This window comes from Nonomuraea sp. NPDC050383 (assembly GCF_044459125.1).
GTDB lineage: Bacteria > Actinomycetota > Actinomycetes > Streptosporangiales > Streptosporangiaceae > Nonomuraea.
Genome location: NZ_JBITIP010000013.1, coordinates 172184 through 226883 on the forward strand (window position 1 = coordinate 172184; position 54700 = coordinate 226883).

Here is a 54700-nt window from a genome sequence, read left to right on the forward strand (position 1 = left end):
GTTCTCGATGCTGCCGCTGATCCAGTTCACCTGGCCGGTGACGTCGTGGACGTCCACGGCGTCGATGACGAACCCGTCGAGGGTCCGGCTGTCGTCGCCGGAGACGTGGACGCCGCGCAGGTCCCGCAGGTTCTCGCCCGGGGTTCCGGTGGCGGGGACCTCGTTGGTGACCTCCAGGTTCCGGATCGTCCAGTGCTCCTGGTTGAACAGCCGGACCGCGTCGTCCACCTGGCCGGCGCCGTCGACGCGCGGCTTGGCGCCGTCGCCGTACCGGTCGACGGTGATGGGCGCGCCGCTCTCACCGGAGCCCTTGGGCCAGAGCTGCCCGGTCCAGCGTCCGCCGGCGCGCAGCAGGAGGCGGTCCCCGGGGTGGAACGTGGTGGCGTTGACCTTGTCCAGGCTCTTCCAGGGGCGCGCCTCGTCCAGGCCGGACGCGGCGTCGTCGCCGCCGGCGGAGTCGACGTAGTAGGTCTGCCCGGCGCTCTCCACCGTGGCCGCGGCGGTGGCGGGGGTGGCGTGCAGGGTCAGGGCCGCGGCCAGGGCGGCGGCCGTCAGGATCCGGAGGGCTCTCGATCGGGCGGGGGCGGCATCGGGTGACATCGCCGTGCTCCTCAGCAGGGGGGTGGGCCGGCGCGCCCCTCGCGGAGGAGCGCGCCGGTGGACGGATCAACCGGAGAGAGCGGTGGGGTGGGTGACGTCGTGGGTGACGAGGTTGCCGCACATGCCCCACCGGTCCTGGGGCGGGCTCTCCATGAGGGCCGCGTCCAGCAGGTGGGCGCCGTCGCCGGCCTGGAGGGCTTCGAGGACGGCGGCGGTGTGGCGGGTCTGAGCGGCGACGTCACGCTCCCACAGCTCGCGCCAGCGGGCCACGTTCGGCCGGACCAGGGCGACGGCGGCGGCGTAGAGGCGGCGCAGCGGCTCGGGGTCACCGTCGCGGGCGGCGGCGGCCAGGCGCAGGAAGCCGTCCACGGCCAGGTCGCGGCGGCGGGCCACGGCCCGCTCGATCTCCTCGGTGGACGCCGCGGCGGGCAGGGCGGCCGCCTCGCGGTAGCGGCCGGGGTCGGCCACGACGTCCGGGGGGAAGGTCATGACGGCGTCGCCGGCCTCGGGCAGTCCGGCGTTCTGCATGACCACCACCACCCGCAGGCCGCCGTGGTTGACGGCGCGGTGGATGGTGCCGGGGGTGAACCAGACCGTGGAGCCGGGCCGCAGCTCGGTCTCGCGCAGCCCGCGCGCGTCCAGCGTCTGCAGCGCGCCGCTGCCGCCGATCACCACGTACGCCTCGGTGGAGGCGGTGTGCAGGTGCGGCGTGCCGCCCGCCAGGCCGTCGGCCGCGCAGACGCCGGAGTAGACCGACAACCGGCTGACCGACGTGCCGCCGGGGAACGTCATGCCGGCGCCTCCCCTGCGAGCGCCGCCCGGCCCCGCCCGGCCAGCAGCGCGGTGCCCTCCTCGCCCCGGTCGCCGTCGGCCACCACGACCGCGTACCGGAAGCGCAGCGTCTCGCCGTCCGGCAGCTCCAGCTCCTCGCTGAAGAACGGCGCCGGGCACAGGCAGGCGAACTCCTCGGTGCGCGCGAACCACTGCGGCGGGTGCCGCGGGTTCGCGGTGTCGTCCACCATGACGATCGTGGAGTGGCCGCCGGTCCCGTCGTGCCTGCCGCGGAAGCCGAACCACTCGGCGCGGGTGCCGCGCAGCTCGTCGCCGCCGGCCCCGGCGGGCGACTGGATGACGCCTCCGGTGAACGATCTCGGGCCGCGCCAGAACAGGCCGCCGTAGCCGGCGTTCTCGCGGCCCTTCGTGGTCGGGGAGCCGAAGGCCAGCGGCGCGCCCGACACGTTCGTCATGGCCGTGTCGAACACCAGGGCCCACGTGGCGTCGTCGAGGACGGAGACCTCCAGCCCGCGCCGCTCGTCGATGACCGGGTCGCCGGCCTGCGAGGTCCAGGTGAGGGTGTGCCCGATCCCGGCCCGGTCGCCCTGCGCCGTCAGGGTGGTCATCTCCTGGTGGGTGGCGCTGCCGTTGTTGTCGAGCTGCACGTAGAACTTCCCGTGGACGTACGTCGGGCCGCCCCAGAAGTTGTGCTCGCCCACGTGCGGCAGCGACCAGGCGATGCCCTTGTGCCAGACGTGGTCGTGCGGCCGGAACAGTGACACCTCCGCGCCGCCGAGCGTGCGGATCGGGTGCAGGTACGGCTTCGGCGACTCCAGCACGGGCGTGTCGGGCCGGTAGACGTAGGTGAGAAGCTGGACGCCGCCCGCCGAGACGGCGACCGACCGGCCGAGAGCGTGGTCGACCTGAAGGGTCACGGGTTCCTCACCTTTTCCCAGGGTGTGCCCGTCCCGTCCATGCGTGGCGCGAACGGGTGATCGGGCGTGATCTGTCCACTGCGGACGCGCTCGCCGGTGAAGGCGGAGGCGTACAGGGCGGCGACGAACTCCATCGTCCGCCGGGCGTCGCCGACCGTGACGGGCGGCGCCTCGTCCCGGTCGAGGGCGTCGAGCACCGCCGCGAACCAGCCCTCGTGGCCGCTCGGCACGGTGGTGTGCTCGCGGTTCCACAGCGCGACGACGTCCTCGTGGCCGGGGGCCGGGGTGACGGTCCAGTCGTCGTCGGTGTAGCCGTACAGGTGCTCCACCTCGACGGTGGCGTGCTCGTAGTCGAAGCGCAGCTCGGAGGTCTGCCGCGGCGACACCACCGAGTTGACCACGGTGGCGACCGCGCCGCTGTCGAAGGTGACCAGCGCCATCGACACGTCCTCGGTGTCGACGTCGCGGGCCCGGCGGGCGGCGACCGCGGTCACCTCGCTCCACGGCCCGAGCACGGAGAGCAGCAGGTCGAACTGGTGGATGCCGTGCCCCATGGTCGGCCCGCCGCCCTCCTTCTCCCACGTGCCGCGCCAGGGCACCGCGAAGTACGCCTCGTCGCGGTACCACTGGGTGGCGCAGGTGGCCAGCAACGGCCGGCCCAGCTCGCCGGCGCCGGCCAGGCGGCGCAGCCGTACGGCGCCCGCCCCGAAGCGGTGCTGCAGGACGGTCGCGACGTGCGCGGACGAGCGGCGCTCCGCCTCCACGAGCGTGTCCATCTCGGCGAGCGACAGCGTCGGCGGCTTCTCCACCAGCGCCGTCACGCCCGCCTCCAGGCACTCCAGCGCCAGCGGCGCGTGCAGCTCGGGCGGGGTGCACAGGTGGACGAGGTCCACCTGCTCCTCGCGCAGCAGGTCGGTCAGGCTCGCGTGGACGCGGGGGATCTCCCACGTCCCGGCGAACGCCTCAGCCCGTTCGAGGTCCACGTCGACCGCGGCGGCGAGGTGTGCCCGGCCGCCCGAGCCGGTGACGGCGCGGGCGTGGGCGGTGGCGATCCCACCGGTGCCGACGATCGCGGACCGGTAGTTCCGTTGAGACAAGGTGAAGCTCCTGTGTGGGGTGGGCGTCAGGCGCCGTCGATCTCGGACTGCAGCTCGGTGATGAACGACTTGGCCGCCTGCTCGGGCGTCATCCGGTCGAACAGCACTTCCTCGGTGTGCCGCTTGATGATCGCCTCCAGGTTGCTGGCGCCGTTCGGGGTGACGCGCGGCGCGGTGCCGACCTTGAGGGTGTCGAGGTACTCGGCCGCGGCCTTGTCGGTCTCGGCCAGCTTGGGGGTGATGGCCGTCCGGATCCGCTTGTTGGCGGGCACGCCGCGGTCGGTCAGCAGGATGTTCGCCGCCTCCTCGTCGTTGGCGAGGAAGTCCACGAACAGCGCCGCCTCGGCCGGGTGCTTGCTGCGCGAGGAGATCGACCAGTACATGGACGACTTGTAGTAGGCGGCCGGGGACTTGGCCTGCGCCTCGCCGGGCAGTCTCAGCAGCTTCAGCTTCGACCCGCTGGCCGCGGTCAGCGAGGTGAGCTGGGTGTTCCACCAGGTGGCGAAGGCCGAGGTGTTGGTCGCCGTACCGGACTGGTCCAGCGCGGAGCCGGCCCGCTCGATGGTCACCGACGGCGGCGGGGTGACGCCCTGCTTGGCCAGGTCACGGATGTAGGTCCAGTAGGAGGTCAGCACCTCCGGCGGGACCGCCACCTTGCCGTCGGCGTCGAACAGGGCGGCGCCGGCCTGGCGGGCCCAGACGCTCAGGCCGCCCGCCTCGAAGCCGAGGGACTGGACGCCGCTGACCTTGCCGCCGCTGGCCTTCGACACCTCGGCGCCGACCGTCCTCAGGTCCTCCCACGACCAGCTCGCGTCGTCGGGCAGCTTGACCTTGTACGTGTCGAGCAGGCCGGTGTTGACCACCATCGCGTACGCGGACAGGCCGACGGGCAGCGCGTACTGCTTGCCCTTGACGACGCCGGTGTCCAGCGCGGACTTGTCGAAGTCGGCGGTCTTGAGGTTCTTGGCGGCCGTGCCCAGGTCGAGCAGCGCGCCGCGCTCGGCGTACGACGACAGGTACAGCTCGTCCATCTGGATGACGTCGGGCGCGTCGTTGGCGGCGACGGTGGTGGCCAGGCTCTCCCAGTAGCCGTTCCAGTCCTTGAACTCGCCCTTGACCGTGATGTTCGGGTGCTTCTTCTGGAACAGGTCGATGACCTGCTGGGTGCGCTTGTGCCGCTCGTCGGCGCCCCACCAGGTGAAGCGCAGGGTGACGGGCTTGTCCGACAGCTCCTGGCTCCCGGCGCCGCCGCCGCTGCCGCAGGCGCCGAGCATGAGCACGGCCGCCGTGGCCAGTGCCGCCGCCCGGAGCGGGCGGCCGATGCGTGAGTCTCGCATGAGGGTTCCTTCGAGGGAGTCACTTGCCGCCGGTGGTCGCGATGCCCCGGATGAGGTACCGCTGGCCGACGAGGAAGGCGAGGAAGACGGGGGCCAGGGACACGACGCTCATCGCGAACATGGACCCCCAGGAGGTGGCGACCGTCGAGTCGACGAACGAGCGCAGCGCCACCGGGACGGTGTACATCTCCGGGTCGGTCAGGTAGATGAGCTGGCTGAAGAAGTCGTTCCACGTCCAGATGAAGGTGAAGATGACCGTGGTGGCGAGGGCCGGCAGCATGAGCGGCAGGATGATCCGCACGAAGATCCGCGGATGGCCGCAGCCGTCGATGCGGGCCGCCTCGTCCAGCTCGCGCGGCAGGCCGCGGATGAACTGCACCATGAGGAAGACGAAGAACGCGTCGGTGGCGAGGAACTTCGGCACCACCAGCGGGAGGAACGTGTTCACCCAGTCGAGCTGGGAGAACAGGATGTACTGCGGGACGATGATCACGTGGATCGGCAGCATGATGGTGCCGAGCATGATCGCGAACCACAGGCGCTTGCCGGTGAAGTCGAGCCGGGCGAAGGCGTAGGCCGCCATCGAGCACGACACCAGGTTGCCGATGATGCAGGCCAGCACGAGGATGGCGGAGTTGAGCAGGTAGTGGCCGAAGGGCGCGGTCAACGCGTTCCAGCCCTCGGTGTAGTTCTGCGTCTGGAGGCTGTCGAGGACCAGGCCGGGGCGGCGGAAGATCTCGTTGTTGGGCCGCAGCGAGCTGACGACCATCCACAGCACCGGGTAGAGCATGACCAGCGCGAGCGCGATGAGGCCGGCGTGCTTGAGCGCGGTGCGCACGGCGTGGCCGAGGTGGAGGGGGCGGCGGGGGTCAGTCATCGTAGACCACCCAGAACCTGGCGGCCCAGAAGTTGACCGCGGTGAACCCGGCGATGATCACCAGGAGCAGCCAGGCGAGCGCCGACGCGTAGCCCATGTCGAAGTTGCCGAATCCCCGCTGGTAGAGGTACAGGGTGTAGAAGAGCGTCGAGTTGGACGGCCCCCCGCTGCCGCCGGAGACCACGAACGCCTGGGTGAACGACTGGAACGCGTGGATGATCTGGAGCACGAGGTTGAAGAACACGATCGGTGACAGCAGCGGGATCGTGATCCGCCGGAACTGCGTCCACCTGCTCGCGCCGTCCGTGGCGGCGGCCTCGTAGTACATCACGGGGATCTGCCGGAGCCCCGCCAGGAAGATCACCATCGGCGCCCCGAACGTCCACACGTTGAGCACGATGAGCGTGGACAGGGCCGTCCCGGGGTCGGAGATCCACCCGCGCCCCTCCACGCCGAACACCCCGAGCACCTGGTTGAACAGGCCCTCCGCGCCGAAGATCTGCCGCCACAGGACGGCGATGGCGACGCTCGACCCGAGCAGCGACGGCAGGTAGAACGCCGACCGGTAGAAGGGCAGTCCGCGCAGCCCGCGGTCCAGCAGCAGCGCGAGGCCGAGGGCGCAGGCGAGCTGGAGCGGCACCGAGACGAGCACGTAGGTCAGCGTCACGCCGAGCGCCTTGTGCAGGCGGGTGTCGGCCAGCATGCGGGTGAAGTTGTCGAGGCCGTTGAAGACGGGCGGCTGGATCAGGTTGTAGTCGGTGAACCCGAGCACCAGGGACGCGGCGATCGGGCCCGCGGTGACGACCAGCAGGCCGACGAACCAGGGCGCCAGGAACAGGTAGGCGGCCTTGTTGTCCTTCCTGTCGCCGACCTTCCTGCCGCGACCGCCGGTGCCGTCCGCCCCGGTACGGCCCGCGCCGCGTCCGCCGGAGAGGGTGCCGCCGCTGCCTTTGCGCATGCGCTGGAGCTCGCCGAGAGCGCTCATGCGGCCCTCCTCGACGTGATCATGGGGGAACCTCCTGCCACGGCGAGCGGGGGCGCTTCGCCGGTGGGAAAACGTATTCCGCAGTTTGCACGGCTGTTACAGCAGCGTCAAGAGTTGTTCCGGAGAGTGGCCTCAACCGGGCACGCTCGGACATACCACCCGCCAGGGACGCGGGTGCAGGCGCGAGCTGCGCAGCGTCTCTAGCAGGGTTGGAGTGCGGGCAGGCGGCCGGTGAAGTATGCCGTGGGAGTGACTCCCATCAGCGTCCGGAACTCTGCGGTCATGTGGGACTGGTCGTAGTAGCCGGCCGTCACGGCCAGTTGCGACCAGCGTTTCGGCCGCCGGCCATGAGTGAGCACGTGCCGGACGCGTTCGATGCGCTCGAAGCGTTTGGGCGGCAGGCCGACGCCGTCGCGGAAAGCGTCGCGTAGGTGGCGTTCGCTGATGGCCAGTCGCCGGGCGATGGCGGGGATCGGCTCGCGTCGCTGCCCGTGGTGATCCCGCAGGGCTTCGGCGGCGGCTTGGACCTGTTCGTAGCGAGCCAGGTCGGCGTGGGAGCGTGCGGCGATGCGGGCCGGCAGCGCCGCCTGAAGGTGTTCCAGGATGCGTCGCGGGTCCTGGCCTGACCTCATCAGCGCGGCCTTGAGCTCCTGCGTGCCGTTCCACAGCTCGCCGATGTCGACGACCCGATCCACCAGCTCACCGGCTGGAACCCCGAGCAGCAGCCGGGCTGCGCCGGGACGCAGCCGGAGCCTGAGACACAGCGGGAGGTCCTTGCCGACGTGGTAGGTCGCGCGGGTGCGCGGTCCGGCCACCAGCAGATCGGCTCGACCGGCCGGTGTGGTGCGCAGGACCAGGCTGGTGTCGGCATCGGGCAGGTGCACCAGCGGGTCTTGGCCGGCCGGTCTCAGGAGGATGATCTGGCTGGTCAGCCACCGCAACGTGCTGGGTACGCGTATCGGGTGCCGCGTGGTCATGACCGCCACGCTATCCAATGGCGACCAGTGTCCCAGCTGTGCCGAAACTTCCTATAGCCGCTGGTGGGCGGGCTGGCAGGTTGATGGCCATGATCCTTGTCACGGGTGCCACGGGCACCGTCGGAAGTGAAGTGGTCCGCCTGCTGGCGGCGGCGGGACAGCGGGTGCGGGCGATGACCAGGGATCCGTCGAGGGTCGTCCCGTTGCCCGGCATCGAGGTCGTTGGAGGAGACTTCGCCGATCCGGACTCGCTGGCGCGGGCGGCGGACAAGGCCGAGGCGTTGTTGTTGCTCAGCGCGCCAGGGCCGGATCTGGTGCGGCACGACGAAGCGATGCTGGCCGCCGCCCGCGGCGCCGGGGTCGGCAAGGTGGTGAAGGTGTCGGCGATCGGTACGGGCGAGCACGCTGACGCCGGAGTCGGGGACTGGCACCTGCCGGGCGAACAGGCCCTGCGCACGAGCGGGCTGACGTGGACCGTGCTGCGCCCCTCCAGCTTCGCCTCCAACACTCTGCGCTGGGCGGCGCCCGTCCGGCGTGGAGCACCGATCCCCAACACGACCGGGAGCGGGGTTCAGGGCGTGATCGACCCTCGGGACGTGGCGGAGGTCGCGGCACGGACGTTGACGTCGGACGAGCAGGCGGGCAGGGTGCTCACGCTGACGGGGCCCGAGCTGCTGAGCGTTCCCGACCAGGCCCGCATTCTGGCCGACGTTCTCGAACGCCGTCTCGACACGATCGACGTGCCGTTGGAGAGCTACCGCGAGCAGCTGCTCGGCTCAGGCCTGGATCCCGCGTTCGTCGAGATCGCGGTCAACGGCTCCAGGCTGGTCGCCGAGGGCGGCAACGCCAGAATCACCGAAGAAGTTGAGCTGGTTCTCGGCCGTCCGCCCCGCACCTTCACCACCTGGGCACGCGATCACCGCACCGCCTTCGACACCAATGGCTGAGGACCGAGATTCACCGTTGGCGCGTTCCCCCGCGCCGGCTTGGTCAAGCGGGCGAGTCCTGGTCGCCAAGGGGCTGGACAATCCAGCCTGAGCCCTGACCAACCGGCATTGGGACTAGCGGGTGCTCTCCCGGACGACGAGCTCCCCGCGGACGACCAGCCGCCGGAGCCGGGGCGTCCTGGCCAGCGCGAGTCGGATCGACAGCGCGCCGACCCGGGCGAGCGGCAGCGCCACGGTCGTCAGCCGTGGCGTCACGTCGCTCGCGAGCTGGATGTCGTCCACCCCCGTCACCGACACGTCCCCGGGAACGGCCACGCCGGCGGCCCGGAAAGCCGACAACGCGCCGATGGCGATGACGTCGTTGACGGCCAGGACCGCGTCCGTCCCGGCCATTCCCGAGGCGGCCATCCGGGCCGCCGCGTCGAATCCGCCCTGACGGCTGACTTCGCATTCGACAATGCGAATGTCGTGCTCGTCGAGGCCGCCTTCCCTGAGCCCTTGGACAATTCCGGTGACACGGGCCGACATGCTCATGCGCGCGTGATTTCCGGCGAATATCGCGACGCGCCGGTGGCCGGACCGCGCGGCGAACGTGCCGACCGTGCGGCCCGCGCCGTGGTCGTCGAAGCCGATGGAGCTGAACGGCATGTCGGTGCCGCCGACGATGACGATCCGGCCGCCTTCGCGCTCGTAGGCGAGCAGTTCCTTCAGCAGCCGCCCGCCGAGCGCGCCGGCCTCGAAGCGGCTGGAGGTGAGGACGAGCGCGCGCGGGCGCAGCGCCCGGAGCTGCCGGACGGTGTCGAGCTGCCGCTCCGGCGTGGCGCGGGTCGAGGAGACCGTCACGAAGGCCCCGGCCATGCTGGCCCGGCGCTCCATGGCGGCCACGATGATGCCCATGGACGGGGTGGTGAGGTCGTCGGCGACCAGGGCGACGGAGTCACTGCCGCGCCGCATCGCCCGCGCGGAGGCGTCCACCGTGTAGCGCAGGGCCGCGGCAGCCGCGAGGACGCGCGCCTCGTAGTCGGGGGCGACCTTGCGGGAGCCGCCGCCCAGCACCCGGGAGGCGGTGGCCACCGAGACGCCGGCCGCCGCCGCCACGTCGTGCAGCGTGACCGTGGGTCTCGCCGCGTGGGGCATGCGCCGTCCCTCTCCTCCGCCTCGTGTCTCAGGCCGACGACGAACGATACTGGAACGCCCGGCGGCACGGGACATGGGCATCGGAATCGGCTCGTGGGCGGACCGGCGCGGCGAATGCGAAGGCCGCTCCCGCTTCCACGGTCACGTCTTTTCGGTAGAGGCCCGGGAGGGCAGGAGGACGCCTTTCGGATAAAGGCTCACGGGCGGCGGCCGGACGTTTCTCTCGCCATTCTCCCGGCGAAACTCCGGCCACCCGCCGCCACGGCGCCCGCCGGCACACACGACGACCACGACACCGCTCCGCGAGCGCAACGCCTGCGGGTGCCCGTACCAGGTGCCGGGCCGGCTGCTCGGTCTGATCGCCCTGACCCCTTCACCCGCAAGATCTCAACAGGTATGGTCGGATCCGTACTCGAAGAAAAGTTTCACCCCTGGAGGGACAGTGGGCAAGAAGCTTCAGTTGCTGGCATTACCGGTGGCGGCCATCGCGCTGGCCACTATGACCAGCAGCCCGGCCCAGGCGGCGGACGGCTACGACCGATGCCATGCCGGCTACTACTGCCTGTTCTCCGGCCTCGACGGCTCCGGCGACATCGTCGAGCTCAAGAGCGACACCCCCGACCTGGCCGCGCTGAACATGGCGAGCCGGTCCAAGTCCGACTGGAATCGCACGAGCTCGTACATCCACCTGTACTCCGGGGCGAACTACGGCGGCTGCTCGGCCGTGACCTCACCCGGCGGCAAGGGCAACTTCTACAGCGCCTTCCGTGACTTCTTCAACTCCGTCCGCGTCGGCGGCCCGAACGGCCCGGGCTGCGAGGTGACGCTCGCCCGCTCGGTCACCGACTCGCACGGCTGACCCGGCTCCAGGCCAGGCCCGGCGGCGCGCGAGGGGTCACGCGCGCCGCCGGGCCGCAGTCCCGGAAGAGGCGTCCCGCCGGCCGGCGCCTCCGGCAGCGAGGTGCGGCCCGGCGGCTCAGGCGGTGACGACCGAGCCGTCCTCCCCCACCTGGGTGTCCTCCCCCAGCAGCGCGAGGACGACGGCCGTGTCGAGCAGCAGCGCGGGGATGAGGCGGGTGCGGAACAGCGCGAGCACGGCCGCGACCTCCTCGGCGTGCTCGGTCTCGACCACCGGCACGGGCAGCGTGGCGGCAGCGGCGGCGGCCCTGGCGAGCACCTGGTCGCGCGCCGCGGTGTACGCGTCGCCCCGGGCGAGCGGTCCGAGCCGCTCCCACACACCGAGCATGAGGCCGGGCCAGGTGCCGAGCGCGCGGTAGTAGCTCAGCACCCGGGGATGGTCGTGCAGGGCGCGGATCTCCTGGTAGACGCGGGCCAGGTCCTCTCCCGGCTCCGACGGGTCCGGCGCGATCGAGACCGCCTCGGGCGGCACGCCGCGCGGTCCGGGACCCTCCACCGGCGTCCGGCCGTCGAGGGCGAGGGACGCGGGCGCCCCCACGGTGACCCCCCGGTACCAGCAGGAGGCGAGCAGCAGCAGCTCGGGCAGCAGCCGGTGGAAGGTGAGCGTGTAGCGCCGGACCCGGTCGAGGTCGGCGTCCGCGGTGAGCAGCGCCGGGTCGGGGCCGGGGAGCAGCCCGCCCGGCACGCCGAGCCCGGCCGCCGCCCGCCTGAACTCCGGCGAGCCGATGACCGGCTTGAACCGGTCCCAGGCCGGGACGAGATAGCCGGGGTAGCTGGCCAGCGCCTGGAAGATGGGGCTGACGAACGGGACGCCGAGGTATCCGGGCACCTCCCCGATCACCCTGGCGGCCTCGGGGCTCAGCTCCGGCCCGGCGGGCAGTGACGGCAGCAGCGCGGCGCCGCGGGCGGCGTCGGCCCGCTCGGTCGTGATGACCGGCTCCTTGGCGGGGGTGGCGCCGGTGAACCGGCGCCGCTCCTCCCCCGTCCGCGGATCGACGGAGGAGAACGTGCGGAGGTCGCGGGAGGAGTCGCTGCCAGGCTGCATGCAACGTAGAGTACAAATTAGGATCCAATGCATCAAGCGGTCGTCGGTTGCTGGTTCGCACGGATCATCCCCACGGCGACCGGGTGAGCCGCCCGCCGCAGGACGGCGCGCTCTCAGGACAGGTAGAAGCCCGCGGGCATGCGCAGCACGTCGAGGCGACGGCTCGCCGCTGCCTGGACGTCCTCGACGTGCGTGCGCGCCTCGCGCTCGGCGCCCGCGCGGTCGCGGCGCAGCAGGGCCGCGCTGATGCGCTTGTGACCCTCCACGCAGGTGACGATCTCATCGCCGGTGAAGACGGCGGCCATGTTGTACGTGACGCCGAAGTCGCGGTTGCGCAGCCACTCGCCGAGCAGCCGCGCGTTGCCCGACGCCTGGACGATGGCGTGGTGGAAGTCGCGGTTCATGCGGCCCAGCTCGGCGCGGGGACGGCGCTCGTACTCCTCGACCGGGGCGTCGTAGAACGCGGCGATGCGGGCGAGCTGCTCCTCGGAGGCGCGCACGGCGGTCAGGCCGGTCGCCATGGACTCCAGGGCGCAGCGCACCTCGTAGATCTCGCGGATCTCGTCGGGCGTGTGCTCGCGCACGACCCAGCCCTGGCGTTCGCGGACCACGAGCCCCTGGTCGGCCAGGCGCATCAGCGCGACGCGGACGGGCGTGCGGCTGCTGTTGAGGCGGGCGGCGACCTCGTCCTCGGGCAGGCGCTGGTTGGGGCGGTAGACGCCTTCGAGGATCGCGGCGCGGATGTGCTCGTACGCCTGGTCGCCGAGGGACTCGCCGCTGCCGGCGCGCGGTCTTCTCCGTCGCGCCGCGGGCTCCTCCACGCGTGCCTTCCCAGGTCGCTCGGCCATCAGTCCTCCGGTCCGTCGCCCCGCGGGCCCTTCACGAAGATTCTCACAGACTGTATGCCGAACCCGGAACCCGCGCCAACGCGCCCGTGACCGGCCGGCCCGTCCGTGGGAACGCGCCGGCGCGCCGGTCGTACGGGCGCGCCGGCGCGCGGGCCGGTGAGACGGGCGGGCCGCTCAGGCAGGCGGGCCACTCGGGGAGGCGGGCCACTCGGGCAGGCGGGCCGCTCAGGGAGGCGGGCCGCTCAGGCGCGGGCCATGACGACGCTCGCCGCGGTGTCCCCGTGCAGGCCGCGGCCGTCCGTGTGCCCCGCCAGGCCCTCGCGTACGGCCCGGTGCAACGCCTCGCGGTGGGCGGCGACGTACGGTGCCACGGCCGAGAACCCGAACAGGCTGCACAGCGCGTCCGGCCCGCCCGGCAGGGTGACCGGCACCGTCCACTCGTGCCGCTCGACCTCGGTGAACCCGGCCGCCTCCACCAGGGCGGCGACCTCCTCCCCCGCCAGCGACCACGGCTCCTCGAACAGCTCCGCCTGCTCCGGGCCGAGCACGGCGGCCACCGCGTCACGCAGCGCGCGGAACAGCGGGTTGCGCGCCAGCGGCAGCCAGGTGACGACGGCGATCCGCGCGCCCGGCCGGGCGGCCCTGCGCATCTCCGCCAGGGCCGCCCGCCGGTCCGGCACGAACTGCAGCACCTGCTGCGCGGTGACGAGGTCGAACGCCTCGTCGGACACGTGCAGCGGCGCGGCCCCGCACTCCACGTACTGGACCGAGGCTGACTGGACCGGCGCCGACGGGACCGGCGCGGGGTCCTCGCGGGCGAGTGTGAGCATGGCCGGGCTGGGGTCGGTGCCGACGACCGCGCCCCCGGGGCCGACGGCCGCCGCGAGCACGCGCGCCACCGTCCCCGGGCCGGTGCCGACGTCGAGCGCCCGCGCCCCGGGCTCGGGCGCCAGCGCGGCGACCAGCCGTTCCGCCCACGGGCCGAAGATCCCCGGCACCAGCACCTCCTGGTACGGCCGGACCCGCTCCACGCCGCCCGCCTCGAACGCCGGCCCCGGCCCCGCGCCCCTGCCCGACCTGGTCGCCCTCTCCAGGGTCACGGCCAGGTGGTCCACCTCGTCGGGCGTGTTGTACAGGTAGAACGACGACCGGATGGCCGCGGGGATGCCGAAGCGGCTGCACGCGAGCTGGGCGCAGTGGTGGCCGGAACGCACCGCGATGCCCGCCTCGTCCAGGTCGGTCCGCAACCGCTGGAGCGGGACGCCGTCCACCACGAACGACAGCAGCGGCAGCCGGTCCACACCGTCCGCCGGCCCGATGAACCGGATGCCGGGCACCCGCCCGAGCCGGTCCAGCGCGTACTCGACCAGCGCCTGGTCGTGCGCGGCGATCGCGTCCATGCCGATCTCGGTCAGGAAGTCGCAGGCCGCGCCCAGCCCGACGGCCTGCGCGACCGGCGGCGTGCCCGCCTCGAACTTGAGCGGCGGCGCGGCGTACCGCATGGCGTCGACGCTGACCGTCTCGATCATCTCGCCGCCGCCGAGGAACGGCGGCAGCGCCTCCAGCAGCTCGTGCCTGCCCCACAGCACGCCGATCCCGGTCGGCCCGCACATCTTGTGCCCGGAGAACGCCACGAAGTCCGCGCCCAGCGCGGTCACGTCCACCGGGAGGTGCGGCACCGACTGCGCCGCGTCCACCACCAGCAGGGCGCCGACCTCGGCGGCGCGGGCGGCGATGGGCGCGATCGGGTTGACGGTGCCGAGGATGTTGGAGGCGTGCACGACCGCCACCACCCTCGTCCGCTCGGTCACCACGTCGGCCAGGCGGGACAGGTCGAGGCGGCCGTCGTCGGTGATGCCCAGGTAGCGCACGGTCGCGCCGGCCCGCTCGGCGAGCAGCCGCCACGGGATGAGGTTGGAGTGGTGCTCCATCTCGGTCAGCACGATCTCGTCGCCGGGGCCGACGCGAAGCCCCTCGCCGGCCCACATGAGGGAGTTCGCCAGGAGGTTGACGGCCTCGGTGGCGTTCTTGGTGAAGACGATCTCCTCGGGGCGGGTCGCGCCGACGAAGGCGGCCACGGTGCGGCGGGCCCCCTCGTACAGCTCGGTCGCCTCGACGGCCAGGCGGTAGACGCCGCGGTGGACGTTGGCGTTGGCGCGCGTGTAGTAGTGGGCCAGGGCGTCGAGCACCGCGGCGGGTTTCTGCGTGGTGGCGGCGCTGTCGAGGTAGACGAGTGGGCGGGAGCCGTCAGCGGGTGTCTCGAAGAACGGGAATGCCTTCCGAATCGACTCGACGTCGATCGCCATCGTGGCCTCCTCTGCCGTGCGGTGTAGCGGCAGTGTCGCCCGGGCCGGCGGGCGCAGATCCAACTGGAGTTGCGCCACCTGGAGCCCACGATGTCCTCCGTACGATAGCCGGGCTCCGGCCGCGGGCGCGGTGCCGGCGGGCGGCAGGAAACGGCCGCCGTTTCTGGCCGTCGGCCCGTTCGTGATCTGGCGCCTAACCTGGCCGCATGGCCGGCGATTACTTGGTCGACGGAGCGCGGATCATGGCCATGCGCCGTGCGCGCGGTCTGTCCCGGCGGGTCCTGGCCGACCTCGTGGGGTGCAGCGAGGAGTGGCTGCGGCTCGTCGAGAAGGGGGTGCGGCCGCTGGACCGGCTGTCCACCCTCATGCGCATCGCCGGTGTCCTGCGGGTCGTGGACATGTCGGAGCTGGTCGGCGGTCCCATCGCGCTGCCCGCCGTGTCAGGGCCCGCCGGGTCGGGGTCCGCCGTTCCGGGGTCCGCCATGGCGGGGCCCGGCGGGCACGCGGGCGGGCGCTCCGGCGGGGCGGACGAGATGGGGCTCGCGCTGCTGTTCCCCCGCCGTCCCGCGGAGGGCGAGGCGGCCGCGGGCGTCCACCGGGTGCGCCGGCACGTGACGGCGGCCTGGGAGGTGTGGCGGCGGTCGCCGCGCCGCTACACGGAGCTGCGCCGCGACCTGCCCGGCCTGCTGCTCATGGCGGACGCCACGGCCCGCGAACCGGACCCGGCCAAGGCCCAGGCGGAGGCGGGGGCGGGGGTGGAGCTGGGGCGGGTGTACCGGCTGTTCGCGACCGTGCTGCGGGGGTGCGGGGAGCACGCGCTGGCCCTGCTGGCGGCGGACCGGGCGGTGTCGGCCGCGCTGGGCGACCCCTCGGCCGCGGCGCTGGCGCGGGCGGAGACGGCCGAGGTCCTGGTGCGGCTGGGCCGCCCGGCCGACGCCCGCCGCGTCGCCCTGACGGCCGCCGATCTCGCCGCCGAGGCGCCGGGACCGCCAGGCGTGGGCGGGGCCCGTACGGAGGACGGACCGGAGCGCCGGTCGGCCGTGGGGGCGTGCCTGCTCGCGGCGGCGCTCGCCGCCGCGGCGGAGAACGACCTGCTGGGCGCCGAGGAGCTGCTGAACCGCGCCCGCAGGCTCGCCGGCCGGCTCGGCGAGGACCGCGACGACTTCCTGGTGGAGCTGGACCTGCGCGCCGCTTCGGCCGCGGTCCGCGTGGGCCGCCACCGCCAGGCCCTGCGGCTGGCGGAGGGCATCGACCCGGCTCACCTGTCCACGCGGGACCGCCGGGTCCGGCAGCTCCTCACGCTGGCGACCGCCCACGCCGGGGACCGCGACCCGCGCGCCGCCGCCGCCCTGCTCCGCAAGGTCGCGGAGACCTGCCCGGAGGAGCTGAAGCACGGCGCGCGGGCGGTGCGGCTGCTCGCGGAGCTGCGGCTCCTCGACTGCGCCACCACCCAGGGTGAGCTCCGCGAGCTCACCCGCCTCACCGCCTGACCGGCCTGCGAAGACCTGCGAAGACCTGCGAGAGCGAGGGGCGCCGCGAGCCGCGGCGCCCCACCACAGGACCACAGTAGCGTTCGGCGGCTCCCGAGTTGATCTCGATGAGCCCCAGCGTGGCGTTCTGGTACGCCGTGATGTCGCCCCCGGGCGGCCCGGTCAGCACGGTCCGGGAGTGACGGGCGGCGGCGCCGACCGTGCGCAGCCCGAGCCGGTCCAGGACGAAGCTGCGCACCGCCGTGGCCGCGTTGACGCGCCGGCTGCCCAGGTTGAGGTACGTGCCCAGCAGCTCGGCCCGCAGCGCGCGCGGCTGCGGCAGCGGCGGCATCAGCGCGGCCGACACCTCCTGCTGCGAGAGCCGCCCGTCCGGCGCGGAGCCGTCGGCCCCGTCGAAGCGGGTGTCGGTGGCCTGCACCCGGGCCAGCAGCTCGGGCGTCCGCAGCGAGGTCAGCACCGCCCACACCGTGGACGGCCGCGGGTCGCGGCTCGGCGTCACCTCGGTGACCGTCGAGGTGGCCGAGGCGGTCACCGGTGCGTACGAGCAGCCGTTCGCGTTGACGTACACGACCTTGGCCTGTCCGGTCTGCGCCGTGCCGCCGGTGACGAGCAGGCTGGAGCGGGTGGTGAACCGCACGGCCGCCGTCGCCCCCGGCTCCACCGGCCCGAGCCGCCAGGTCAGCGTGCCCCCGGAGACCTCCGTCGGCCGGGGCCCGCTCCCCTGGTCGAGGGCTGTGCTGTAGTACACCTCGTCGGGCAGGGCGTAGGTGAGCGTGACGCCGGTGGCGGCGGCGCCGCCGGTGTTGCGAACGGTCAGGGTGGTGGTCGCGGCCTCCCCGGCGCCGGCGTTCGGGGTCGCCGTCGCGGCCAGGGTGAGGTGCGGCGCCCTGACGGTGCTGCGCGCCGTGCTCGTGTTGTCGGACGTGTCGGCCTCGGGCCCGCCGGCGAGGTTCTGGGCCTGGACGGTGGCGCTGTTGGTCAGGAACGAGCCGTCGTCGGCCGTGCAGGGCACGAGGTAGGCGAACGTCTCGGTGTGGTCCGCGCCGGGGGCGAGGGTCGTCCGCCGCCGCTCCGCCGTGGTGCCGTCCGGGAAGGTGTCGGTCACCCGTACGGCCGCCGCGGTCCCCCGGCCCTCGTTGTGCACCCGCACGGTGTAGGTGAGGGTGTCGCCGGGCAGCGCCTCGGCCTTGTCCACGGTCTTGGCCGCGGTGACGTCCGGGTCGTAGAAGTCACGCAGGGCCAGCTCGGCGCCGAGCACGGCCGGGAACGCGATCTCGGTGCCCGACGGCGAGGACGCCGCCGCGCCCGCGTCCTTGGAGCCCACCGCGCGGTACTTGAGGGTCCCCCAGTCGTCGTGGCCGGTCAGGGTGGTGGCGCGGCCGGTGTCGCCGGGCCCGGGGGCCGTGTTGCAGGCGTCGCCGCCGTTGAGGATGGCGTCGCCGACGTTCTCGTCGTTGCCGGAGGGCATCGTGGTCAGGACGCCGTCCGTGCCGGCGAGGACGCAGACGTCGTCGTCGGAGTTGATGTCGGCCGCGACGGGAGCGGGGTCGATCACCGGAGTGCCGGCCACGACGTTGTCGTTCCAGTTCAGCGCGCCGGCTCCGGGACCGAACAGCTGGTTTCCGCCGGGGAGCCGCCAGCGGGTGACGTCCTCGCCGTCGGCGATGCCGTCCGCCTCCACGAGCGCGGTCCTGTCCAGCGCGGCCAGCGACTGGCGCGAGTAGTCGAGGCGCCGCGGCAACGGCTCGGGGCCCGTGGGGATGCCCATGGGGTCGAAGGCGTAGTTCATGACGCTGAGGTAGTTGGGCTTGAAGTTGGTGCGGTCCGTGCCGCCGTGCGGGAGGCCGAGGGCGTGGCCGAGCTCGTGCATGATACTGCCGGACTGGTCGCGTACGGTCCCCACGTCCGCGTCGGCGGCCCCGGTGCCCTTCTTCAGGATCTGCCGGTCGTCGGTGCCCGGCTTGACCTCGGTGTCACAGGCGCGGTCGGTGCCGACGAGCACGTCCTCGCCCATCTTCACGTCGGTGGAGGCGGGCGTCGTGTCGAGCGTGCCGTTGTCGCCGGGGGCGACGCAGACCGTGCGCCAGCCGCCGAGGGTGACGATGAAGTCCTTGCCCCCGCGATCCGTCTCGCAGCAGCGGCCGGAGCTCAGCCCGCCGGCCGTGAGCTGGTGACCGAAGATCGCGTAGTGGGCGTACGGGGCGAGCAGCGGGCTGAAGTTCGCGTTGCGGGCGGCTCGGTAGGCCGCGTCCAGGCCCATGACGGTCTGCTCGGGGATCGGCTTGCCCGCCACGTGCACGAAGTCGACGCCCTGCGCGGTGGTGAAGCCGGGATACGGGCAGGGCGACACGGGATCGACCGGCCCGTCCTCGAAGGCCCGCTCGACCTCCTCGATCGCCGCGTCCTTCGGCTCGTGGCTGTGCCCGTCGGCGGCGCCGGTCATGTAGTCGATCTGCACGACGACCGTCTTGCGGCAGGGGTTCGCGCCCATGGCCTTGAGGTCGTACCTCATCGAGCCGTCCTTGTCGCGCACGCCGAACCGCTCGATGACGTCGTAGATGCCGTCGCCGTCGATGTCGGGCAGGGGGGTCAGCCGCTCGATCTTGATGCCGACGGTGAGGGCGACGCCGTCGTTGGTGTCGGGGAAGTTCGGGTCGCCGTCACCGGTGATGCGCTCCTGGCCGGGGGTGATGAGGTCGCCGGGGGCGGTCCAGGTGTCGGTGCCGATGTCGTACTGCAGGTCGAGGTCGTCGTCCTGGTTCTGGGGGCTGATGTCCATGTGGTCGTCGCCGAAGTTGGTGCCGTCGTCGTAGTCCCACAGCCGCACCAGGACCGGCACGGTGGTCCTGTCGTCGGGCACCTGCACGTCCTGGGTGAAGACCCACGGGTCGGGGAAGTTGCTCGGGTCGAACACGTCGTCCTGGACGTACGGCTTCCGCAGCAGGGGACCGTCGCCGATGCGGATCTCGGGGAAGTAGTCGCCGTCGCCGCCGTCGTCGTCGGGGTTCTCCTCCTGCTGGATCCAGGTGATGGAGAGCTTCAGCCGGACGTCGGTCGCTGCCTTGGCCGGCGCGGCCACGGCGGCCAGCGCGGCCGTGACCAGCAGCAACGCGGCGAGGATCGCGAGCGCTCTGGCCCGGACCGTCCCGCCGGAGTGAGGATGCATGACAATTCCCCCTGCCATCAGATGTGACTGTGGCAAGGATTCAGAAGGGGGAGTTCCGGCGCGGGAGTAGCCCTCCCCTCGGATGAGGCTTTGCCGGGAATTAGGGCGGTGCCGGGATATCCCGCACCGTACCGGTCAGAGCACCGACTTGACCCGCCAGATGAGGACCGCTCCCAGCGCGGAGACGAGCGCCGAGACCAGGTAGAGGCCGGAGTAGCCGCCGAGGTAGGTCAGGATCACGGAGGCGGCGGCCGGCACGATCACGTACGGCAGGCTGCCCATGAGCTGCGCCACGGCCAGGTCCCGGCCGTGGTCGCCGGCCGCCGGCAGCACCTGGGTGATCAGGGCGCCGTCCACGCCGATGTAGATCCCGTACCCGACGCCGAGCACGACCGCGCAGACCAGCGTCATGGTCCAGGTGGGCGACAGGGCCAGCATGACGCCCGCCGCCGCCATGACGCCCGAGCCGGCGAAGACGAGGATCCGGCGGCGGCCGAGCCGGTCGGACAGCCAGCCGCTGACCACCGAGAGCGCGACGACCGACGCGCCGTTGACCGCGACGACGGTCAGCAGGTCGTCGGGGCGGCCCACGACGTCCTCCAGGAAGTACGGGATGTAGAGGGTGCCGATGCCGTACCCGAGGGTCATGAGGAAGCGGGTGGCCAGCGCCCAGGCGTAGTCGGGACGGCGTCGCGGGTCGATCCGGTAGCCGTCGAGGAAGCCCTTCCACGTGAACGGCCGGCGCTCCCCGGCGGGTGGCCGCGGGTCGCGGGTGACCACGACGAACGGCACCACCAGGACCAGGACGCCGGCCAGGACCAGGTAGCCGGAGGCGGGAGTGGTGGTGGCCGCCAGGATCAGCCCGCCGCACACCATCGCGGCGGCCTGCGGAACCGCGCCCCAGCCCAGGACCAGGCCGCGCTGGGTGACCGGCACCTGGTCGGGGACCGTCGTGTTGTAGCCGGCGCCCACGGCGGACATCCCGACGGACAGCAGCAGGGAGCCCACGGCCACACCCGTGACGGTGTCCTGGGCGGCCAGGAACACGAAGGCGGCGGCGCAGGCCAGCGCCCCGCCCACGATCCACGGCCGGCGACGGCCGAGCCGGCCCCGGGTGCGGTCGGACAGCGCGCCGAACAGCGGCCCGGCGATGATGCCCGCCACGGCTCCCATCGCGCTGACCCACGCGAACCCGCCGATCTTGCCGGTGGGGTCGATGCCGGCGATCTGCTGCGGCATCAGGAACGTGCTCGGCGACTGGGAGGCGATCTGCGCGCCGAACCCGGCGACGACGTAGGCGACGATCCAACCGGGCCCCACGCGGCGCGTGGGGGTGAGCAAGGGCATGGACATCGGACCGGCTTCCCTGCTGGGGGACGAAGGGCATGACACGGTGAAGATGAGGTGCGCTCGCGATCAACAATATTCGATCATGATCTTGGCCCGGTTCACAATCCCGCCTCCCCGTCCCGGTGACGCGCGAACGCCCACCCCGGGGACCGGGGTGGGCGTTCGCGCCTGCCGGGGAGCTACTTGAGGATGGGGTGGCGCCGGACGATGGGCAGGGCCCCCAGGCCCAGGGTGGCGCCGGCGCCGGTCAGGGCCAGGCCGGCCAGCACGATGGCGTACACGATGTGCTCGTCCATGAAGGGGTTGGTGGTGAGGGGCAGCTCCGCGGCCCACATCAGGGCCAGCATCAGGCCGCCGGCGACGGCCGCGATCCGGGTGCCGACGCCCAGGACCAGGGCCAGGCCGACGCCGAGCAGCCCGGCCATGAACAGCCAGTCCACCCACGCCTGACCGGCCAGCGCGGAGAACAGCCCGCCGAGCGCGTTCTCGCCGGTGCCCTTGAGGAAGCCGGTGGTCGGGCTGCCGCCCGCGGTCCACGCCTTGGCGGCGGGAGTGGCGAAGCCCCAGCCGAAGGTCTTGTCCAGGAACGCCCACAGGAACACCCAGCCGATCGAGAGCCGGGCGGCGGCCCAGACGTAGTCGACCGGGCGGTGCGCCGTCCCGGCCGTGGGGGCGTCAGCGGCGTTGCGGGGGAGGGTGGCGGCCATGACGGCCTCCTTTTCGTTACCGGGTCGGGGGGATCGGTTGCGCAGTTCAAGAACACCGCGTCCGCCGCCCGGGGAGCAGAGCCGGAAGGACCCGTTCACCGGGACCTTCCAGCCCTGCCCGATGGGACTTTCGGCCCTGCGGCGTCTCGCCCGCAGCGCCCCGTGCCGCCGCGCCCGTCGGCACCATGGCCGGAATCGTGCCGTACGAAGGGGAATCTTCCCAGGTCGGAACGGGCATCAAGCCTGCGGCCGGAGGTGACGCCCACCGCCGCCGCCCGGACCGCGCCGACGAAGGTCCGCCGCGTCCGGCCAGGCCCAAGAGCATCGGGCGGGGAGGGACGGGTAGCCATGCTGGTCCGGGACATCATGTCGAGCCCCGCCGTGACGGTCCGGCGCACCGCCTCGATCCGCCGGGCCATCCGGCTGCTGCACGGCCACGACGTCGCCGCCGCCCCCGTCCTCGACGACGCGGGCCGGCTGGTCGGCCTCGTGTCCGAGCTGGACCTGCTGCGCGGCGAGTTCCAGCCCGGCCCGGGAACGACCGCCGACCCCTCCCCGGCCGCCTCCGCGCCGCCGCCCGGCGAGGTGTGGCAGGTCATGACCCACGCGGTGATCACCGTGACGGAGACGACGGACGTGACCACGGCCATCGACCTCCTGGTGGGCAAGCAGATCAAGAGCCTGCCCGTGCTCGCCGGCCAGGAGGTGGTGGGCATGGTCGGCTGCCGCGACCTCATGGGCGTACTCGCGCGCCCCGACGAGGAGCTGTGCGAGGAGGTGGTGGCCGCCCTGCGCGACCACTACCCGCACGGCCCCTTCTGGGAGGTGACCGTGCGCGACGGCGTCGCCGAGCTGCGCCCGGCGGCCGGTGACGTGCCCGGCCCCGGATCGGACGACGCGCTCGCCGAGCACGTCACCGACGTGCTGGCCCGCACCGTGCCCGGCGTCGTCCGGGTCCGGTGGCTGAGGTGATCGGGAAGCGGCTTCCGCCGACTTGCCCTGCGGCTTCGAGGACAACTGCGACGTTCAACAGAGCAGGGCACGGCCGAGCCCGTCGGTGGCGCCGGTGATCAGGATGTCTTCGTGGGTGGTCACGGCGTTCGACCTCGCAGTTCGGTCGTGCCAGGAAGGGCGGGGCTGGGTCAGACGATCGGGTGGCCGCTGACGGTGGTCCCGGGGACGTCCTCGCGCAGATCCCAGTGTTCGGCGATGAGGCCGTCGGCGATGCGGAACACGTCCACCACCGCGATACCGGAGTGGCCGGGCTGGGCGGTGAACAGGCTGTGGGTGAACGCCAGGTCGCCGTCGACGGCCATACGGCGGATCTCGAAGCGGGCCTGGGGCAGCTGGGCGCGCATCTCGTCGATGAACGCGGCCAGCGGCCGGCGACCGTCGGGCAGGTTGGGGTTGTGCTGGATCAGGTCGGCGGCCAGGAACCGGTCGGCCAGCTCGGTGCGGCCCTGGTTCCACATCAGTTCGACGTAGTCACGTACGAGCTGGGCGGCGGGCTGGGACATGCGTTTCTCCTGTGGTCGTTGGTGAATGGGCGCGGAAGGTCACTGGTGGGCTGAGGCGGGGGTGGTGGCCGGGGCGGCCGGGCGGACGGGGCGCGGGCGCAGCGAGGCGGCGTGCGCACCGGCGGCCAGGGCGAGCGGAATCAGCGCCAGGGCCGGGAGCCAGCGGCCGCCCACGGCGGGCAGCAGGCCGCTGCCCAGCAGGCTGCCCAGGCTCATGCCCAGGTACAGCGCCGAGGCGTTCAGAGCCAGCAGGATGCCGCGCTGCTCGGGCAGCAGCTCCACCAGGCGGGCCTGCTGCGGGGCCATGAACAAGGTGTTGAAGACGGCCCAGAAGGCGAACACCGCGATCCCGGCCGCGGGCATGGCGGGCAAGCCGGCCAGCGCCAGGAAGGCGACGGTCAGCCCGGCCAGCGCCAGTGCGATGGTGCGCCCGCCGCCCAGAAAGGCGTAGACGCGGGCCCCGGCGGCGTTGCCGGCCATGCCCAGGGCGCCGAAGACCAGCAGCGTCAACGACACCAGACCGGGACCAGCGCCGAACCGGGTGGCCAGGTAGGCCCCGGCGACCCCGTAGACGGTGAACTGGGCGGTCAGCACCAGCAGCGTGGTGGCGATCATCGAGGCGGCTCCGTGAGTGCGCAGCACCCCGGCGAAGGCCCGCGCGGTGGGGGCCGGGCCCGCCGCCACCGGCGGCAGCACCACCGCCAGCAGCCCACCCGCCACCAGGGTCAGCGCCACCACCGCGGCCATCGTGGCCCGCCAGCCGATCGAGGCGCCGGCGGCCGAGGCCAGCGGCACGCCCAGCACGGTGGCGGCGGTCATCCCGCCGAACACCACCGCCAGCGCGCGGGGGCGCTGCTCGTCCGGAACGATCATCGAGCCGGTGGCCGAGGCTGCCGGTCCGAAGATCGCCGCGCCCAGTCCCGCGATCACCCGGGCGGCGGCCAGGGTCACGAAGGTGGGGGCCACCGCACTGGCGATGCCGCCGATCGTCATCAGCGCCAAGCCCAGCACCAGCACCTGGCGGCGGTCCAGGCGGCCCAGAGCGATCGCCGCGATCGGGGCGGCCAGGGCGAACACCAGGGAGAAGACGGTGACCAGGGTGCCGACGGTAGCGGCCGGCACCCGCAGGTCGGCGGCGATCGGGCCGCTGAGACCAACCGCAGCGAGTGAGGCGGTGCCCAGCGCGAAGTAGCCCAGGGCCAGCGACAGGAGCGCGGGAGTGGCGGAACGGGGGCGCATCCGCTGTCCTTTCAATACGGTGCGTTGCGTATGAGATTTAAATACGCAACGCACCGTATGTCAAATAGACTGCGGTGCATGACCGGACGACCCCGCGACCCCGCCGTCGACGACGCCATCCGCCAAGCCGCCCTGGACCTGATCACCGAGCAGGGCTACCGGGGGGTGAGCATGGAGGCCATCGCCGCCCGCAGCGGCGTGTCCAAACAGGCCGTCTACCGCCGCTACCCGGGCAAGGGCGAGGTCATCTTGGACGTCCTGGCCGCCTACGCCCGCACCCGGCTGCCCACCCCCGACACCGGCGACCTGCGCGAGGACCTGCTGGCCCTGCTGGAACCCACCTTCGCCGCCCAGCGCGGCGTGCCCGGCGCACTCAACCAGGCCCTGGCCGCCGAGGCGCTACAGGCTCCCGCCTTCGCCCGGCGAGTGAGCAGCGAACTGATCGCGGCGCGCCGCGACGCCGTCCGCCAGATCCTCGGCCGGGCACGGGATCGGGGGCAGGTCGTCCACCCCGACGACGAGGTGCTCATCGACCTGGTCTTCGGCCCGATGTGGTACGCGCTGCTGTTCGACGCCGGCAAGCTCACCGACGCCTACGCCGCCGCGCTCACCGACGCCGTCGTCGCCGTGGCCACTCACGCGTCCTGACCGCGGCGGGCTCCTCCTCCGCTGTCGGGTCAGCGACCGGAAGGAAGGGTGAGGCCGCCGTTGACCTCGATCACCTGGCCGGTCATGAACGCGTTGGTGGCGGCCAGCAGCACCGCCTGGGCCACGTCCGCGGCCTGGCCCACCCGGCCGACCGGGAGCGCGGCGGCGTGCTCGGCGAACGTGGCCTCCCGCTGCTCGGCGGGCAGCTTGTCCCACCAGGGGGTGTCGATGATGCCCGGGGAGACGGCGTTGACGCGCATCGGGGCCAGCTCGGTGGCCAGCGGGCGGATCATCGCCTCCAGCGCCCCGTTGATCGCGGCCAGGCCCGCCGTGCCGGGCAGGGCCGCCCGTGCGGAGCTGGCAGTGATCAAGGTGATCGAGCCGTTCTCGCGCAGCCGGGGCAGGGCCGCCTGCAGGATTCGTACGTGGACCCAGAACTTGCCCTCGAATCCGCCCCGCAACTGCTCCAGATCCAGGGTGGCGAACGGGCCCGCGCCCGAACCGCCGCTCAACGCCAGCACCAGGTGGTCATAGGTGGCCTCCTGGGCGAAGAAGCCCCTGACCGCCTCCTCGTTGGTGCCGTCCACCCGCTGGAAGGCGACCTTACCGCCGATCCGCGCGGCGGCCTCGGCCAGGCGTCCCTCGCCACGGCCGGTGATCACGACCTCGGCTCCCTGCTGGGCGAACAGCGCGGCGCTCGCCTCGCCAATGCCCGAACTGCCCCCCATCACCAGAACTCGCCGGCCATCAAGCGTCATGTCGATCTCCTCACTCAAATGATCCTTGTCAGGGATGGCGCTGTTCTGAGCGTCTCCGGCACACCGTCCACCTCAGCGAGGATCTCGTTCTCCCCCAGGGCGAAGCTCCGCGCGGACCTCACAGCCACCCCATCCCACGCTGGATGACGGCAACTCAGGCATCGCTGTCCCGCACGAGCCGCCCAGCGGGTAGTTCAGTCGGTGGGTGATTCCTCCAGCGTCCTGCCTTGCGCGAGGTCGCACGGGGGTCAGTGGTGTGCGACGTCGCGACCGAGAAAGGCCAGAAGCCGCCGATGAGCGGGGGCCTCGTCCGCTGCCGGCAGGGCGGGTCCGAACATGCCGGGCCGGCGGAAGGCGTCGAAGTCCATGCCCCGCATGATCGTGAGCAGCTCGCCGCAGGACTCTTCGTCGATGAGGTGTTCCTGGCCGGTGGCGAGTGCCAGGTCGGCGCCGTGCACGAGAACCTCGGTGAGGTGGATGAGCGCGGCCATCGAACCGGGGACAGCGCCGAACCCCAGCCGCACGGTGCCGTCCAGCGCGCCCGGTCGATGCCAGGCCACGCGGTCGAGGTCAGCCGCGAGAGTGTAGGCGGCCTGTGGGTCGGCGCCGAGCCAGTCGTCCTCGTGGGCGGCGCCGGCGTCGGTGCCGGTGAGTTCGGCGGCGAAGATACGCATGCCGCCGACCAGGTGGTTGAGCTCGGTGCGTACGTCCCAGCCGGGGCAGAGGGTGGGGTCGTCGAGCCGGTCGTGCGCGATGCCCTTGACGATGGCGGCAGTCATGTCGAGGGCTCGGCCGATCTGGTCGATCACAGGGGTCATCATGGTCTCCATCGAGGTCATGCGGTCTTGGCGAGGACGTCGTCCAGCCAGTCGTAGACGCGGGCGAAAGCCAGCCGCTGGGCACCGGACTGGCAGTGCGCGTCGGCGCCCTGCTCGGCGGTGAAGGTGAGCAGCGTCTTGGGGCAGGTCAGGTGTTCGTGCAGCAGGTCGGGCTGGCCCTTGAAGAACCCGTCGTCGGCTCCGGCGCAGACCAGGGTGGGGCAGGTGATCTTCTCGGCGATGCCGCCGCGCAGATGGTAGTCCAGGTAGGCGGCGCCGAACGCGCGGGGAGTGCCGACGCCCATGGCGAACATGCCGTGCTCGATGGCCCAGCGCAGCATCGGGCCGGCGGCCATCGCCGCCTCCATCATGGCGTCCAGCTCCGGGTCATGCTCGGCGCGCAGCCGTCGCTCGGCCTCGGGCCGCGGCAGCGGAACGCCGGAGGTGGCTATCTCGCCCAGGTCATAGACCCCGTCCAGGCAGATGAGGGCGGCGACGCGCTGGTCGAAGGCGGCCGCGCGGGGTGCGAGCTGGCCACCCATGCTCACGCCGAGCAGCGCGATGCCGGACGGATCCACCTCGGGACGGGTCAGCGCGTAGTCGATGACAGGGCCGACCACGTTCTCCCAGTCGGGGCGGAACATCAAGCCCTGGCTGTGGCGGGTGCCCGGCTGCCCGGGCCCGTCGAAGGCCAGCACCGTGTAGCCGCGCTCGACGGCCGCGGCGGCCCCGAAGAAGTGCATCTCCTCCACCGTGCCGTCGAACCCGTTGTGCATCACCACGGTCGGCCGCGCGGCGCCGGAATCGTCGGCCCGGTACAGGTAACCGGGCAGGACCGTGTCCTCGTAGGGGATCTCCACCGGCTCGACGGCCGGGGTGAACAGCGTGGCGGCCTGGCGAAAGGAGGCCACCGAGAGGTCGTAGGCGTGCCGGATGCGCGGGTCGGCGGCGTCTCCGTGCAGGAAGAACTCGGCCGCGCGGTAGTAGTTCGACGCGCGCAGGAAGGCGTCCCGGGCGCTGATGCGATGGCCACCCTTCAGGGCCGCCTTGCCCTCGTCGGCCACCCGGTCGGCGGTGGCCAGCCACTCGTCGTGCCAGCTGTCGTAGTCGCCAGAAGTGATCCGCTGGCTGGTGACGGCGACCTCGCCGAAGTCGGCGCCGCCGTAGGTGATATGCCCCAAGATGCGCAGGGTCTCGTACCAGAAGCTGGGGTTGTCGGGGAAGAACAGCGGCTTCATGATCGCTCCTTAAAGCAGGTGCCAGCTGCGACAGGAGGACTGTAGGGCACGGTTCAGAGCAAACGCAAGTGGCGTCTGCGTTAAGATGGGCGCATGGCGGAACAGCAGCGAGCCCGGCGGCCCGGAGGGCGCAGCGCCCGCGTACGCGCGGCGGTGCACCAGGCGGTCACAGGCCTCATCGCCGAGCGCGGCCACGGCGCCTTCACCGTCGGTGACGTCGCCGAACGTGCGGGCGTGGCCGACACCAGCGTCTATCGCCGCTGGGGCACCCTGGAGAACCTGCTCATGGATGTGGCGATCACCTGGCTCACCACCACCTCGCCCATCCCCGACACCGGCAGCCTGGAGCAGGATCTGCGGGCCTACGCCGCCGGTGTGACCCGCGACATCACCGGCCCCGACGGGCTGGCGGTGCTGCGCCTGGTCATCACCCTGTCCACGGCCGGAGAGGACGGCACGCGGGCGCGGGACGCGTTCCTGGCCGAGCGCGCACGCCAGATCCAGGGCATGCTCGATCGCGCCCGCGAACGGGGGGAAGACCCGCCGGAGGGCCTGGACATCCTCGACCACATCCTGGCCCCGATGTACATCCGCACCCTGTTCGGGGCGGGGCCGCTCACCCCCGACTACGTCGACACGCTGGTCGAGCGCCTGCTCGCGCTGCGCAGTCCCGCCGGACGACGCACAGCGCCCCATGCCGTTCCAGACGAGCCGCGCCAGTCGTGGACGGTGGTGGAGGGGTAGACCAAGACCTCGGCGTCGCCGTACCGCATGCGCAGGCCGTCGGCCCGGAGCGCCACGCCGGGAACGAGGCCCACGTCGGGAACGGGGCCCGCACCGGGGACGGGGCCCGCACCGGGGACGGCGCTCACGCGGGCGCCTCCTGGGCGAGCGCCCGCTGAAGACGCTCCATCAGACCCTCGCGGTCGATGCCCGCCAGGGTCAGGGCCCGTTCACGACGGCGTCGCGGGTGTCGGCGTCGCGCAAGGTCGCCATGCCCAGCAGCAGGTGCCGGGCCTCGATGGCCGCCGATCCGTCCTCGCGGGCCTCGTCGGCTCCGCGCTCGATGATCGTGTTGATGTAGTGGTCGATGGGGGCCGTCGTCAGCGTCTCCTCAGCCGGACACCCGCGGCGATGAGCCGCTTGGCGTGCTTCTTGTGGACCGCCTGCCGCGTCACGCCGAGGGCTTCGGCGACCCGCGGCCAGCCCCAGCCCGCCCGCATGGCCTGCTCGACGGCGGCGTCCTCGATCTGGTCGGCCAGCCGCCGCAACGCGGCCACGGCCGCCAGCGCGTCGGCGGGATCCTGCGGGGCGGAGATGTCCGGAAGCTCGGGTGCGGCCATGAAAGCAACCGTAGTTGACTAAATCCGAATCAGTCAACTACGGTTGCCAAGAAGACGGGTCCGCAAGGAGGCGATCCCGGCCGTGGCCGATGCCGCCGACAGCCACGGCCCCTCAGCGGGCGCGCACGACAGCCACGGGGCAGTCCGCGTGGTGCAGGACGCCGCGGCTGACAGAGCCGACGAGCGTCGAGGCCAGCGCGCCGTGCCCGTGCGAGCCGACCACGAGCAGGTCGCTCTCGGTCGACGCCTGGCGCAGCGCGTCCACCGGGTGCGCCGCCTGGACGTCCTCCTCGACCGTGACCTGCGGGTACTCCTTCTTGAACCGTTCGAGACGGTCGTTGATGATCTCGTCCGCGGCCTCGCGGATCGCGTCCATGTCGTTCGGGCACGGCGCGAACGCGTAGACGGGCATGTACCAGGCGTAGACGGCTCGGATGGCGCAGCCGCGCAGCCTGGCCTGCTCGAACGCGTACGCCAGGGCGGGCTCGCACTCGGGCGAGTCGTCCACGCCGACCGCGATCCGGTCGTGCCGCCGGTCGGTCTCGCCGCGTACGACGACGACGGGGCAGCGGACCTGGCCGGCCACGTGGACGCTGACCGATCCCAGCAGCGCGCCCGCGAACCCGCCGAGCCCCCTGTTGCCGACGACGACCTCGGCGGCGTCGGCCGCCTCGTCGCGCAGCACGATCGCGGGCGGCCCCTCGAGGAGCCGCGTGCTCGCCTCGACGGACGGCTGGCGCTCGCGCGCCACCGCGAGCGCCTCGGCCAGCGCCTGCTCCCCGCCCCGGACGAGCGCGTCGGGCCACTGGGCGGCGGGGAACTTCGCGATCTGGTACGGCGAGCGGTCCACGGCGTGCACGATGCGCAGCGGCTGGCGCATGCGCAGGGCGTCGTCCGCCGCCCACTCGACGGCCGCGCGCGCGTGCGGCGAGCCGTCGACACCTACGATGATCATGGTTGCCTCCCTGTCCACTTCCATCGCACCCGAAAGGGCCGCCGGACGGCAGGGCCGTTGGTCCCGACCGGTGAGGCCGAACGGCCGCCGGAGACCGCCCCGCCGAGCCCTCCCCACCCGGGCCGCCCCGTCGAGCTGGGGCGATTCGGCGGCGTCGCGCGGGGCACGCCTCCCAGGGAGGGGTGCCCGGCGCGACGAGAGCGCGACAAGACGGGCACGGAACGCGAGGCGAGGCGAGGAGACGGCGATGAACGCCAAGCAGTGGACCGTGCAGATCTACATCAGCGAGGACGAGGGCGACGAGCAGACGCTCGCGCGAGCCGTCCTGTCGGCGCGCGGCACGAGGTGGCACGAGAGCGTGGGCGTCGCCCGGCGCAACCCGGCCGACCGTCCGGTCCCGGAGATCGGCGACGAGCTGGCCGCCGGCCGCGCCCTGATGGACCTGGCCGACAAGCTCCTGGGCGACGCCGCCCGGGACGTCGCCGACCTGGGAGGCCCGGCCCAGGTCCGGTGAGCACCGGCCCGTCCCGTCACGGCCGGCCCGTCATGACCGGTCCGTCATGGCCGGCCCGTCATGGCCGGCCCGTCACGGCTGGTAGGACGGCAGGCCGAGACGCTCGCGGATGGTGCGCTGGATGGTGGCCTTGTCGCCGCGGGCGTCCACGCTCGTGACGTACTCCTTGCCGCGGAACAGCTCCAGCACCGGGTCCGTCTTGTCGTGGTAGTCGCGCAGCCGCCGGGCCAGTGCCTCCGGCGTGTCGTCCTCGCGGGCGACCAGCTCGCCGCCGCACACGTCGCACCGGTCCTCGGTCTCGGGGCGGTGGGCGATGAGGTTGTAGTCCATGCCGCAGCGTGAGCAGAGGCGCCGGGCCAGCACGCGCCGCCGCACCTCCTCGTCGGGCAGGTCGAGGTGGATCACGCCGTCGATGTCGTAGCTCTCCAGGAAGAACTCGGCCTGCCGCCGGTTGCGCGGGAAACCGTCCACGACGAACCCGTAGTTCCAGTCGTGCTGCTGGAGGCGTTCGCGGACGACGTCCTCGACCAGGTCGTCGCCGACCAGCTCGCCCGCGGCGACGATGCGGCGCACCTGGGCGCCGATCTTGGTGTGCTGCTTGACGTGCCACCGGAAGATCTCGCCGACGTTGATATGGGTGAGGTCGAGGTCGTCCGCGAGCAGCTTGCTCTGGGTGCCCTTGCCACTCCCCTGAACGCCCATGATCACATATTTGCGCATGTCCCATTGTCGGTCGCCGCGGGCCACTGGCGGGTCGCAGGGGGCGGACGGCGCGTCGTGTGGACAGAGGAACGTTGACAGGCGAACCAACCAAGCGCATGCTTCATGCTGTGACGGGGGCCACATCCCCAGCCCGTTCGTCGCGTTCGCACCGGCGCGAGGTGCCATCGCGGTTGTTCCTCCGGCCGCCGCCGGCGAGCTCCGCCGTCGCGGCGCACGCACGTTGAAGGGATCGGATCCTGCATGCCTGAGCTCAGCACGTCCGAGACTGTCCCCACGGCCCCGCCCTCCGGGCCCACCCGGCGCGCCCTGCTGCGTGGCGCCGCCCTGACCGGCGGCGCCCTCGTCGCCGGCGCCACCCTCGGCCGCCCCTCCCCCGCCTACGCGCAGGCGGAGTACGACGTCGTGGTCGTGGGATCCGGCGCGTCCGGCATGACCGCCGCGCTGACCGCCGCTAAGCGCGGCCTGAGCGTGGTCGTCGTGGAGAAGGCGCCGACCTTCGGCGGATCCGCCGCCCGCTCCGGCGCCGGCATCTGGATCCCCAACAACGAGGTGATCCTGGCCGCCGGCGTGCCCGACACCCCGGCCAAGGCCGCCGCCTACCTCGCCCGCGTCGTGGGTGACACGGTGCCCGCGGCCCGGCAGCAGGCGTATCTCGCCAACGGCCCGGCCATGATCTCGTTCGTCATGCGCAACAGCCCGCTGCGCTTCCGCTTCATGGAGGGCTACTCCGACTACTATCCCGAGTACCCCGGCGGCATGCCGAACGGCCGATCCATCGAGCCCGACCAGCTCGACGGCCGCATCCTCGGCGCCGAGCTGGCCCGCCTCAACCCCTCCTACATCCCGACCCCGGCCGGCCTGGTCGTCTTCAGCGCCGACTACAAGTGGCTGACGCTGGCCGCCGTCAACCCCAAGGGCCTGGAGGTCAGCGCCGCCTGCCTGGCCCGCGGGACCGCGGCCGCGCTGCGCGGCGAGAAGCCCCTCACCATGGGCCAGGCCCTGGCCGGCGGGCTGCGCGCCGGTCTGCTCGCGGCCGGCGTCCCGGTCTGGCTCAACACCCCGCTCACGGACCTGCGCATCGAGAACGGCCGCGCCACCGGCGTGCTCGTCGACCGCGAGGGCACCCAGACGCTGGTCAAGGCGCGCCGCGGCGTGATCGTCGGCTCCGGCGGGTTCGAGCACAGCGCCGCCATGCGCGCGGAGTACCAGCGGCAGCCCATCGGCACCTCCTGGACGGTCGGCGCCCGGGAGAACACCGGCGACGGCATCGAGGCCGGCGAGCGTGCCGGCGCCGCCCTGGACCTCATGGAGGACGCCTGGTGGGGCCCGGCCATCCCGCTGCCCGGCGAGCCGTACTTCTGCCTGGCCGAGCGGACCCTGCCCGGCTGCATCCTGGTCAACGGCAAGGGCGAGCGCTTCGTCAACGAGGGAGCGCCGTACAGCGACGTCGTGCACATCATGTACGACCGCGACACCCCGTCGGCGCCGCACATCCCGGCCTGGCTGATCGTGGACCAGAACTACCGCAACAAGTACCTGTTCAAGGACATCGCGCCGCTGCTGCCGTTCCCCGACTCCTGGTACGACAGCGGGGCCGTGTTCAGGGCGGCGACGGTCGAGCAGCTCGCCCAGAAGATCGGCGTCCCGCAGGCGGCGCTGCGCGCGACCGTCACCCGGTTCAACGGGTTCGCGGCCACGGGCAAGGACACCGACTTCCACCGCGGCGACAGCGTCTATGACCGCTACTACGCCGACCCGTACGTCAAGCCGAACCCCTGCCTCGCGGCGCTGTGGCTGCCGCCGTTCTACGCGTTCAAGATCGTCCCTGGCGACCTGGGCACCAAGGGCGGCATGCGCACGGACGCGCGGGCGCGCGTGCTGCGGGCCGACGGGTCCGTCATCGCCGGCCTGTACGCGGCGGGGAACGCCAGCGGCGCCGTCATGGGTCACAGCTACGCCGGGGCCGGCTCGACGCTCGGCCCGGCCATGACCTTCGGCTACGTGGCGGCGAACGACATCGCCTCCGCCTGAGCGAGCCGCCTCCCCCGGGCGCATCCCCGCAGGGCCCCGGCCGCCGCCCGCCCCCTCCAGCGGGTGGCGGCCGGCTCCGGGGCGGGTCAGTCGCCGGCGGCCAGGCGCGCCGGGAACCCGCCCGTGGCGATGGGCCCCCAGCGGTCGATGTGCAGACGGATGAGCGACTTGCCCTGCCGCTCCATCGCCGTGCGGTACTCGTCCCAGTCGGGGTGCTCGCCCGCGATGCACCGGTAGTACTCGACCAGCGCCTCCAGGGACTCCGGCTGGTCCAGCACCTCGGCCCGCCCGTCCACCTGGACGTACGGGCCGTTCCAGTCGTCGGACAGCACGCAGATCGACGTCCGCTCGTCGCGGCGGGCGTTGCGGGCCTTGGCCCGGTCGGGGTAGGTCGAGACGACGATCCTGCCCTCGCCGTCCACGCCGCACGTCACCGGCGAGAGCTGGGGCCGCCCGTCCGCGCGGGTGGTCGCCAGCAGCCCGTGGTGCCTGGGGCGCAGGAACTCCAGCAGTTCGGGCAGGTCGACGCGGCGCGCGGTCGCGATGTTCGGAGCCATCCGGTGCCTCTCCCTAGTCACGTGTCCGGGGCGAGGCCCAGGCTATCGGCGCGACCCTTACCTGAACCGTCGGGTGTTCCGTCCCGGCCGGCGGTTGGCGACCGGTGCGGCGATGGTCACAGGGATCCCCGAGGGGGTCTGGGCGCCCGTGATACGCCTCAGCTCGGCCTCGCCCGAATGGACCTGGCTGGTCTGCGGGACGATACCGGCGTCGGCCATCAGGCGGGTCATGTCACGGCGCTGGTTGGGCAGGACGAGGGTGACGACGCTGCCGGACTCGCCCGCGCGGGCGGTGCGGCCGCCGCGGTGCAGGTAGTCCTTGTGGTCGCTCGGCGGGTCGACGTTGACGACGAGGTCGAGGTTGTCGACGTGGATGCCGCGGGCCGCGACGTTGGTCGCCACCAGCACCGTGACGTGGCCGGTCTTGAACTGCTCGAGGGTGCGGGTGCGCTGGGGCTGGGACTTGCCCCCGTGCAGCGCGGCGGCGCGTACGCCGCTGCTGAGCAGGGTGTCGGTGAGCCGGTCCACGGCGTGCTTGGTGTCCAGGAACATGATCACCCTGCCGTCGCGCGCAGCGATCTCCACAGTGGTGGCATGCTTGTCGGCGCCCTGGATGTGCAGGACGTGGTGCTCCATCGTGGTGACCGCGCCCGCCGAGGGGTCGACCGAATGGACCACCGGGTCGCTCAGGTAGCGGCGGACCAGCAGGTCGACGTTGCGGTCCAGAGTGGCGGAGAACAGCATCCGCTGGCCACCTGGGCGCACCTGGTCGAGCAGATGGGTGATCTGCGGCATGAAGCCCATGTCGGCCATCTGGTCGGCCTCGTCCAGCACGGTGATGCCGACCTGGTCCAGGCGGCAGTCGCCGCGCTCGATGAGATCCCTGAGCCGTCCCGGCGTCGCGACGACGACCTCGGCGCCGCTGCGCAGCGCACTGGCCTGCCGGCCGATCGACATGCCGCCGACGACGGTGGCCAGCCGGAGGTTAAGTGACCGGGCGTACGGGGTGAGCGCGTCGGTGACCTGCTGGGCCAGCTCCCGCGTGGGAACGAGGATCATGGCCAGCGGCTGCCGCGACTGGGCACGCTGTCCGGCGGTGCGGACGAGCAGGGCCAGGCCGAAGGCGAGTGTCTTGCCCGACCCGGTGCGCCCCCGCCCCAGGACATCCCGGCCAGCCAGGGAGTTCGGCAACGTGGCCGCCTGGATCGGGAACGGCTCGTTCATGCCCAGGCCGGTGAGCGTCTTCATCAGCGCGGACGGCATGTTCAGTTCAGCGAATGTCGCGGCTGCGGGCAGGGCCGGGGTGACGGTGACCGGCAGCGCGAATTCCCCCTTCAGCGCGGCGGGACGCCGCCCGTAACCACCGGAACGGCCGGAGGCGCCTGAACGGCCCGAAGCCGACGAGCCGAATCGGCCGCGCCTGTTGGCAGAGCCGCCCGTGCGGGAGGGGGAGTAACTGTCGTGCGTGCGAGTTGCATGGTTCATGCAGAACCTTCCTCGGTACGGCACGTGTCAAGTGATTCCCAGCGCGACGAGCGGCACAGAGAATGGCGAGCACGAGCCGAAGAAAAGACGAGCCGAGCCGGCGGAGAACAGCCTGGACCCGGACATCGAAACGGTCGGCATTCGCCGACGAGAACGGCGGCTGAAATGCCGGTCAAAAGGGGGCTGGAGCGGGCTTGTGCCCGGTCCGGAGCCATCAGTGGTCCATCCGGTGTGCGGTCCGTGAGGCCGTCACGACGCATCGGGTACCACAAGAGCAACGAGCTGGGGCCCACACCCTACGGCGCGGGCCCCAGCTGCGTGGTGCCTCAGGGTCAGGCGGGAACGATGTTCTCCGCCTGCGGGCCCTTCTGGCCCTGCGTGACGTCGAAGGCCACCTTCTGGCCCTCGTGCAGCTCGCGGTAGCCGCCCTGGGAGACGATGTTGGAGTAGTGGGCGAAGACGTCAGCGCCGCCGCCGTCCTGCTCGATGAAGCCGAAGCCCTTTTCGGAGTTGAACCACTTCACGGTTCCGTTAGCCATGTTGATCTCCTCTTGATAGGTGCAAAGCCGAAACCCGCATCGCGGATTCCGCGTCGCCGCGATAGGACCACACCCGGAGAAGACCGGAAAACAAAAATGCACCTGAGGTTACATACCGTCAGGTGCACACAAGTTCTTATGGGTACCACAACTGCAACTGGAACTAACCTAGCACACAGCCGGCCGTGCTGTGCACGCCCCGGGACGCGTCCGTCATCCGTGGAGATGTCATCCGTGGAGATAACGCGTGATGCCGGCGGCGAGGGCGGTGGCCATGCGCTGCCGGAAGGCCGGGGCCGACATCTTGGCGGCGTCGCCGCGGTTGCGCATGTTGCCGCACTCGATGAACACGGCGGGCCTGGTCGACAGGTTGAGGCCGCCGAGGTCGGTGCGGACCGACAGGCCGTTCCTGGCGGTGTACGTGGCGAACGGCAGGCCGGTGCCGCGGTGGAAGTCGTCGCGGACGTCGAGCCCCAGGCGCCGCGACGGCCGGATCACGGCGTCGTTGTGGCCGGCGACCAGGCCGGGCAGGATCACGTGGAAGCCGTGGCCGGACGGCGCCGCCCCGTCGCCGTGGATGGACAGGACGGCGTCGGCCCGGGCCTCGTTGCCGATGACGGCCCGCCGGGTGACGCACGGGCCGACGCCCCTGTCGTCCGGCCGGGTGAGCACGACCGTGGCGCCCTCGGCCTGGAGCAGCGGGCCGAGCCTGCGGGCCACGTCCCAGGTGAAGGCGTGCTCGGGGTACCCGGCGTCGGTGCTGGTGCCGGTGGTGTTGCACGGCTTTCGCCCGGTGATGACGTCGACCTGCCGGTTGATCTGGGTGGGATGCGCGGCGTTGCCGCCGTTGTGGCCGGGGTCGATCACGACGACCTTCCCGGCCAGCGGCTTACCGCTCTGCCCGCTCCGCGGCTGGGCGGACGTCCCGGACATGCCGGACATGCCGGTCCGCGAAGGGAGCGGTGACGAGGACGGGCCGACCGGGGGCGTGGGGGCAGTGGTGCCGGTGGTGGCGTCGGCGGCCGTGGTGGCCTCGCGGACGGGCGGGACGGCGCCGCCGCCGCACGCCGTGGCCAGTGCCAGCAGCGCGGCGGCGATCGCCGGTGCCTTGCCGACGGCGCGCATGCCTCGTACCGTACCGGCCGGGGCCGCCCGCGCCGGTCTGGTTTCCCCCCGGATTCGGAAGATCCCCGTCGCGCCCGCTCACGGCAGCAGTTCGACCGTGCCCCGCTCCCCGTCCACCCGGACGCGGTCGCCGTCGCGCAGCCTCATGGTGGCGTTGCCGGTCCCCACCACGGCCGGGATCCCCAGCTCCCTGGCCACGATCGAGGCGTGCGACAGCGGCGCCCCCATGTCGGTCACGACGGCCGCCGCGCGCGGGAACATGGGCGTCCACCCCACGTTCGTCAGCGTCGTCACGAGGATCTCCCCCCGCTGGAGCCGCTCGGCCTCCTCGGGGCCGGACAGCACCCGCACCACGCCCTCCACCACGCCCGGCGCGCCCGGGAAGCCGGTCACGGTGTCGCCGGCGGGTGCGGCCGGGCCACGCGCGTCGTAGAGGTCGGCGCGCCGGTCCGGGTCCGCCGCCCAGCGCACCGGGTCGAACCGGCCGACGATCAGCGCCGGGTACGGCGGCAGCGCGGCGTACCGCTCGTAGGTCGCCCGCCGTACCGGGACACGGGCGAGCGGCGCGTCCGAGCCGCGCAGCACGGCCAGCATCTCCTCCAGGTAGAGGAAGAACAGGTCGTCGCCGCGCCCGGTCAGCTCGCCGGCGCGCACCACGAACGCGCGCAGCACCCAGAACGCCCGCACGACCTCGGAGCGGGTGGCCTCGCGGTCGCGCACCACCGCGTTCCAGCGGCGTACCCGCTTCCGCATGCCCGCCACCCGGCGCGGGTAGCGGCGGGCGAAGCGCTCCCAGGCGGCGTCGCGGGCCTCCCGCTGGCGCTCCAGCAGCGCCTCCGTGCCGGCGGTGACGTCGCGCAGACCGGCGAGCGCCGTGTCGATCCAGGCCGGGTCCTCGCCGGGCCGCGGCATCGACACCTCGAACTCGTGCGGCCCTCGATGCCCGTACGTCCGGGCGTAGGTGTCGCGGTCGATCTCGCCGGCGGCGAGCCGGGCCAGGCCGGTGACGGGGCCGAGGCTGGCCAGCTCGCCGTCGGCGCCCGCGCCGGTCAGCAGGGCGTCGGCGTCGGCCTCGCCGACCAGCCTGCGCAGCCGGTCGCGGGTCCAGACGAGTGTGGCCCCGCCCTGGCGGCCGGCCGCCTCCAGCATGCGGCAGGCGGTGACGAGGTGCGGCCCGATCTCGTCGTCCCAGAGCGCGGCCAGCCCGGGGCCGGTCTCGGTGGCGGCGATCCGGGCGCGCAGCTCCTCGCAGCGCCGCTGGGAGGTGGCGAGGAACGGGCGCATGCCCTTGAGGTTCTCGCGCACGCGGCGGCGCAGGGTCAGCGCCATGGGCAGCGTGCCCTTGACGATCTCCCAGCGCGAGGCCGTCAGCAGCGGCACGTCGAGGCCGGGCGGCAGCTTGCCGAAGACCTGCTCGACGGCGCCGAGCCGGCCCTGCATGCCGAGGGCGCGGGCGATGGAGAAGGTCACGCTGAGGTTCATGTAGAAGCGGCCGCCGATGTTGCCGACCAGGTCGAAGCCGGGCAGCGTCGAGGCGTGCATCGCCTCGTGGATGAACAGGCGCACGAACGACCAGGTGGCGGGCGTCATCACGTCGGGGATGGCCTCGCCGAGGTTGCCGGCGGTCCACAGGTGGTCGGCCTTGAGGCTGTCGTTCCACTCCTCGACCTCGGGGGCGAGGCCGGTGACGGGGCGCGCCTGGAGGATGAGGAACGCCCCGCCGCTGCGGGCCCACTCCACGTCCATCGGCGTGCCGTACAGGTCCTGGATGCGGGCGCCCAGCTCCGCCAGCCGTACGGCCTGCCCGTCGTCCAGCACCGGACGGCGGCGCAGCTCGGCCGGGACGGGCTCCTCCCGGGTGCCGCCGGGGACGCGCACGGTCATCACGGCCTTGTCCCCGATCCGGGTCCCGGTCACGGCGCCGTCCGACACCGCGATCGTGTCCGGGGTGACCTGGCCGCCCACGACGGCCTCGCCGAGCCCCCAGGAGGCGTTGACGACGGTCGTGCCCCGGGCCCCGGTGACGGGGTCGGCGGTGAACATGACGCCCGCCGCGTCGGCGTCGACCAGCTCCTGCACGACCACGGCCAGCGCGACGTCGTCGTGCGGCACGCCGTTGTGCTCCCGGTAGGCGATGGCCCGCTCGTTCCACAGTGAGGCCCAGCAGCGCCTGACCGCGTCCAGCAGCCCGTCGCGCTCGACGCCGAGGTAGGTGTCCTGCTGGCCGGCGAACGACATGTCCGGCAGATCCTCGGCGGTGGCGGACGACCGCACGGCGACGACCTTCCCACCGTCCCGCGCGCCAGTCCCGGAGGAGTCCGCGCCCAGCGCGTCGTAGGCGGCACGGATCTCCGCGGCCAGACCGGCCGGCAGCTCCCGCCCGGCGAACAGCTCGGCGATGCGGGCGGCGTCGTGCCGGGCGGCGGCCTCGGCGATCAGGTCGCGGAACCCGGCCGTGAACTCCCGGTAGGCCGCCGTGGTGATGTGGAACCCGCCGGGCACGGGCAGCCCCGCGCGGCTCAGCCGGGCCAGAGAGGCGCCCTTGCCGCCCACGGTCTCCAGGTCGGCGCCCTCGTCGTCGAACGGCAGCACGAGCTTCATGCCCGGGTCTCCTCTCCGCCCACCAGAGCGTCCGCTCCCGTGAGTCCCGCCGGGGCTCCCGCCGGAGCCGTCAGGGCTTCGGCGGCGACGCCCAGGGACGCCGCCAGCTTGCTCAGCGCGATCTCGCGCATGCTGCCGAGGTAGCGGAGGGTGGCCTGCCGGACGGCGCGCGCCCCCTCCTCCCCCTGCGGCATCCCGGAGCCCAGGGCCAGGTCCACCGTCTCCGCGATCAGGTCCGGGAGCCGCTCGCCCGCGGGCGCGGACTCCGGCGGCAGCATGTCCCGCGTCAGGAGGAACCCGTGGAGGACGGCGCTCAGCACGGCGACCTGCTCCTGCGGCGTGCGCCCGGGCCGCAGGGCGCCGTGCCGGTCGAGCACCGCCAGATAGTCCTCGAACGCGGCCATCTGCCCCAGCATCATCCGGCCCGCGCCACCACCGGTCCCTGACGCGCCCACCCCGTCCACCGCGCCGAGCCGCTTCTGCCGGACGAGCTTGCCGAGCACCTTGGAGTCGTGCGTCAGCAACGCCGTCATCAGCGGCCGGCGCAGCAGGCCGGCGGCGATCTCGCGCAGCAGCCCGCGCAGCGTCGCGGGCGCGGCGGCGGTCACCTCCTCCAGCATGGCGACGCGGTCCCTGCGCAGCAACGCGGAGAAGAGCGCCTCGCGGGTCTTCCAGTGCAGGTAGATCGTGCCCTTGGCGACACCCGCGTGCCGGGCCACGTCGTCGATCGTCGTCTTGTCGTAGCCCCACCGCAGGACCAGCTCAGCGGCGGCGTCGAGAATCCGGTGCGCCCGCTCCAACCGGCTCGCCGGGTCCTGTGGCGGCCTTCCCGTCCTGGCCATCTCGCCTCACCTCAGTTTCATGACTGAATGAGACTATCCGGTCAATCAATTCATCGCAAGATCACCCGATCTTCGCCAGGAGTTCGGCCGCCTGCCGCGCGAAGGCGGGGTCCTCGGTCGCCACGGCCAGCTCCAGCATGCGGCGGGCCATGCCGACGTCCCCGTGGGCGTACTGGATCTCGCCCAGCCGGAAGGCCGCCTCCGCCACCAGGTCCGGCCGGTCCGTGAGGGTCAGGGTCAGCTCGTAGTAGCGCAGCGCGCCGTCGCGGTCGCCCAGCCAGTGGCACAGCTCGCCCAGGTGGGCCGCCGCCATGCCGGACTCGGTGTCACCGGCGTCGATCACCCTCTGGTACCAGCCCAGCGCCTCGGGGAAGTCACGCGCCCGCTTGGCCAGCGCCCCCAGGTACATGGCCGCCAACGCCGCCGTGCGCCCGTCCGCATGCCCGTCCGTGAGACCCCCCGCCGAGCCGCCCGCGAGACCGCCTGTCAGGCCGTTCTCGGCGTCGAGGGCCCTGAGGTACCACGCGCGGGCCTCGGCCGCGTCCTCGTCGTGGTACGTCCGCCCGATGGCGATCATCGCGCGGGCCGCCAGGCCGGGGTCGCCCGCGTCCAGGACGCGCCGGTAGACCTCGCGCCCCTCGTCCACCTCGCCCGCGGCGACCAGGGCCTGGCCCAGCACGCTGAGGGCCGTGGCCTCGCCGGTCCCGGCCGCCGCGCGCAGCGTGCGCAGGGCCGCCTCCGTGTCGCCCTGGCGCTCCTGGAGCATGCCGAGCAGGCTGCCGAACACGCCCGGCACGGGACTCTCCGCGTCGCCCGCCTGGCGTTCGGCCAGGCTGTAGAAGGCGTCGGAGTCGCCCTCGGCGTCGAGCAGCGTGAGCAGCCTGCCCCCGGCCACGAACCGCACGTCGGGGTCCTCGTGCTCGTTCAGCCGCTCGAACACCGCCCGGGCCTCGGCGGTCCGCCCCAGCCCGGCGAGCCGCTCCGCGACGTCCAGCTCGGCGAGCGGGCCGGAGCCGGTCAGCTCGTAGTAGGAGCGGACCGCTTCGGCGTCCTCGCAGCTCGCGCCCAGCTCACGCGCGGGCGCCACCCCGTCCTCCCCCATCAGCGCCAGCACCCGTACGGCCTGCGCGTGGTCACCGTCCCCGTGCGCCCGGCGGGCCATCGCCTCCAGCTCGTCCAGCGCGGTACGCGCCAGCGCGGTCGGCGTACCCGCCGCGGCGGCGAACGCCTCGGCGGCGCCGGACAGATCGCCCTCCTCGCGCAGCCAGGCACCGAGCCGCAGGCCGCCCCGCGCCATCGCGTCCGGGTCCCCCGACGCCACGGCCAGCCGGGCCTCGCGCACGGCGGCGGCCGGGTCGCCCATCGCGTGCAGCACGGCGGCGAGGTCGGCCCGGATGCTGTCCGTCAGGCCCGCGAACCCGGTGTCGATTCCCTGGCGGTACCTGATCTCCGCGCCCCGCAGGTCGCCCACGGCCTGGCAGGAGTCGCCCCATACCCAGTAGCCCAGCGCGACGGTCTCGGGGTCGCCCGTGCCCACCGCCCGCTCGGCCTCGGCCACGGCGGCCTGGTAGTCCTCCTGCCAGAACAGGTGGACCACCAACCGGCGCAGGGATTCGAGGTCGCCCGCCGCGGCCCCGGCGGCCAGCGCCCGGCGGGTCCCCTCCGCGTCGCCGAGGTCCTCCAGCACGCCGGCGAGCGTGGTCGCGGTGGCGGGCATCGCGTGCCGCAGCGCGTCGGCGGCGCCGGGCAGGTCGCCGCGCCCGCGCCGGGCGGCGGCGATCCCGCGCCAGGCCGTCTCGGCGAGCTCCGGGCCGCCGGACCCCGTGACGGGCAGCAGGCACAGCTCGGCGCGGCAGTGGTGGCCCTCGCCGGAGAGGATCGCGGCCAGCCCGATCCGGGCCCGGTCGGCCCGCACCGGGTCGCCGTGCTCGGCGACGTACCGGCAGAGCGCCTCCCCGGCCCCGCCACCCAGCCCGCGCGCCACCTCCAGCACCAGGTCACCCGCCCTTGCGAGCACCGGGTCGGACGCCGTGTCCGCGCGGAGCCTCGCCAGGGCCGCCCGTGCCCCTTCCACGTCGCCGTCGGCCGCCAGGGCCGCGGGTCGTTCCTCAGGGGTGGCCGTGCCGAGCCGCAGACGGGCCACGAGCGGCACGAGCGGGCCCGCGCCCTCCTCCTCCGCGCGCCGGTAGGCGGCGCGGGCGCCCGCCTCGTCGCCCGCCCCGGCCAGCGCGTGACCCCGCTCCAGCAGGATCTCCCCCAGCAGGTCCGGTTCGAGCTCCACGGCCCGGTCGAACGCCGCCCGCGCACCCTCGGCGTCGCCCGCCGCCGCCCGCGCGGAGCCCAGCACCCGTGCCGCCTGCCCGGCCAGCTCCCCGGGCACGACGCCCGCCGCCTCCTCCGCCACGGCGAGGGCCGCCGGGACGTCTCCCCCGTCGCGCAGGAACCCGGCCAGGTAGAGCGGCGCCGCCTCCCGGTCCAGCTCCTCCAGCAGCTCACGGGCCTCGCCGGCGCGCCCGAGCGCCGCCAGCACCTGCGCCAGCCGCATCGCCGCCTCCCCGGCGGGAACGGCGTCCTCGCCATCGACGTCATGGCCGGCGCCACCCGTGCCCGCCCCCTCCAGCGCCCGTGACAGGACCCCGGCCGCCGCCTCCAGGTCGCCGAGCCGGTGCAGGGCGTGTCCCATGCCGGTCAGCGCGACGACCGGCGACCCCTGGCCGTCGGCGAGCGCGCGTTCCCAGGCGGCCAGGGCGCCGCGATGGTCACCGGCGTCGTCCTGGAGCGCGCCCAGGTGGCAGGCCGCCTGCCACCGGTACTCCCGATGACCCCCCTCCGCCAGGTGCGAGAGGACCGCGTCGGCGCGGGACACCTCACCGGCCCGGCGCCAGGCGTGGGCGCACTCCAGCCCGAGCAGGGTGGCCAGCGGCCATCCGCCGTCCCCGGAGCCGCCGGCGAGGGCGGCGAGCGCTTCCCCGGCGGCGTCGAGGTCACCGTCCAGCAGGCACCGCGCGTAGCGCCCGAGCACCGCCTGCTCGCCCCCCTCCACCAGGTCGAAGGCGGCTCGCGCGCCCGTCAGGTCGTCGAGCCGGACCCGCGTGAGCCCCAGCAGCAGCGCGTGCCGCGCCGCCTGTCCCGGCCGGCTCTCCGCGATCATGCGCTCGTGCAGCCGTCCCGCCGCCAGCAGGTCCCCCTGCAGCTCGTACACGCCCAGCAGCGCCCCCGCCGCCTCCGCCCGCAGCCCCCGATGCCTGGTCTCCATCGCCGCCCCGTACGCCGCCCGCGCCTCGCCCAGGTGGCGTTCGTGGCCGTCGAGCAGCCCTCCCAGCGCGTACCCCACCCAGGGGGCGAGCGCCGGGTGCCCCTCCGCGCGGGCTCGCCGCAGCAGCTCGATCGCCTCCGCGGCCTCGCCCCGGCTCTCCAGGACCTCCCGGAAGACCAGCGCCGCGTACGACAGCGCCAGCGGGTCGCCGGAGCCGGCGGCGGAGCGGAACAGCGTGCCCGCCTCGGACACGTCGTACCCGGTGGTGACGAGCACCTGCGCGAACACCGCGGTGGCGATCGCCGCCACCGCCGGGTCGGGATCCTCCATGGCCGCCCGGTAGCCGATGAGCCCCTCCTCCCGTCCGAGCCGCTGGTGGTCGAGGACGGCCCGCAGCACCGGGTGGAGCGCGTTCCCCGACGAGCGCAGCAGGTGCAGCATGAACGCGGCGGTGAACCCGCCCACCACGTCCTCGCCCTCGGCCACGTACGACAGCAGCTCGTCGGCCTGGTCCCGGTCGCCCTCGGCCAGCTCCAGCTGGGCGAGGGCCACCATGGCGCGCACGGCCTGGGTGCGCGCCCCCGAGTCGGCGGCGCGGCGCAGCATCCGGCGGGCCTCCGCCAGACGGCCGTCCTGGAGGAGCAGCAGGGCGTCGTCCACGTCGCGCAACGCCCGCTCCTCGACGGGGTCGGCGAGCGGCCGCTGCCGGGCGTCGTGGTCGAGGAGCAGCCCCGCCTTGAACGCGGCGTCCGGGTCCGGATGCCCGGCGATCTCCCCGGCCAGCTCGACGATGGCCTCCCGGCGCTCCGGGTGCTGCTCCAGCAGCATGCCGAGCAGCGTGGCGCTGACCGACGCCCACGGCGACTCCCCGGCGGCGAACACCGCCCGCAGCGCCGCCAGCGCCTCCTCCACCTCGCCCGCCTCGGTGTGGAGCTGCGCCAGGCAGGCCCGCGCCTCCAGGGCGTGCTCCCGCTGCCCGCTGGCGATCACCCGCTCGAAGATCGCCCGCGTGGCGTCCATGTCGCCGAGCTGCGCGAAGACTTTGGCCTGCTCGATGAGGGCGGGCAGCCGCACCTCGGGCCGGGGGTCCTCGGCCGCCCTGGCGTACGCCTCCACCGACTCGGCGTACTCCCCGAGATCGACCAGGACGGCCCCGAGCAGCTTGTACGCCATGGTGAGGTGGCCGGGGTGCCCCACGGCGATGGCGTGCTCGCACGCCTCCCGGGCCGCCGCGAAGTCGCCCTCCTCGGCGTGGATCCGGTACAGCCGGAACGCCGACAGCGACACCACCTCGGGATCGCCGCAGGTCAGCAGCTCGCGGTAGTCCTCCTCGCCCTCCGCCTCCTCGTACAGCTCCCAGGCCGTACGGGGGTCGGCCCACTCGAACACGGGCAGCTCCAGCCGGGCGGCGAGCTCCGCCACCGCGGGGCTGTCGCAGCGGCGGGCCCGCTCCAGCGCCTCCTCCGCGCCCGAGACGTCGCCCAGCTCGGTGAGCACGAGCACGAGGGCCGTGTCGGCGAGCGCGGCGACCTCGAAGTCGGCGCCGTCGGCGGCGATGGTCAGCACCCGGTACGCCGCCGGCCACTCGCGGGCGGCGACCAGCATCATCCCCATGGAGATGGCCGAGCGCTGCCCGAACACGGGGTCACCCGACAGGATGACCGAGCGGTGGGCGGCCTCGGCGCCGTCGAGGTCGCCCTGCTCCTCCAGCAGGCACGCCAGCAGGTGGGACGCCTCGGGATCGCCGGTGGCCGCTATCTCCCTGAACAGAACGGCGGCGCCGCCGAGATCCCCCTCTTCCCAGCGCTTCATGGCCGCGGCGTGCTGTTCTGACGTCATATCGACTCCTGAGTCACCCAATAATGTGAAAAAACTACCCAGGTGTCACGTACGTCACAGGCGTTTTGGCCCTGCCCGCCCTCCGGCGGTTCAAAGACGGGCGCGTGGCGGGGGATACTCTTCCACCCGGCGTTCGCGCCGCCGGACGGCCGGGGCCGGATCGCCGTAGCGTAGGGCCCATGGGCAGAGCGTTCTGGATCGACCAGGATTACGACAGAGACCGTGACGGGCGCTATGCCGTACACGTGCGCAAGAACCTGGAGCAGTTCGAGTGGGGCGACATCGCGCCGGTCAGGTTCGCCTGCGCGGCGTGGCGGCTGGCGACGCCGCCGGCCCTCAACCCGGGCTACGTGCGGTGGGACCGGCGCGTCCTGTCGGCGGCCTGCCGCCGCAACACCTGGGACGGCAGCCTCAACGCGCGGGTGACGCTGGTCTCGCCGCTCCCCGCGGAGCTGACCCGCTCGCGCACCTGGTGGCGCGACCGCGGCTGGGCGGGCTGGCAGGAGACGTTCGGCCAGTACCTCGACCCGACCGAGAAGGACCTGGCCCACCACCCGTTCCTGCGGACCACGCTGCTGGTGGAGACTCCGGTGCCGCTCGGTGATCTGCCGCCCGAGCCCGAAGGGCCGCACGACCAGGTCGAACGGGCCGCCGAGCGGGCCCTGGTGGTGCTCGTACGGGAGCTGAACGCGCTGATCACCCCCATCCTGGACCAGCTCCCCTGAGGTCCCGGGCTCAGCGGAGTCACTCGGTCACAGCGGGACATGGCCGTGGCATGACCGGTTCATGCCGGGGTAGCAGGGGCGCATGAGACTTGCGTTCGCGGTGCTCGCACTGGCGCTCGCCGCGGGCTGTGCCGTCGACACGACGTCGCCCGCGCGCACGGCGGAGCGTTTTCACGCCGCCGTGGCGGCGAAGCAGGACGAGGCGGCCTGCGCCATGCTGACCCGCACGACCGCCGAGAAGCTGCCCGACCCGGACGAGACCTGCGCCCAGGCGCTGGCCGCGCTGAAGCTCGGCCCGGGCGGCCGGGTCACCGGCGTCGAGGTTTGGGGCGCCGACGCCCTCGTGCGGCTGCAGGGCGACACGGTGTTCCTGCACCAGTTCACCGACGGCTGGCGGGTCACGGCGGCCGGGTGCGAGCCGCGGCACGACCTCCCCTACGACTGCGAGGTGGAGGACTGATGCGGGTCATGTTCACGCTGACGCTCATCCTGATCGCGGCCGGGCTGATCTATTTCTTCGCGCTGGGACTGGCGCGGCTGTGAGCGCGCCGAAGGGGGACGCATGAGGCGGATCAAGGACAGCACGCTGTCGGTGACGTTCCTGGTGCTGTTCCTGCTGACGCTGGCGGGGCAGGCCTGGGCCGGGGCGACGCACTTCAACGAGCAGCAGCTGGTCAACGGCCTGCAGCCCGTGTCGGTCTGGGCATACGCGACGTCGTCGTCGTTCGCGGTGGACGTGGCGGAGAACTGGCAGTCGGAGTACCTGCAGTTCCTGCTGTTCATCGTGCTGACCGTCTGGCTGGTGCAGAAGGGCTCGCCGGAGTCCAAGAAGCCGGGCGAGGAGGGCGCCGAGTCGGACGAGGAGCAGCTCGTCGGCGCGCACGCCAAGGAGGACTCCCCGGCCTGGGCCAAGGCCGGGGGCGCGCGGCTCTGGCTGTACAGCAACTCGCTCGGCCTGGTGATGGGGACCATCTTCGTGCTGTCGTGGCTGGCGCAGTCGGTGGCGGGGCTGGCGGCCTACAACTCGGAGCGGATCGGCGACCTGCGCGATCCGGTCAACTGGGGGTGGTACGTGACCTCCTCCGAGTTCTGGGACCGGTCGCTGCAGAACTGGCAGTCCGAGCTGCTGGCCGTGCTGTCGATGGTGGTGCTCTCCATCTACCTGCGCCAGCGCGGCTCCCCCGAGTCCAAGCCGGTCGGCGCGGCGCACACGGCGACGAGCGTGGAGGGCTGACCCGACCCTAGGAGCGCGGCGGGAAGGGCTCGCCGGTCACGACCGCCACGACCCGGGTGCCGGGCGCGAGTCCGCCCCGACGGGCGAGGTCCACGACGCCGTGGAGCATCTTGGCCACGTACACCTCCTCGACCTCGTGCCGGGCGGCGAAGGCGCGCAGCTCGGGCGTCGTGCGCGCGTACCCGCCGAAGTGGTGGTCGAGGTCGATCGACCAGTTCTCCCACACCCGCCCGTACGCCTCGCGCTGGAGCCGGGCCACCTCGCCCGCCAGGAACCCGGCGCCCTTCAGCACCGCGAACCCGAGCGCCCGCCGGCCGGTGGGCAGCCCCGCCGCGATGCCCGCCAGCGTGCCACCCGTGCCGACGGGGCAGCAGACGACGTCGTAGCCGCCGCGCGTCTCGGCCTCGATCTCGGCCGGCAACTCGGCGCAGCCGCGCACGGCCGCCGCGTTGCTGCCGCCCTCGGGCAGGATCAGCACCTCGCCCCACCGCTCACGCAGCGCCGCCTCCACCTCGGGGGTGTGCTTGAGCCGGTACGCGGCGCGGTCCAGGTACGTGAGCGTCATGCCGCGGTCGGCCGCGTACGCCAGCGACGGGTTGAGCGGCAGCCGCTCCTCGCCCCGGACGACGCCGATCGTCTCGAACCCGTGCCGCAGGCCCGCCGCGGCCACCGCCCTGAGGTGGTTGGAGTAGGCGCCGCCGAAGGTGAGCACGCGCGGATGGCCGAGGTTGTACCTCAGCTTGCGGGCCTTGTTGTCGTCGCGTTTCAGCCAGACCCGGACCGAGCCGAGGCCGGGATCCAGCAGCTCCTCCACGCGCGCTAGTCTACGACCGGGCCTTTGTTGAGGAGTGTTCGATTATGCGCGTTGTTGAAGCTTTCAGTGCGGCGTTCGGCGCGGAGCCCCGGACGGTCTGGCACGCGCCCGGCCGGGTCAACCTGATCGGTGAGCACACCGACTACAACGACGGCTTCGTGCTGCCCTTCGCCGTGCCGTGGGGCGTCACGGCCGCCGTCACACCGCGCGGCGACGGCACGATCCGGCTGCTGTCCCTCCAGTCGGGCGGCGAGCCCGTCACGATCGAGCGGCACGAGGACGCGCGCGGCTGGACCCGCTACGTCGTCGGCGTGCCGGCCATGCTGGCCGACCGGCTCGGCGAGCCGGTCCCGGGCGCCGACATCGCCATCGACGGCGACGTGCCGCAAGGCGCCGGGCTCAGCTCCAGCGCCGCCCTGGAGGTGGCGGTCGCCTCCGCGCTCAACGACCTGCACGGCCTCGGCATGACCCCCATGGAGCTGGCCCTGCTGTCGCAGCGGGCCGAGAACGACTTCGTCGGCATGCCGTGCGGCATCATGGACCAGGCCGCCTCGGCGCTGTGCGAGGAGGGCAAGGCGCTGTTCCTCGACTGCCGCTCGCTCGGCTCCCGGTCCATCCCGCTCGACCTGGCCTCCCACGGGCTGCGCATCCTCATCATCGACACGCAGGTCCACCACGAGCACGCGGGCGGCGAGTACGCCAAGCGCCGCGCCGAGTGCGAGTCCGCGGCCCGCAAGCTCGGCGTCCAGGCGCTGCGGGACGTCACCGACCTCGCCGGCGCGCTGGAGCAGTTGCAGGGCGCCGAGCGTCAGCGCACCATGCACGTCGTCACGGAGAACCACCGGGTCGAGGCCCTGGTCGGCCTGCTGCGGGCGGGCGCCGTCACCGAGATCGGCGCGCTGCTCAACGCCTCTCACCTGTCGCTGCGCGACCAGTACGAGGTGTCGTCGCCGGAGCTGGACGTCGCGGTCGAGGCAGCCCTCCGGGGCGGGGCCCGCGGGGCGCGGATGACCGGCGGCGGGTTCGGCGGCTCGGCGATCGCCCTGGTGGCGGAGGAGCGCCTCGACGGCGTGCGGGAGAGCGTCTCGGCCGCGTACGCGGAGCGGGGCTGGCGGGCGCCGCGCTTCCTGCCCGCGGTCCCGAGCCCGGGCGCCCGCCGCCGCGCCTAGCGCTCGCCTCCTACAGGGAGGGGAAGTTCGGGGGGCGGCGTTCGAGGAAGGACGCGACGCCCTCCGCGAAGTCGGGCCGGCCGAACGAGGCGACCATCTCGGCGGTCGCCGTCTCGGCCGACTCGGCCAGCGTGACCTCCCAGTCGTGCCAAACCTGCCGCTTGATCACCGCCATCGACGCCGGCGAGCAGTGCGCCGCCAGCTCACCGGCGTACTCCTGCGCCTCGGCGAGCAGCCTGTCCGCCGGCACCGACCGGTTGACCAGCCCCATCTCGTACGCCTCGCGGCCGGTGAAGACGCGCCCCGAGAGCAGGACGTCCATGGCCCGCTGCTGCCCCATGAGGCGGGGCAGCACCCACGCCAGGCCGTACTCCGCGATCAGGCCGCGGCGCGCGAAGGCGGTGGTCCACTTGGCGTCGTCGGCGGTGAAGACGAGGTCGCAGACGAGCGCGTGGACCATCCCGAGCCCGGCGCAGGCCCCGTTGACCGCCGCGACCACCGGCTTGCCGATGGTCACCGGGAAGGTGTTGGGCCGCGGGTCCGGCTTCTCGTCGTAGCTGCCGTCCTGGATCTGGCCGAGCGCCCGGAAGTCGGCGCCCGCGCAGAACCCCTTGCCCGCGCCGGTGACCACGACGGCGCGCACGGCCGGATCCTCCGCGGCCTCCTCCAGCAGGTCGAAGTAGCGCCTCCCCATCGCGGCCGTCCACGCGTTGAGCCGGTCGGGACGGTTGAAGGTGAGGGTCAGAACGCCCTGGTCGACGGAGGAGAGCACGAGTTCGTCCATGCGCCAACCGAATCATGTTCTAGCAGGCGCGGGCAAGGCCGCCGCTCACTCGCGGCGTGTCACTGTGGCGCGTCACTTGTGGCGCACGAACGCCGGGGTGAGCGACGAGTTGTCGTAGTAGCGGTGGAACACCGGCGTCGCCCCGCCCGAGATCGGCGGGACGATCCACGACCAGTCCGCCGGGCAGACCCGCCCCGCCTTCTCCTCCCGCTCCAGGTGCGTGAGGAAGCGCCGCGACTCGGTGTGGTGATCGGTCATCGTCACCCCCTCCCGCTCGAACGAATGGAGCACCGCCACGTTCAGCTCCACCAGCGCGTGGTCGCGCCACAGGGACCGCTCGGTGGTGGTGTCCAGCCCCAGCCGCCCGGCCACCACCGGGAGCTGGTCGTAACGGTCGGCGTCGGCCAGGTTGCGGGCGCCGATCTCCGCGCCCATGTACCAGCCGTTGAACGGGGCGCACGGGTAGCAGATGCCGCCGATCTCCAGGCACAGGTCGGAGATGGCCGGCACGGCGTGCCAGCGCAGCCCGAGCTCCTCGAACCACCGGTAGTGCGGGTGGACGATCGGCACCTCCAGGACCGCGTCACCCGGCAGGCTGCACACCAGCGGCTTGCCGCGGCCGGCCTGCACCACCAGGGGCAGGACGTCGAACCGGCCGCCCGCCCCGCGCCAGCCCGACGCCGTCACCATGTCGGTGAAGCCGGCGTTGCGCGGGTCGCCGACCACCCGCCCGTCGGCGTCGCGGTACCCCGCGTAGCGGATGAGCTGCTCGTTCAGCACCCGGGGCCCGGGACGGCCGGGGACGTCGGGGGCGAAGACCGTGATGGTGGGCCGGACGCGGCCGCCGTTGGCCGCCTCGCGCAGGTGCTCGACGCACTCGATCGCCACCCCCTCGGCGCTGGTGACCTGCCGCCGGTCGCGGAGCCTGAGGGAGCGCCAGTAGAGGCGGCCGATGCACCGGTTGCTGTTGCGCCAGGCCACCCTGGCGCCGAACTCCAGCTCCGCGAAGGTGTGGGCGTAGGTGCCGTGACGGGCGATGTCCGCGGCCACCTCACGCAGGCGGGCCTGGGGAGATCCCGCGGCGGGGTTCTCGGCGTGGAACATTCTGATGAAGCGCTCGGCCTCGCGGACGTCGATCGTCCGCTCGATGAGCGTCTGCACGGCGATGGAGTCGAAGGGACGGAGAGACCGGATCCAGGTACGCACGCAGAAACCAGCACTTTTCGCTCACGGAGCACCCCACCGATTCCGGGTCGGCGGCGCACTCCTGCCGGCGGTGCCCTCTCCACACCGCCCACACGGCCTGTCCGCGGCTGCCGTGTCCCGCGAACCGGGGCACGGCCACCCCATCCTGGCGGCTCCCCCCTTCTTGTCACCGCAAATGCAAGAAGGTGTGACCTTAACGCTACAAACAGTGAACCTTCATCAGGTGGGAGTGGAACGGCCGATGCCGCGGACCAGGCCCAGCTCCATGGCCACCAGGACGGCCGAGGTCCGGTCGCCCACGCCGAGCTTGCGGAAGACCCGCAACAGGTAGGTCTTGACCGTGGCCTCGCCGATGAACAGGCGGCGGCCGATCTCGGCGTTCGTCAGGCCCCGCGCGACCAGCTCCAGCACCTCCCGCTCGCGCGCGGACAGCCCGGCGCCCTCGGTCGCCGCCGGGGTGTTGCCCGCCGGGGCGCCCGCCAGGCGGGCCGCGACCGAGGGCGCCAGGGCCGTCCCGCCACCGGCCACGGCGCGCACGGCGGCGGCCAGCTCCGCCCGCGACACGTCCTTCAGCAGGTAGCCGGCGGCGCCCGCGGCCAGCGCCCGCCCGACGTCGGCGTCACCCTCGTACGTCGTCAGCACGATGACCCGGAACTCCGGGCCCAGCCGCCGGATGGCGCTCACCCCGTCGCCGGCCGGCATGCGCAGGTCCATGAGGACGACGTCCGGCCGCAGGCGGGGCGCCACGGCCACCGCCTCGTCGCCGGACCCGGCCTCCCCGGCCACCTCGATGCCGGGCTCGGCGGCGAGCATGCCGCGCAACCCCTCCCGTACGACGGGATGGTCGTCGACGATCAGGACGGTGAGCACGGCACCTCCATGGTGACCGTGGTGCCCTGCCCCGGCGCGCCGTCCACGGTCAGCGTGCCGCCGATCCCGGCCACCCGGCGGCGCATCCCCGGCACCCCGAACCCCCCGCCCAGCACCCCGGCCCTCCCCGCCCCTTCGGGTTCCTCGGCGCGTCCTCCCTCGCCTTCGTCCGCGCCTCCGTTCTCGGGGCCGGGCCGGGCGGTCAGGCGCGCCGGGTCGAGGCCGCACCCGTCGTCGCTCACCGTCAGCCGTACGCGGCCCTCTCCGTACTCCAGCGCGAGACGGACGGAACGGGCGCGGGCGTGCTTGCGGACGTTCGCCAACGCCTCCTGGGCGACGCGTAACACGACGACCTCGGCCGCGGGGGACAGCGGCACGGGCACGCCGCCGACGGCCACCTCCACGGGCAGCCCGAAGCCCGCGGCCAGCCGCCGCAGCGCCTCCTCCACCGACGCGCCGCTCAGCGCGGGCGGCGCGAGCGCCGCGATGAGCGCCCGCGTCTCGGCCAGGCTCTCCTTGGCGGTCCGCACGGCCAGCTCCAGGTGCCGATCGGGGCCCGTGACCGCCTCGGCTGCCTGGAGCAGCATGATGATCCCCGCAAACCCCTGGGCCAGCGTGTCGTGGATGTCGCCGGCCAGCCGCTCACGCTCGGCCAGCACCCCGGCTTCCTGGCTCATTCTGGCCAGCTCGTCCCGGGTGCGGTCCAGCTCCTCGATGAGCTGGGCACGCTTGCGGTTCTGCGCGGACAGCCGGCCGATGGACGTGCCGAGCAGGGCGCCGGCGGGCAGCCCGACGCCGAGCGTCATGACGGCACCCCACGGATCGGACCCGGCGCTCGGCAGCAGCGAGGCCGCCGGGGCCGCGAACAGCCCCACCACGACCCCCACGGCCCACGCCGTCGGCAGGGACATGAACGCCATGGGCAGCAGCGCCGACAGGGCGATCGCGGAGGCGGACTCGGCCAGGCCGGCCGCGGTGAACAGCACCAGCATCGCGACGGCGTACCAGCGGGCCTCGCGGACGTGCCGCCGCCGGTCGCGCACCGCCCTGCGCCCGGCGAGTGCGTACGCGAGCGCCAGTACGAGCAGCAGCCCGATCGCCACGAACGGCCCCGCCTGCCCGGCCGGTCCCTTGGCCGTGCCGTCGGCCTGCGCGGCCACCACGACGACGGTCACCGCGAGCACGACCGCGTAGTAGGCGTCCCAGTACGGGTACGAGCGCAGCCAGACGTCCTCCGCCCGCGCGCTCGCGCGCCCCCCGCCACCCATGAAGCGCAGTTTTCCCCGATTGACGGGACATGTCCACCGATCGGTGGATACCCCGCGGGCTCCGGAATCGTGATCGTGTGATGCATGAACAAGCGCGTCTACAACAGGGTCATGCTCGGCCTGTCGCTCGCCTTCGCCGCCCTGATCGCGGTCCTCGCCCTGCTCGGCTCCGAGCAGGTGGGGGTGGTCGCGGGGGTCGGCGGAGTCCTCCTGGGCCTCGGCTGGGCCCTGTACGGGGTCGTCGGCGCCGACCGGGACACGCGAACCCGCTGACCCGCGCCCTTCCCCGTCACCGCCGTACGCCGGCCCCCGGCCGTGGACCCGTGCCCGGAAGATGACCGCTCACAGGCCACGCCGGCCCGCGCGCCGGTCCCGGAACAACTCAGGCCCCTTCCTGGAACCAGGAAGGGGCCTGAGCTATGCGTCTCTCAAAAGCTCCCGCGATAGGACTCGAACCTATAACCTGCCGGTTAACAGCCGGCTGCTCTGCCGTTGAGCTACGCGGGATCGTGCTTCGGCGCTGATCGGGGGGCTCTTTGACCCCTTCCGTTCGGCGCAGGACTACATTAGCGCACTCCCGGAGTGCGTGTCGCATCGTCATCGGGGTAGGCCCGGAGACAGCGGAGGTGCGAAATGCGATATCGAATGACATTCGCCGTCGGTCTGGCCGTCGGCTACGTGCTCGGCAGTCGGGCAGGTCGTGAACGGTACGAGCAGATCAAGAAGATGGCCCAGCGCCTGAGCGACGACCCGAGGGTCCAGGAGGCCGCGGGAGTCGTGGGCGCGCAGGTGTCGAAGGTGGCCGGTGTGGCCCGTGAGCGGGTCGGTGGCACGCTCCAGGACAAGATCCCGTTCCTGGGCGGCCACGACCACGACACGGGCACCGGCTGGCCGGACCAGAGCGGCATGGGCGAGAAGAAACCCAACGAGACCGGCATCCCCTACTGACCGGTCCGGCGGCCACCCGAGGCCCGCCCCCGGAAGATCTGCGGGCGGGGGGGGGGGGCGCGGCCCCCGCGCGCCCGCCAGCCCCCCCCCCCCCACCTCCGGGCGGGGGCGGCCACGGCCCCGACGCGCCCGGGAGCCCCCCCCCGCCCGCGGCCGGC

The 54700-nt window shown here is 73.2% G+C and carries 49 protein-coding genes, 1 tRNA gene and 1 pseudogene (1 of these 51 only partly in view); 14 read left to right on the plus strand and 37 right to left on the minus strand.

Translation table 11 applies throughout. The annotated features are described in order from the left end of the window. From ACIBG4_RS29355 to ACIBG4_RS29390, 8 genes are all read right to left on the minus strand, one after another. A protein-coding gene (locus tag ACIBG4_RS29355; protein WP_397204568.1) for a cadherin-like beta sandwich domain-containing protein crosses the window boundary here: on the minus strand, window positions 1-600 show its start. The gene continues 3423 nt to the left of window position 1, outside the view; only the first 600 of its 4023 coding nucleotides appear in the window; it begins with the start codon at window positions 598-600; its stop codon lies off the left edge, out of view. Between the two features lie 66 nt (window positions 601-666). Next, window positions 667-1392 carry a cupin domain-containing protein gene (locus tag ACIBG4_RS29360; RefSeq protein WP_397204569.1) on the minus strand — a complete coding sequence of 242 codons (726 nt, stop codon included), beginning with the start codon at window positions 1390-1392 and terminating at the stop codon, window positions 667-669. After that, a complete protein-coding gene (locus tag ACIBG4_RS29365) occupies window positions 1389-2309 on the minus strand; it encodes a PmoA family protein (RefSeq protein WP_397204570.1) in 921 nt (306 codons plus the stop codon). Before ACIBG4_RS29365 ends, ACIBG4_RS29360 begins: the two co-directional genes overlap by 4 nt. Continuing rightward, entirely contained in the window at window positions 2306-3406 is a 1101-nt protein-coding gene (locus tag ACIBG4_RS29370; RefSeq protein WP_355453560.1) for a Gfo/Idh/MocA family oxidoreductase, read from the minus strand. Before ACIBG4_RS29370 ends, ACIBG4_RS29365 begins: the two co-directional genes overlap by 4 nt. 26 nt (window positions 3407-3432) lie before the next feature. Further along, window positions 3433-4743 (minus strand): ABC transporter substrate-binding protein, encoded by a 1311-nt coding sequence (locus tag ACIBG4_RS29375; protein WP_397204571.1) that lies wholly within the window; start codon window positions 4741-4743, stop codon window positions 3433-3435. A gap of 19 nt (window positions 4744-4762) precedes the next feature. Continuing rightward, on the minus strand, window positions 4763-5620 hold the full coding sequence (locus tag ACIBG4_RS29380; protein ID WP_397204572.1) for a carbohydrate ABC transporter permease: 858 nt from the start codon (window positions 5618-5620) through the stop codon (window positions 4763-4765). Then, a complete protein-coding gene (locus ACIBG4_RS29385) occupies window positions 5613-6605 on the minus strand; it encodes a carbohydrate ABC transporter permease (RefSeq protein ID WP_397204573.1) in 993 nt (330 codons plus the stop codon). Before ACIBG4_RS29385 ends, ACIBG4_RS29380 begins: the two co-directional genes overlap by 8 nt. Before the next feature lie 200 nt (window positions 6606-6805). Then, entirely contained in the window at window positions 6806-7582 is a 777-nt protein-coding gene (locus ACIBG4_RS29390) for a helix-turn-helix domain-containing protein (protein ID WP_397204574.1), read from the minus strand. Window positions 7583-7671: 89 nt separating this feature from the next. Between ACIBG4_RS29390 and ACIBG4_RS29395 the strand changes: the two genes are divergently transcribed. After that, window positions 7672-8529, plus strand: coding sequence for an NAD(P)H-binding protein (locus ACIBG4_RS29395; RefSeq protein ID WP_397204575.1), 858 nt, complete (start codon window positions 7672-7674; stop codon window positions 8527-8529). A gap of 114 nt (window positions 8530-8643) precedes the next feature. On the opposite strand, the gene ACIBG4_RS29400 is transcribed toward ACIBG4_RS29395, so the two are convergent. Then, window positions 8644-9666, minus strand: coding sequence for a LacI family DNA-binding transcriptional regulator (locus ACIBG4_RS29400; RefSeq protein WP_397204576.1), 1023 nt, complete (start codon window positions 9664-9666; stop codon window positions 8644-8646). Between the two features lie 442 nt (window positions 9667-10108). On the opposite strand from ACIBG4_RS29400, the gene ACIBG4_RS29405 reads away from it, so the two are divergent. Beyond that, complete coding sequence (locus ACIBG4_RS29405) at window positions 10109-10525, plus strand: peptidase inhibitor family I36 protein (protein WP_397204577.1); 417 nt, start codon at window positions 10109-10111, stop codon at window positions 10523-10525. A 117-nt stretch (window positions 10526-10642) separates the two neighbouring features. Here ACIBG4_RS29405 and ACIBG4_RS29410 read toward each other — a convergent pair whose 3' ends face one another. The 4 genes and pseudogenes from ACIBG4_RS29410 to ACIBG4_RS29425 all read right to left on the minus strand — a co-directional run. Then, window positions 10643-11629 (minus strand): halocarboxylic acid dehydrogenase DehI family protein, encoded by a 987-nt coding sequence (locus ACIBG4_RS29410; protein WP_397204578.1) that lies wholly within the window; start codon window positions 11627-11629, stop codon window positions 10643-10645. A gap of 113 nt (window positions 11630-11742) precedes the next feature. Further along, window positions 11743-12477, minus strand: coding sequence for a GntR family transcriptional regulator (locus ACIBG4_RS29415; RefSeq protein ID WP_397204579.1), 735 nt, complete (start codon window positions 12475-12477; stop codon window positions 11743-11745). Between the two features lie 242 nt (window positions 12478-12719). After that, window positions 12720-13577, minus strand: a complete 858-nt coding sequence (locus tag ACIBG4_RS29420) for a class I SAM-dependent methyltransferase (protein WP_397204633.1) — start codon at window positions 13575-13577, stop codon at window positions 12720-12722. Then, window positions 13554-14783, minus strand: a pseudogene (locus ACIBG4_RS29425) (aminotransferase class V-fold PLP-dependent enzyme); the annotation flags it as partial. The gene ACIBG4_RS29420 and the pseudogene ACIBG4_RS29425, both read right to left, overlap by 24 nt. 206 nt (window positions 14784-14989) lie before the next feature. Here ACIBG4_RS29425 and ACIBG4_RS29430 point away from each other — a divergent pair. Further along, window positions 14990-16273: a helix-turn-helix domain-containing protein gene (locus ACIBG4_RS29430; RefSeq protein ID WP_397204580.1), complete on the plus strand. Its 1284-nt coding sequence runs from the start codon at window positions 14990-14992 to the stop codon at window positions 16271-16273. On the opposite strand, the gene ACIBG4_RS29435 is transcribed toward ACIBG4_RS29430, so the two are convergent. From ACIBG4_RS29435 to ACIBG4_RS29445, 3 genes are all read right to left on the minus strand, one after another. Beyond that, window positions 16263-19439, minus strand: a complete 3177-nt coding sequence (locus tag ACIBG4_RS29435) for a hypothetical protein (RefSeq protein WP_397204581.1) — start codon at window positions 19437-19439, stop codon at window positions 16263-16265. The genes ACIBG4_RS29430 and ACIBG4_RS29435 overlap by 11 nt on opposite strands. Before the next feature lie 135 nt (window positions 19440-19574). After that, window positions 19575-20792 (minus strand): MFS transporter, encoded by a 1218-nt coding sequence (locus ACIBG4_RS29440; protein ID WP_397204582.1) that lies wholly within the window; start codon window positions 20790-20792, stop codon window positions 19575-19577. A gap of 176 nt (window positions 20793-20968) precedes the next feature. After that, window positions 20969-21496 (minus strand): hypothetical protein, encoded by a 528-nt coding sequence (locus tag ACIBG4_RS29445; RefSeq protein WP_397204583.1) that lies wholly within the window; start codon window positions 21494-21496, stop codon window positions 20969-20971. Window positions 21497-21844: 348 nt separating this feature from the next. Between ACIBG4_RS29445 and ACIBG4_RS29450 the strand changes: the two genes are divergently transcribed. Then, window positions 21845-22468: an HPP family protein gene (locus ACIBG4_RS29450; RefSeq protein ID WP_397204584.1), complete on the plus strand. Its 624-nt coding sequence runs from the start codon at window positions 21845-21847 to the stop codon at window positions 22466-22468. Window positions 22469-22638: 170 nt separating this feature from the next. Here the strand turns inward: ACIBG4_RS29450 and ACIBG4_RS29455 are convergent, their stop codons facing one another. Then, window positions 22639-23013, minus strand: a complete 375-nt coding sequence (locus ACIBG4_RS29455; protein WP_397204585.1) for a nuclear transport factor 2 family protein — start codon at window positions 23011-23013, stop codon at window positions 22639-22641. A gap of 39 nt (window positions 23014-23052) precedes the next feature. Continuing rightward, window positions 23053-24252 carry an MFS transporter gene (locus ACIBG4_RS29460; RefSeq protein ID WP_397204586.1) on the minus strand — a complete coding sequence of 400 codons (1200 nt, stop codon included), beginning with the start codon at window positions 24250-24252 and terminating at the stop codon, window positions 23053-23055. Between the two features lie 78 nt (window positions 24253-24330). On the opposite strand from ACIBG4_RS29460, the gene ACIBG4_RS29465 reads away from it, so the two are divergent. Then, window positions 24331-24900, plus strand: coding sequence for a TetR/AcrR family transcriptional regulator (locus ACIBG4_RS29465; protein WP_397204587.1), 570 nt, complete (start codon window positions 24331-24333; stop codon window positions 24898-24900). A 29-nt stretch (window positions 24901-24929) separates the two neighbouring features. Here the strand turns inward: ACIBG4_RS29465 and ACIBG4_RS29470 are convergent, their stop codons facing one another. The 3 genes from ACIBG4_RS29470 to ACIBG4_RS29480 form a co-directional block, all read right to left on the minus strand. Continuing rightward, the gene (locus tag ACIBG4_RS29470) at window positions 24930-25658 is read right to left on the minus strand and encodes an SDR family oxidoreductase (protein WP_397204588.1); all 729 of its coding nucleotides are present in this window, start codon (window positions 25656-25658) and stop codon (window positions 24930-24932) included. 248 nt (window positions 25659-25906) lie between these two features. Continuing rightward, window positions 25907-26479 (minus strand): TIGR03086 family metal-binding protein, encoded by a 573-nt coding sequence (locus ACIBG4_RS29475; protein WP_397204589.1) that lies wholly within the window; start codon window positions 26477-26479, stop codon window positions 25907-25909. Window positions 26480-26493: 14 nt separating this feature from the next. Continuing rightward, on the minus strand, window positions 26494-27714 hold the full coding sequence (locus tag ACIBG4_RS29480) for an alpha/beta hydrolase family protein (protein ID WP_397204590.1): 1221 nt from the start codon (window positions 27712-27714) through the stop codon (window positions 26494-26496). A 93-nt stretch (window positions 27715-27807) separates the two neighbouring features. On the opposite strand from ACIBG4_RS29480, the gene ACIBG4_RS29485 reads away from it, so the two are divergent. Then, entirely contained in the window at window positions 27808-28458 is a 651-nt protein-coding gene (locus ACIBG4_RS29485) for a TetR/AcrR family transcriptional regulator (RefSeq protein WP_310710250.1), read from the plus strand. Window positions 28459-28817: 359 nt separating this feature from the next. On the opposite strand, the gene ACIBG4_RS29490 is transcribed toward ACIBG4_RS29485, so the two are convergent. Beyond that, on the minus strand, window positions 28818-29057 hold the full coding sequence (locus ACIBG4_RS29490; RefSeq protein ID WP_310710254.1) for a hypothetical protein: 240 nt from the start codon (window positions 29055-29057) through the stop codon (window positions 28818-28820). A 112-nt stretch (window positions 29058-29169) separates the two neighbouring features. After that, complete coding sequence (locus tag ACIBG4_RS29495; RefSeq protein WP_397204591.1) at window positions 29170-30012, minus strand: universal stress protein; 843 nt, start codon at window positions 30010-30012, stop codon at window positions 29170-29172. Window positions 30013-30259: 247 nt separating this feature from the next. Between ACIBG4_RS29495 and ACIBG4_RS29500 the strand changes: the two genes are divergently transcribed. Further along, a complete protein-coding gene (locus tag ACIBG4_RS29500; protein ID WP_310710259.1) occupies window positions 30260-30526 on the plus strand; it encodes a DUF1876 domain-containing protein in 267 nt (88 codons plus the stop codon). 72 nt (window positions 30527-30598) lie between these two features. Here ACIBG4_RS29500 and ACIBG4_RS29505 read toward each other — a convergent pair whose 3' ends face one another. Further along, entirely contained in the window at window positions 30599-31228 is a 630-nt protein-coding gene (locus ACIBG4_RS29505) for an adenylate kinase family protein (protein ID WP_397204592.1), read from the minus strand. A gap of 261 nt (window positions 31229-31489) precedes the next feature. Between ACIBG4_RS29505 and kstD the strand changes: the two genes are divergently transcribed. Further along, the gene (gene kstD / locus ACIBG4_RS29510) at window positions 31490-33280 is read left to right on the plus strand and encodes a 3-oxosteroid 1-dehydrogenase (RefSeq protein WP_310710262.1); all 1791 of its coding nucleotides are present in this window, start codon (window positions 31490-31492) and stop codon (window positions 33278-33280) included. An 86-nt stretch (window positions 33281-33366) separates the two neighbouring features. Here kstD and ACIBG4_RS29515 read toward each other — a convergent pair whose 3' ends face one another. The 7 genes from ACIBG4_RS29515 to ACIBG4_RS29545 form a co-directional block, all read right to left on the minus strand. Beyond that, window positions 33367-33837 carry a PPOX class F420-dependent oxidoreductase gene (locus ACIBG4_RS29515; RefSeq protein ID WP_397204593.1) on the minus strand — a complete coding sequence of 157 codons (471 nt, stop codon included), beginning with the start codon at window positions 33835-33837 and terminating at the stop codon, window positions 33367-33369. 57 nt (window positions 33838-33894) lie between these two features. Beyond that, complete coding sequence (locus ACIBG4_RS29520; protein ID WP_397204594.1) at window positions 33895-35322, minus strand: DEAD/DEAH box helicase; 1428 nt, start codon at window positions 35320-35322, stop codon at window positions 33895-33897. 332 nt (window positions 35323-35654) lie between these two features. Further along, a complete protein-coding gene (locus ACIBG4_RS29525) occupies window positions 35655-35861 on the minus strand; it encodes a cold-shock protein (RefSeq protein WP_310710267.1) in 207 nt (68 codons plus the stop codon). 228 nt (window positions 35862-36089) lie between these two features. Continuing rightward, window positions 36090-36986, minus strand: coding sequence for an N-acetylmuramoyl-L-alanine amidase (locus tag ACIBG4_RS29530; protein ID WP_397204595.1), 897 nt, complete (start codon window positions 36984-36986; stop codon window positions 36090-36092). A 78-nt stretch (window positions 36987-37064) separates the two neighbouring features. After that, window positions 37065-39587, minus strand: a complete 2523-nt coding sequence (locus ACIBG4_RS29535; protein ID WP_397204596.1) for a PEP/pyruvate-binding domain-containing protein — start codon at window positions 39585-39587, stop codon at window positions 37065-37067. After that, the gene (locus ACIBG4_RS29540; RefSeq protein ID WP_397204597.1) at window positions 39584-40429 is read right to left on the minus strand and encodes a TetR/AcrR family transcriptional regulator; all 846 of its coding nucleotides are present in this window, start codon (window positions 40427-40429) and stop codon (window positions 39584-39586) included. Before ACIBG4_RS29540 ends, ACIBG4_RS29535 begins: the two co-directional genes overlap by 4 nt. 61 nt (window positions 40430-40490) lie before the next feature. After that, on the minus strand, window positions 40491-45524 hold the full coding sequence (locus ACIBG4_RS29545) for a tetratricopeptide repeat protein (protein ID WP_397204598.1): 5034 nt from the start codon (window positions 45522-45524) through the stop codon (window positions 40491-40493). 179 nt (window positions 45525-45703) lie between these two features. Between ACIBG4_RS29545 and ACIBG4_RS29550 the strand changes: the two genes are divergently transcribed. The 3 genes from ACIBG4_RS29550 (at window position 45704) to ACIBG4_RS29560 (ending at window position 47483) form a co-directional block, all read left to right on the plus strand. Continuing rightward, window positions 45704-46249, plus strand: a complete 546-nt coding sequence (locus ACIBG4_RS29550) for a hypothetical protein (RefSeq protein ID WP_397204599.1) — start codon at window positions 45704-45706, stop codon at window positions 46247-46249. A gap of 82 nt (window positions 46250-46331) precedes the next feature. Then, window positions 46332-46709: a hypothetical protein gene (locus ACIBG4_RS29555; protein ID WP_397204600.1), complete on the plus strand. Its 378-nt coding sequence runs from the start codon at window positions 46332-46334 to the stop codon at window positions 46707-46709. A 102-nt stretch (window positions 46710-46811) separates the two neighbouring features. Further along, window positions 46812-47483, plus strand: coding sequence for a DUF6766 family protein (locus ACIBG4_RS29560; RefSeq protein WP_397204601.1), 672 nt, complete (start codon window positions 46812-46814; stop codon window positions 47481-47483). Between the two features lie 7 nt (window positions 47484-47490). Here the strand turns inward: ACIBG4_RS29560 and ACIBG4_RS29565 are convergent, their stop codons facing one another. Beyond that, window positions 47491-48297, minus strand: coding sequence for a 1-aminocyclopropane-1-carboxylate deaminase/D-cysteine desulfhydrase (locus tag ACIBG4_RS29565; RefSeq protein ID WP_397204602.1), 807 nt, complete (start codon window positions 48295-48297; stop codon window positions 47491-47493). A 44-nt stretch (window positions 48298-48341) separates the two neighbouring features. Here ACIBG4_RS29565 and galK point away from each other — a divergent pair, with 44 nt between their 5' ends. Beyond that, window positions 48342-49466 (plus strand): galactokinase, encoded by a 1125-nt coding sequence (galK, locus tag ACIBG4_RS29570; RefSeq protein WP_397204603.1) that lies wholly within the window; start codon window positions 48342-48344, stop codon window positions 49464-49466. 10 nt (window positions 49467-49476) lie between these two features. Here the strand turns inward: galK and ACIBG4_RS29575 are convergent, their stop codons facing one another. The 4 genes from ACIBG4_RS29575 to ACIBG4_RS29590 all read right to left on the minus strand — a co-directional run bounded on the left by ACIBG4_RS29575 (window position 49477) and on the right by ACIBG4_RS29590 (window position 53594). Further along, entirely contained in the window at window positions 49477-50250 is a 774-nt protein-coding gene (locus ACIBG4_RS29575) for an enoyl-CoA hydratase-related protein (RefSeq protein WP_397204604.1), read from the minus strand. Window positions 50251-50322: 72 nt separating this feature from the next. Beyond that, on the minus strand, window positions 50323-51456 hold the full coding sequence (locus ACIBG4_RS29580) for a nitric oxide synthase oxygenase (RefSeq protein ID WP_397204605.1): 1134 nt from the start codon (window positions 51454-51456) through the stop codon (window positions 50323-50325). 219 nt (window positions 51457-51675) lie between these two features. Then, complete coding sequence (locus ACIBG4_RS29585) at window positions 51676-52326, minus strand: response regulator transcription factor (RefSeq protein ID WP_397204606.1); 651 nt, start codon at window positions 52324-52326, stop codon at window positions 51676-51678. Next, window positions 52311-53594: a sensor histidine kinase gene (locus ACIBG4_RS29590; protein ID WP_397204607.1), complete on the minus strand. Its 1284-nt coding sequence runs from the start codon at window positions 53592-53594 to the stop codon at window positions 52311-52313. Before ACIBG4_RS29590 ends, ACIBG4_RS29585 begins: the two co-directional genes overlap by 16 nt. Window positions 53595-53678: 84 nt before the next feature. Here ACIBG4_RS29590 and ACIBG4_RS29595 point away from each other — a divergent pair, with 84 nt between their 5' ends. Then, entirely contained in the window at window positions 53679-53867 is a 189-nt protein-coding gene (locus ACIBG4_RS29595; protein WP_310710295.1) for a hypothetical protein, read from the plus strand. Between the two features lie 162 nt (window positions 53868-54029). Here ACIBG4_RS29595 and ACIBG4_RS29600 read toward each other — a convergent pair. Further along, window positions 54030-54101, minus strand: a tRNA-Asn gene (locus ACIBG4_RS29600). Between the two features lie 138 nt (window positions 54102-54239). Here ACIBG4_RS29600 and ACIBG4_RS29605 point away from each other — a divergent pair. Next, window positions 54240-54542, plus strand: a complete 303-nt coding sequence (locus ACIBG4_RS29605) for a YtxH domain-containing protein (protein WP_397204608.1) — start codon at window positions 54240-54242, stop codon at window positions 54540-54542. Window positions 54543-54700 lie beyond the last annotated feature (158 nt).

What these genes read in the sequence shown, in the direction of transcription:
- ACIBG4_RS29360 (WP_397204569.1), bottom strand. Translation starts at nt 1,392, where the DNA reads ATGACGTTCCCCGGCGGCACGTCGGTCAGCCGGTTGTCGGTCTACTCC.
- ACIBG4_RS29375 (WP_397204571.1), bottom strand. Translation starts at nt 4,743, where the DNA reads ATGCGAGACTCACGCATCGGCCGCCCGCTCCGGGCGGCGGCACTGGCC.
- ACIBG4_RS29380 (WP_397204572.1), bottom strand. Translation starts at nt 5,620, where the DNA reads ATGACTGACCCCCGCCGCCCCCTCCACCTCGGCCACGCCGTGCGCACC.
- ACIBG4_RS29385 (WP_397204573.1), bottom strand. Translation starts at nt 6,605, where the DNA reads ATGAGCGCTCTCGGCGAGCTCCAGCGCATGCGCAAAGGCAGCGGCGGC.
- ACIBG4_RS29390 (WP_397204574.1), bottom strand. Translation starts at nt 7,582, where the DNA reads ATGACCACGCGGCACCCGATACGCGTACCCAGCACGTTGCGGTGGCTG.
- ACIBG4_RS29395 (WP_397204575.1), top strand. Translation starts at nt 7,672, where the DNA reads ATGATCCTTGTCACGGGTGCCACGGGCACCGTCGGAAGTGAAGTGGTC.
- ACIBG4_RS29400 (WP_397204576.1), bottom strand. Translation starts at nt 9,666, where the DNA reads ATGCCCCACGCGGCGAGACCCACGGTCACGCTGCACGACGTGGCGGCG.
- ACIBG4_RS29410 (WP_397204578.1), bottom strand. Translation starts at nt 11,629, where the DNA reads ATGCAGCCTGGCAGCGACTCCTCCCGCGACCTCCGCACGTTCTCCTCC.
- ACIBG4_RS29415 (WP_397204579.1), bottom strand. Translation starts at nt 12,477, where the DNA reads ATGGCCGAGCGACCTGGGAAGGCACGCGTGGAGGAGCCCGCGGCGCGA.
- ACIBG4_RS29430 (WP_397204580.1), top strand. Translation starts at nt 14,990, where the DNA reads ATGGCCGGCGATTACTTGGTCGACGGAGCGCGGATCATGGCCATGCGC.
- ACIBG4_RS29435 (WP_397204581.1), bottom strand. Translation starts at nt 19,439, where the DNA reads ATGCATCCTCACTCCGGCGGGACGGTCCGGGCCAGAGCGCTCGCGATC.
- ACIBG4_RS29440 (WP_397204582.1), bottom strand. Translation starts at nt 20,792, where the DNA reads ATGTCCATGCCCTTGCTCACCCCCACGCGCCGCGTGGGGCCCGGTTGG.
- ACIBG4_RS29445 (WP_397204583.1), bottom strand. Translation starts at nt 21,496, where the DNA reads ATGGCCGCCACCCTCCCCCGCAACGCCGCTGACGCCCCCACGGCCGGG.
- ACIBG4_RS29450 (WP_397204584.1), top strand. Translation starts at nt 21,845, where the DNA reads ATGCTGGTCCGGGACATCATGTCGAGCCCCGCCGTGACGGTCCGGCGC.
- ACIBG4_RS29455 (WP_397204585.1), bottom strand. Translation starts at nt 23,013, where the DNA reads ATGTCCCAGCCCGCCGCCCAGCTCGTACGTGACTACGTCGAACTGATG.
- ACIBG4_RS29460 (WP_397204586.1), bottom strand. Translation starts at nt 24,252, where the DNA reads ATGCGCCCCCGTTCCGCCACTCCCGCGCTCCTGTCGCTGGCCCTGGGC.
- ACIBG4_RS29465 (WP_397204587.1), top strand. Translation starts at nt 24,331, where the DNA reads ATGACCGGACGACCCCGCGACCCCGCCGTCGACGACGCCATCCGCCAA.
- ACIBG4_RS29470 (WP_397204588.1), bottom strand. Translation starts at nt 25,658, where the DNA reads ATGACGCTTGATGGCCGGCGAGTTCTGGTGATGGGGGGCAGTTCGGGC.
- ACIBG4_RS29475 (WP_397204589.1), bottom strand. Translation starts at nt 26,479, where the DNA reads ATGATGACCCCTGTGATCGACCAGATCGGCCGAGCCCTCGACATGACT.
- ACIBG4_RS29480 (WP_397204590.1), bottom strand. Translation starts at nt 27,714, where the DNA reads ATGAAGCCGCTGTTCTTCCCCGACAACCCCAGCTTCTGGTACGAGACC.
- ACIBG4_RS29485 (WP_310710250.1), top strand. Translation starts at nt 27,808, where the DNA reads ATGGCGGAACAGCAGCGAGCCCGGCGGCCCGGAGGGCGCAGCGCCCGC.
- ACIBG4_RS29490 (WP_310710254.1), bottom strand. Translation starts at nt 29,057, where the DNA reads ATGGCCGCACCCGAGCTTCCGGACATCTCCGCCCCGCAGGATCCCGCC.
- ACIBG4_RS29495 (WP_397204591.1), bottom strand. Translation starts at nt 30,012, where the DNA reads ATGATCATCGTAGGTGTCGACGGCTCGCCGCACGCGCGCGCGGCCGTC.
- ACIBG4_RS29500 (WP_310710259.1), top strand. Translation starts at nt 30,260, where the DNA reads ATGAACGCCAAGCAGTGGACCGTGCAGATCTACATCAGCGAGGACGAG.
- ACIBG4_RS29505 (WP_397204592.1), bottom strand. Translation starts at nt 31,228, where the DNA reads ATGGGCGTTCAGGGGAGTGGCAAGGGCACCCAGAGCAAGCTGCTCGCG.
- kstD (WP_310710262.1), top strand. Translation starts at nt 31,490, where the DNA reads ATGCCTGAGCTCAGCACGTCCGAGACTGTCCCCACGGCCCCGCCCTCC.
- ACIBG4_RS29515 (WP_397204593.1), bottom strand. Translation starts at nt 33,837, where the DNA reads ATGGCTCCGAACATCGCGACCGCGCGCCGCGTCGACCTGCCCGAACTG.
- ACIBG4_RS29520 (WP_397204594.1), bottom strand. Translation starts at nt 35,322, where the DNA reads ATGAACCATGCAACTCGCACGCACGACAGTTACTCCCCCTCCCGCACG.
- ACIBG4_RS29525 (WP_310710267.1), bottom strand. Translation starts at nt 35,861, where the DNA reads ATGGCTAACGGAACCGTGAAGTGGTTCAACTCCGAAAAGGGCTTCGGC.
- ACIBG4_RS29530 (WP_397204595.1), bottom strand. Translation starts at nt 36,986, where the DNA reads ATGCGCGCCGTCGGCAAGGCACCGGCGATCGCCGCCGCGCTGCTGGCA.
- ACIBG4_RS29535 (WP_397204596.1), bottom strand. Translation starts at nt 39,587, where the DNA reads ATGAAGCTCGTGCTGCCGTTCGACGACGAGGGCGCCGACCTGGAGACC.
- ACIBG4_RS29540 (WP_397204597.1), bottom strand. Translation starts at nt 40,429, where the DNA reads ATGGCCAGGACGGGAAGGCCGCCACAGGACCCGGCGAGCCGGTTGGAG.
- ACIBG4_RS29545 (WP_397204598.1), bottom strand. Translation starts at nt 45,524, where the DNA reads ATGACGTCAGAACAGCACGCCGCGGCCATGAAGCGCTGGGAAGAGGGG.
- ACIBG4_RS29550 (WP_397204599.1), top strand. Translation starts at nt 45,704, where the DNA reads ATGGGCAGAGCGTTCTGGATCGACCAGGATTACGACAGAGACCGTGAC.
- ACIBG4_RS29555 (WP_397204600.1), top strand. Translation starts at nt 46,332, where the DNA reads ATGAGACTTGCGTTCGCGGTGCTCGCACTGGCGCTCGCCGCGGGCTGT.
- ACIBG4_RS29560 (WP_397204601.1), top strand. Translation starts at nt 46,812, where the DNA reads ATGAGGCGGATCAAGGACAGCACGCTGTCGGTGACGTTCCTGGTGCTG.
- galK (WP_397204603.1), top strand. Translation starts at nt 48,342, where the DNA reads ATGCGCGTTGTTGAAGCTTTCAGTGCGGCGTTCGGCGCGGAGCCCCGG.
- ACIBG4_RS29575 (WP_397204604.1), bottom strand. Translation starts at nt 50,250, where the DNA reads ATGGACGAACTCGTGCTCTCCTCCGTCGACCAGGGCGTTCTGACCCTC.
- ACIBG4_RS29590 (WP_397204607.1), bottom strand. Translation starts at nt 53,594, where the DNA reads ATGGGTGGCGGGGGGCGCGCGAGCGCGCGGGCGGAGGACGTCTGGCTG.
- ACIBG4_RS29595 (WP_310710295.1), top strand. Translation starts at nt 53,679, where the DNA reads ATGAACAAGCGCGTCTACAACAGGGTCATGCTCGGCCTGTCGCTCGCC.
- ACIBG4_RS29605 (WP_397204608.1), top strand. Translation starts at nt 54,240, where the DNA reads ATGACATTCGCCGTCGGTCTGGCCGTCGGCTACGTGCTCGGCAGTCGG.